Here is a 57,671-nt window from a genome sequence, read left to right as displayed (position 1 = left end):
CAGGATCAGCATCCCCCATATGCATCACGGTCGTGTGTTGACTAGCAGTATCATCAATAGCATGATTTAGCGTCACTCGAAAAACGATATTTTCAACCTCCGCCCGACTCGGCCAGCCGGCATGTGGGATCCTAACGGCATCAATTAGAAACTCACCAATTTTTTGCTGCCATGGTTGATCGCCAATATTTAAATTAACTGAGATAAGCCTTTCGTGACTAATAGTTTTATTCAGCTTTTTTAACTGGGTGTTGATCTTATCAATTGCTTGTTTGGGGCCAACGAGTTTAGTGTTTGTAAAACGTAATAAATAACTAACAACTTCATCGACGGCAAAGTGATCGCGATGTGCATGGCTAATTAAAATCAAATTGATCGCATTAAACGGGGCTGTACCGCTAAAAATATCCCTTTTTAACGTGTCTGGCACCAATTGATATATTCGAATATTGTCATGAAAAAACGGATCAAATAACAGCTTACTGTTTGAAATATTGACAAATAACGCTTCATTGCCTAAGTACTTAACATAAGATTGAAATGTTAATTTTGAAGCTAATACTTGCGATGATTTTCCCTGACTATGTGACGCGTTGTGAGTGGTAGAAACCTGCCCTTTAGTATGAAAATTATGTGCGTATACCTTAAATGCTGATGACATATACAATAGTGATAACATAAAATAGATGATAAAAAAGCGCGATCCAACCAAGGTTAATCGATGGCCATTTTTATTTTCCGTCGGATTTTTTAACAAACGCGTCATAAGTTGTGTAGTCATATTAGCTCTTTAACGATTCAAAAAATTTTAATGAAAATGACCTTTACTGACCATCATATTTTATCGTTAATGATCACAGTAATTTCTTAACAAGTTTATTCTGCCGTAAACACGCGTGAAAGTAATGTAGATTTGTTACCTTCTTGGTTATAATACGCGCCGAACGTCTACGTTCCTGAGTTTATACGGTAATTTTACATCTGAGAATATTATGTCTACAAATCTTGCACCTTCAACGTCTTTAACCCCTCAACAGAAAAGTCAGTTAGCAAAATTAGAAAAGCGCTTACGTCGTCATGTTGGTCAAGCCATTGCTCAATACAATATGATTGAAGATGGGGATCGTATTATGGTGTGTTTGTCCGGAGGCAAAGACAGCTACGCGATGTTATCAATATTGATGATTTTAAAAGAATCCGCACCTATCAACTTTGAATTAATTGCAGTCAATTTAGATCAAAAACAACCGGGTTTTCCTGAGCATGTTTTACCAAATTACTTAACGTCATTGGGCGTTGAATATAAAATTATTGAAGAAGATACCTACGCTATTGTTAAAGACAAAATTCCTGAAGGTAAAACCACCTGTAGTTTATGCTCACGTTTACGTCGCGCCGTTTTGTACAAAGCAGCTAAAGCCCTAGGAGCAACGAAGATAGCTTTAGGCCATCATCGAGACGATATGATTGAAACTATGATGTTAAATATGTTCTATGGTGGAAAGTTAAAGTCAATGCCTGCAAAACTAGTTTCAGATAATGGCGAACATGTAGTGATTCGACCATTAGCCTTTTGTAAAGAAAGTGAATTAATACAGTACGCCCAATTAAAAGCATTCCCAATCATTCCTTGTAATTTATGTGGCTCACAACCTAACTTACAAAGGCAAAATATTAAAAAGATGCTCAATGACTGGCACGAAAATTTTCCAGGTAGAATTGAGTCTATGTTCACCGCAATGCAAAATATTGTGCCTTCGCATTTATGTGACAGTGAACTCTTTGACTTTAAATCAATTAACGCCCACTCGGGTATTATCAATGGCGGGGATACTGCTTTTGATCAAGAAACACACTTTTCTTCAACAAGTAATGATACTTCGGCTGCTATCAATGTTGATCAAGCCAATGTTTTAAACATCACTGAAATCAAATAACAATATAAATAAGTGAAGGGTCCCTTAATGTTAGAAAAAATATTTTTGCTAAAAGATCACAACACCACCCTAAGGCAAGAAGTCGTTGCTGGCATCACCACCTTTTTAACCATGGCATACATAATTTTTGTTAATCCTGCCATGCTAGCGGATAGTGGCATGGACCACGGAGCAATTTTTGTAGCCACCTGTGTTGCTGCCGCAATTGGTTGTTTTGTTATGGGATTTATTGCCAATTACCCAATTGCCCTTGCTCCAGGAATGGGCTTGAATGCCTTTTTCACTTATACCGTTGTTTTAGAAATGGGCTATACATGGCAAGTGGCATTAGGGGGTGTTTTTATCTCTGGTTGTGTATTTATTGTATTAAGTTTATTTAATATTCGAGAATGGATCATTAATGCCATTCCTCACTCATTACGTTTTGGCATCGCTGCAGGTATAGGGTTATTTCTCGCTTTTATTGCACTTAAAAATGCCGGAATTGTAATTGATAGCCCAGCTACGCTATTAACCCTTGGTGATATTACTGCCTTTTCTGCGGTCATGGCGGCATTAGGCTTATTTATTATTGTTGGGCTGGTTAATCGAAATATTAACGGCGCGGTGATGATCTCTATTTTACTGATCACAATATTAAGTATACTTTTTGGTAAGGTTGATTATTCTGGCATCATTTCAATGCCCCCTTCGGTTACGCCTACCTTGATGCAATTAGATATTTCAGGTGCCCTAGAAGTGGGCATGTTAAGCGTGATTTTTGCCTTTTTATTTGTCGATTTATTTGATACTTCTGGGACATTAATTGCCGTTGCTCAACGAGGCAATCTTTTAGATGACAAAGGAAACTTCCCCCGTTTAGGAAAAGCATTATTAGCAGATTCAACGGCTACCGTCGCGGGTAGTATGTTAGGTACATCAACCACCACCAGTTATGTCGAAAGCACGGCAGGTGTTGCTGCTGGTGGTCGAACGGGCTTGACGGCGGTTACCGTTGGCGTACTATTTTTATTGGCGTTGTTTTTCGCTCCTTTAGCGGCTATGGTTCCATCGTATGCAACGGCTGGCCCATTATTTTACGTGGCGGTGTTGATGTTAGCAGGACTTGTTCATGTAAAATGGGATAATATCTCTGATGCCGTGCCGGTTGCAGTTATTTGTATCACTATGCCGCTAACGTTTTCGATAGCTCATGGCATTGCATTTGGCTTTATCAGTTATGTCGCTGTAAGGTTATTTAGTGGCCACACTAAAGAGCTTAATATCAGTGTCTGCTTGTTAGCGTTATTATTTTTAGTAAAATTTATCTTTTTTGCTTAAGTATTGCTTTTATGCGGATAAATGAATGACGGTGAGTAAAATGCCGTGAAAGAGTTTGCGTTTCTATTAACTTAATTTATAACGATAGAAACGCAAATAATCATTTGTTTTTAAAATACTTTTTGTTATGTCTGATCATCTCTGATATTTCTAAGACATAATCACTTCCTCGTTCTGAATATGGCAATAATCCGGTAGCTAAAACTTCTGCTGTCAGGGGTTGTTGATTTGCATGGAGTTGTGCGCGGATCGAACGAAAAACTTGATAAGCTTGATTCGTATTAATGTTATGTAAGTAATGCTTCACCGCTTTTTCTACCGAGGTAAACGCCGCAACTTCGTGATCTAACCCTTCATCACGACTATTAGGCACCATGCCACAACCTTTTTTAAAGCACCATATACCAAAGAAGTTTAATCCGATCCTTGCAAACCTTGAAGTGCCCCATGCAGATTCATTTGCCGCTTGAACTAACACTAATGCCGTAGGGACAATATCCACTTTCGTTAAAAGCTTTTCTACTTTTTGGGTCAAGGTTGGCGCGTTTTTAACTTTGTACTGTTTAACAAAACTTGCAACTAAAGCTTGTTCTTCTTCGGTTAAGCCTTCATTAGCCTTGAGCTTATTATTGATAGCAATGACTTGTTTCCGTCGCTTAATAATTCGGTTGTTTTCTTTGATGATCTCAGGGCGTAAAAAATTAAAAAATGTTTTTTTCTTTTTATTGATATCAACAATTTTGCTAAATTTTGGCAAATCTACATCATGTAGCGGCTTTTCAACTTTCTTAATTGGACCGACAGCTTTGTCGGTTTTTTTAGAGGCAATCGCCGTATATTTTTCTTGCTCAGTGAATGGTTTGATTAACATATAGAGAAAGACCACTCCTAAGGCAAAAATTACGATGTTCATTTTTTTCATTAACTCCTCCTCTATACATAATCTAACGCTGAAACTAACGTTGCTGTATTTTGAATTTTTCTTATTGTTTAGATCAGCTTGATAAATGATTTATCGCTAAACAAATAACCGTCATAAAAGCTGCTAATAGTTTTAAGTACAACTGACTATGCGATTACGCGGTGAACGTTGTATCAATATCATTAGCGCTACCTTTTGCAATACTGAGTTGCATGCCAAAGATTTCACGATATAAGATCCCTTTCACATTATAAAAAAGTGGTGCCACATAAGTTAAGCCAAACATAGTCACAACGCCACCTAACAATGCCGCTGAACCATTCCCTAATAAAAGCAAAGGTAAACTGACAGTAATTAAAAGAAAAAACAATATTAAGTAAATAGCGAAAAGGTTAAACCACTGGAATCGGGTTGCTTGTAATGACAGTGTGATCGCTTTTAATGGTGAGAAACGTTTCTCAACTACCAATGGCAAAACCAACGATAAGGCAACTGCCAAATAAATACCGGGAATAACAAATAAGGTAATCCCCATTGTCACCAGCGTTGAGGTTAATAAAGCACAAATGGCGACCCAACTGCCTCGTTTTAAAAATGCAAACACGAGTTTAGGATTGGTTTTTAAACCGACTGCGTGAAAAACCCCCATCATCTCTACCCCAACTAAAAAAGGGTAAACCACTAAGGTCACTATAATGTTTAATAAGGCGCTACTTTGTTGATTTTTGAAAACTTCCTCTATACCACCTAAATATTGACTAATGATTAAAGTAATCACAATGCCAATAGATAAAGTAAACAGTAAACCGACATTTATCGCGATACGTGATTTACTGGTTGTCGCCCACGCTTCGGCTAAAATGGCTTTTACATCAATGCTGTACTCACCTTTAACGGCCTTTTCTAAACTACCACCTACTTGTAAAACTGATCGCTCTTCCACACATCACCTTAATTTTATTTAACTTAAATTGGTCAAAAAACATAAAAAACAACAGACCAAAGGGCTATTATACCCAATAGAAATACCCGATTGGAAATTTATTTTATGAACACAGATACAGCGACTATTCTCTTTAACTTCAAGATAGATTTACCTGACATATTACGTCTTATTTAACGCTGCAAAGTAAATGAGCGTGATATTATCGTCGATGAATTTGTTTTAAGATTTGTTTGAAAAACTGACTGCCTTTTTCACGCGCTAACTGAATGTTGTTTTCTGGTATTTGTTCCGGCTTATTATAAACAGAAAGCACTTTACTCATGCTCTCTTCCCTAAGTAGATGCAAGATGGGCAAAGGAGAACGATTAGTAAAATTAGCTGCATCATCAGCATCTTCACCATCAAAAACATAATCAGGATGAAAACTAGCGATCTGAAAGACTCCTTCAAAGCCTAAATCAAACAGTAGTTCGTTCGCGTAATCAACTAAATCTAAATAAGCGTCAAAGTTTCTAAAACCAAGGCTATAGACAATCAGCGTTGTTTCAATCGTCGGATTATTTTCTAAATACTCACATTGTTGCGCAAACTCTTCGAGTGCTTTTTCAAGTCTTACTTGTGAACAAACCTGATAGTGAATAGTGTTATTAACAAATTCTTTTTTAGCAAACGGGCAAAAATTCAAGCCAATAATTACTTTTTCTAACCATTGCTGTGTTTTTAAAATCGCGGGATGACTGTTATCTTGCATTGCATTTCCTGAACCGTGTATTAACGCCATTATTGGTTAGCGTGTTGTTGTAGTTGCCACATACGATAATAATGACTTTGATTTGCCAACAAGGTTTGATGATCGCCCTGCTCAACTAATTCCCCCTGATGCAACACGATAATTTGATCAGCATCGGTAATTGTTGATAAACGATGGGCAATCACTAAGCTAGTATGGTTTTGACTAACCTCTTTAATGGCCGTTAAAATCGCTTGCTCGGAGTGACTATCAAGTGATGAAGTGGCTTCATCAAAGACTAAAATAGCAGGATTTTTTAAAATCGTTCTAGCTATGGCAACTCGTTGTTTTTCACCACCTGAAAGCTTTAATCCTCGCTCACCGACCACCGTATCAACTCCTTTAGGCAATGATTCAACAAATCGACTTAAATGAGCAAGTTTAATAGCATTGTCAATATCCGCTTTACTTGCTTTTGTATTACCATAGCGAATATTTTCATACAGTGATTCATTAAATAACACAGTGTCTTGTGGCACTATGCCAATATTTTTGCGCAAAGAATGTTGACTAACCTCATCGATTTTTTGCCCATCTATAGTGATGTCACCTTGTTGGCAATCATAAAAGCGAAACAACAATTTAACTAAAGTAGATTTACCCGAGCCACTTTCTCCGACTACTGCAACTTTTTGTCCTGCCGGTACAATAAAGCTTAAGCCCTTAATAATTGGCCGCTCGGTTTGATAAGCAAAATGAACTTGATTAAAACGAATTTCCCCTTTAACAAGAGTTAATTCAGCGGCATTTTCCTGATCTTCAATCTTGGCTTTTTTGCCCATTAAGGTAAACATTTGCTCTATATTAGCTAAAGACCCTTTGATTTCTCGATAAACAAATCCTAGAAAACCTAATGGAATAAACAATTGCATCATAAAAGCATTGATTAAAACAAAATCACCTATCGTCATCTTATCGTGGGTGACTTGATAGGCCGCAAGGGCTAGCATGGCAGTCATTGACAATGAAATGATCACGGCTTGACCACCATTTAATGCAAACAAAGATAATCGATTTTGCATCTTGGCTTTTTCCCAATCGGCAAGTTGCTTGTCATAAGCATTGGCTTCATAGGCTTCGTTGGTAAAATATTTAACCGTTTCATAATTTAATAAACTGTCAATCGCTCGCGTATTACTCGATGAGTCGGCTTTGTTCGCTGCGCGAATATATTTTGTACGCCAATTGGTGGCATACACTGAATAAAGAACATACAAAACAATAGATGAGGTCGTGATCAAAGCAAACCAAAGCCCATAATTAACCAATAAAATACTGACAACCATCACTATTTCAATCAATGTGGGAACAACGCTAAATACCATAAAGCGCATTAAAAAACTAATGCCCGAAGTACCTCGGTCAATATCACGAGATAATCCGCCAGTTTGCCGATTTAAATGAAAATCTAAGTCTAATTGATGTAAATGTTGGAAAACTTTTAAACCAATACGTCTAATTGCACGTTCAGTGACTCGACCAAATAACGTATCGCGAATTTCAGCAAATAATACAATGGCTAAACGAACCACTCCGTAAGCAGCAACTAAAGCAAATGGCACGAGATAAATACGATTTTCCTGTTGAGTATCTAACGTATCAACAATATCTTTTAAAATAAATGGCAAATATACACTAGCAATTTTGGTTAAAATCAAACATAACAAGGCGAATAAAATACGCATTTTAAATTCTAACAAATACGGCACCAGCATTTTGACCACATGCCAATTAAAGGTGGTTACTTCTTGTTCGGGTTGATGAGAGCGACGCATATTACGGAAAACCTGAGCAGATAACTTGCAGGGAATTGAACTTTAACGAGTTTACTTGTCTTTTACAACTAAAAGCAAAACATGACTTGATGATTTTACTGTGGTAATTTTATTGTCTCAAATAGCTTTGTAGGTATTTTATTCTCCTCTATGATAACTTTCCTTAATACACTAGTTGATCGCTGCATGTTTACCTTAACCTTCATTCTTGGCGTTCAATTACCTGAGTTTATTAATCAATATATTCAAAGATTGTCTGGTCATTTAGAAGAATCAAAACAGCAATTATCAAGCTACCAAGCCTTAGCTGAACAATACTTTAACGGGGAAATTTCTTTATTAATTAAACAGTATAAGGAGAATTCAGAGCCAATGATTGTTGATAGTGCGAAGGTCATTGAGCAACTATTACAACGCACAGAGTACTTAGCGAACCATCTATCTTCGCTTAATACTAATGATTATTTCCAGCAATTAACACAATTTGCTTTAAACTTTGATCCTCAACTGTTGAAGAAAACAGCAGAGTTTTATCAGTTAGCGATACCACTAACTATAAATGCATTAAGTACCGGAGCTGTGATTGCTTTTTTATTTGTTCTAGTAAACTTCATTTGTGTTGGTTGTATAAAACGATACCTACACAAACAAAAAAATGGTCTTACCCTCACCAATAACCATTAATTTGTTTTTCTTACCAAAGACAAAAAAGGCTGCAACTATCATTGCAACCTTTCATCAATTTATCGTGTGGTGAGTTTTTTCGACTAACCGTTACCGTCTTCTACACGACTTTTTAATTTTTGTCCGGGTCTAAAAGTAACCACTTTACGCGCAGAAATAGGAATATCTTCACCAGTTTTAGGATTACGCCCTGGGCGTTCACTTTTCACGCGAAGATCGAAGTTACCGAAACCAGAAAGCTTAACTTGCTCTCCTGCTTCAAGTGTTTCTCGAATTTCTTCAAAGAAAACTTCAACCATATCTTTTGCGTCGCGCTTACTCAGCCCAACTTTCTCAAATAAATGTTCTGCTACTTCTGCTTTGGTTAGCGCCATTGCTTAATCCCTCAGTGATGCATCTAATTCAAGTTTTAATGTATCGACCACACGATTAACGACATCGTTAATATCTTTTTCTTCAAGAGTCTTTTCATGATCTTGTAAAACCAAAGCAATCGCTAAACTTTTAAATCCAGCGTCAATACCATTGCCTTGGTATACATCGAACAAGTTTAGATCAACTAAATTATTTCCGCCAACATTTTCAATGAGTTGTAACACTTTTTTTGCTTCAACGTCTTCTTTAACGATAACAGCAATGTCACGTCTATTGGCTGGAAAGCGTGATATTTCGGCAGCTTCAGGGATGTTTTGTGTTGAAATTTCCGACAATAATAGTTCGAAAATTAATGTTCTGCCATTTAGTCCTAATTTCCTTTCTAATTCAGGATGTAAGGTACCAACGTGGCCTACTAAATTACCATTACGGAAAATTGCCGCGGTTTGACCCGGGTGCAGCGCATCAATTTCTGCTTTCGAAAATTGATATGCAGATGAGTCACCTGTTAACGCTAATAACGCTTCAACATCAGCTTTAATATCATAAAAATCAGCTGCAGCTTTTTCCATATGCCAATGTTCTTGGTTGGTCTGCCCTGTGATCACACCAGCAAGCATCGCTTGTTGACGTACACCATTTTCAGCACTTTCATCAGGAATAAAACGTAAACCAGTTTCAAATAATCGAATTCTATTTTGCTGACGATTTTGATTATATACCACCGATTGTAATAAACCTGTCCATAAACTAAGGCGCATTACTGACATCTCGCTTGAAATAGGATGCGGTAGTGTCATTACCTCTTGGTTTGGATGAATTAAATTTTGTATTTTCGGGTCAACAAAACTATACGTAATCGCTTCTTGATAGCCGCGATTTACTAACGTATTGCGTAAACGAGAAACAGGTAAATTGATTTCTTTTTGCGCGCGCATCGTTAACGTAGCTTTGGGAGAAATATTGGGAATATTGTTATAACCAAAAATACGAGCAACTTCTTCAATTAAATCTACTTCGATTGAAATATCAAAGCGATATGCTGGAACAACCACTGTCCACGTATTATCAGTAAAATTAACTTCAAATCCTAAACGCGTTAAAATTTCTGTCACTTTTTCATCATCAATGTGATAACCAATACGAGCATCTAGCATTTTTCTGCGTAATGTCACTGTTTTAGCTTTTGGTAAATCATCTTCGCTCACTGCTTCAACGATAGGACCTGCTTCACCACCAACAATATCTAACAGTAATTGTGTCGCGCGCTCCATAGCGCTGTGTTGTAACTCAGGGTCAATACCTCGTTCATAGCGATGAGACGAATCTGTATGTAAGCCATATTGACGCGCTTTACCTAAAATAGCTAATGGCGCAAAAAAAGCACTTTCTAAAAAGATATCTTTACTCTGATTTTCACCATCAGTACTGACACCAGAATCTTGACCGCCAAAAATACCCGCCATAGCTAACGCTTTACCATTACCTTTCGTATCACCATCAGCAATCACTAAAGTTTCAGTTGATAACGTCACTTCGTTACCATCAAGCAAGACAAGTTTCTCATTTTCTTTGGCAAAACGAACATTAATGCCACCATCGATCTTGCTTAAATCAAAAGCATGCATTGGATGACCTTGTTCAAGTAAAACGTAGTTTGTCACATCTACCACAGGATCAATCGAGCGTGTGCCACAACGACGAAGCTTTTCTACCATCCATAATGGTGTTTGAGCAGTCACATCAATATTTTTAATGATACGGCCTAAATAGCGAGGACATGCTTTAGGCTCTGATAAAGTGATTGAGAGCTTATCGTCTATCGTAGGGTTCACGTTGTTGATAACAGGCTCTGTCACAGGTAAGCTGTTTAAAACCCCTACTTCACGGGCTAACCCTTTTAAGCCTAGGCAGTCGCCTCGGTTAGCCGTTAAATCTACGTCAATACTAACGTCATTTAAATCTAAATATTCTCGAACACATTGACCTAAAGGGGCATCTTGAGCAAGCTCCATGATGCCATCCGAACTTTCAGCTAAACCGATTTCTGACTCGCTACACAACATCCCATGAGACGGTACACCACGTAGTTTAGCTTTTTTAATTTTAAAATTGCCCGGTAACACTGCACCAACAGTAGCGACGGCAACTTTCAAACCTAAACGACAATTCTTTGCACCACAAACGATATCAACTAATTCGCCGTCATTAAAATCAGGACCTAAATTGATTTTTGTCACTTGTAACTTATCAGCATCTGGATGTGGTCCACATTCAACCACTTCACCTACAAGTACACCGGTAAATTCACCCGCAACAGAGTCTATGGCATCTACTTCAAGGCCTGCCATTGTAATTTGATGAGACAACTCATCTGAAGAAATAGTAGGATTAACCCACTCACGTAACCATGATTCACTAAATTTCATTTTTGGCTTTTCCTACTTGAACTGTTTTAAGAAGCGAAGATCGTTTTCAAAGAATGAACGTAAATCATTTACGCCATAACGAAGCATCGTTAAACGTTCAACCCCCATACCAAACGCGAAACCAGTATAAATTTCTGGATCTATACCTACAGATTTCAATACATTAGGATGCACCATGCCACAACCTAATACTTCTAACCATTTGCCATTTTTACCCATCACATCAACTTCCGCTGATGGCTCAGTAAATGGAAAATAGGAAGGTCTAAAGCGAATTTCTAAATCTTCTTCAAAAAAGTGATGTAAAAAGTCATGTAAAATGCCTTTTAAGTGAGTAAAGCTAATATCTTTATCCACCATTAAGCCTTCAACTTGATGAAACATTGGCGTATGTGTTTGATCATAATCGTTACGATAAACTTTACCTGGAGAAATAATTCTTAGCGGTGGTTGTTCTTGCTCCATCGTACGAATTTGCACACATGAGGTTTGCGTTCGTAGAACCAATTTAGGGTTAAAATAGAAGGTATCATGATCTTCACGAGCGGGATGATGAGCCGGAATATTTAGCGCATCAAAATTATGATGATCATCTTCAACTTCAGGACCTTGTTTTACAGAAAAGCCTAGATCACCGAAAAAGCTTTCAATACGCTCAATAGTACGAGTTACCGGATGTAAACCACCGATTTCATTTCCACGTCCTGGCAAGGTCACATCGATAGATTCAGCCGCTAACTTTTGCTTAATCACTTCTGCACGCAATAATTCACCACGTTCGGTTAATAGCTTTTGCACTTGTTGTTTAGCAAGGTTTATCACTTGTCCTGCTTTTGGCTTCTCTTCTTTAGGTAGTTTGCTTAAACCTTTCATTTGTTCGGTAAACAAACCTTTTTTACCTAAAAAATTAACGCGAACTTGATCAAGCTCCGTTGGATCTGTTGCAGCAGCAATGGCTTGTTCTGCTTGCAAAATAATATCGTCTAAATTCATGCGTTCCTCTGAAACCGACCTGTGAAAACTAGGCTTTGGGTAGACTGATTTGATTAATAAAAATGGTCATTGATTCTACACAAAAACCTATTGGAAATGTAGAGGAAATAACGGTTTTTTTAAATAAATTACCCTTATTATCGGTATCGTTTATGCTTCAAAAGCGATTTAAGAATAGTCAGTTGATTTAATTTTACGTTTGAATAATTATTTGGCTGAATTTTTTAGATCTGAAATGTGCTTTTCTTGTTCTCTTTTAACTAATAAAAAAGTTAAATACATTTTCGTTGGGAGAGAAAAAACTAAGCCTAACGCCATACATGTTGCGCTGATGACAATACCCGTTACACCTAACGATTGCATGTAATCGCTGTAATGATGAAAATATAACCCTAAAAGTATAAGACACATGCCAATGATATTGATGTTTTTAATAAAAAAATTAACCGTTTTTCCGTCATTTAAATTTAGCCTAAGCGCATGACTACAAACAAAAGAATGCTATGAGAAAATAGTATTTGATAATTAATCTTCACACCTTGTTAATTCGCCTTAAAACAATGCTAAAATGCGACTAATTAAAATTATGCATAAGCAAGTTTACAGTCAATCAATGTTTGGCACCGCATAAACCCATCAAAAAACCTAAAAGAGTCACTATGTCATTACAAGTTGAATTTAATAAACCCGAAATAAAAAGTGTCTTAGATTGGCAATTAATACAAGAAATCAATGTGTTAAACCAAGATAACATGATTATTGCTAAAGCTGAAATTGAACTTATCACTTTAAATAAACATCGTGATGCCTTAAAAAGCTATGCACTAATCGATGAACAAGAAGGCGCGACCGATTGGGAGTTACCGTTAAATTTATACTTTAAAGGGCAAAATTTAACGGCTGAGTTTTGCGAAAAATTATCGGTAAAAGCCGATGTTAAAAAAGCGAAAACTCACCTCTTACTTGAAGCAATCAGTGTCTTACCAGCCTATCGGAATCAAGGTATCGCTAAGCTTTTACTGGAAGAAATTGCAAAACATTACCCAAAAGTCCAATCAATTACCGCATTAACTATGCCCTTGAAACTTTTTGTTGATGCTGAGCACTGTGAAGAACAAGAAGTTAAAGCTTATTATCAACAACTTGAATTAGAAAATGATGAAACCACCAGTGAACAGTTGAGTGAGTTTTTTGATCACAATAATTTTATTGAATATCAAGTAGATGAAGCATTGTTAAATGAACCGTTAGCATTCTCTTTTTATATTACCGCGCCCGATAAATTAAAAAATTAAAATTTCGATATAAAAAAGCCCTTGAATCAAGGGCTTTTTTAATACTAGTGAAATTAAGCTTAAGTAAAATAAGCCTACACTGAAATTAATCTACTAATTGATATTGCTCTTTTAATATTTTAATAATCTCGGCTTTAGGGTTCTCTGACAAGACAATTTTTTGGCCTGTAATTTTCTCGGCGATAGCAGTATAGGTGTTTGAAACCGCCATTAATACCGATTCAGGCAGTTTATTATCTCGGGCAAGTGCTTCACGTTCAGCCATACGATCTTTATTGAGTAAAATATCGGGATCTGGAAAGTGATTCAGAAGTAATTGACGGAAGCCTTCTTTAGAGTTTTCAACTACTTTACCATTGCGGTATTGTTCGCCGTCCCAAATGCGTGAAGAATCAGGCGTACCTACTTCATCCATATAAATAAGCTTATCATTACCTGCTTTGTCTTTAACGTAACCAAATTCAAATTTTGTATCAACAAAGACTTGATCGAGTTTTGCTAAGGCGTCTGATATTAAATTAAAGCCTTGAGTGAGTAATTTCTCATATAAAGCAATATCTTGAACTGACTTAAAATTAAATGAACTGAAGTTTTCTTCGATATTTTGACGGGTAATATTCACGTCATCAACGGCTGGCACCCCTGGGATCCCTTCTAAAATGCCTTTAGTGGACGGGGTTTGTAATAGCTCTGGTAATTTAGAGTCTTTCGTTAAACCTTCTGGTAACGAAATGCCACAAAAATCACGTTCGCCTTTACTATAAGCACGCCACATTGAACCGGTGATATATTGGCGGCAAATTGCTTCAATCATCACAGGTTTGGCTTTTTGTACAATCCAAACAAACGGATGTGGGATATCTAGAATATGGCTGTCAGCAAGACCTTGCTCTTTAAACAATTTAAACCAATGATTAGAAATAGCATTTAACGCCGCGCCTTTGCCGGGAACACCTTTCATCCCCCCCTCACCTTGCCAGATACAATCAAATGCAGAAATTCTGTCACTGATCACCATAATTGCCAACGGTGTATCTAAAGCAACATCGTAGTTCTTTTCTTGAATAAGGCGTGCACTGTCCTTTGCGGTTAACCAATAAACAGAACGTACTTTGCCGCTGTGTACTGGCGCATCAGTACGAATAGGTAAATCGTTATTTACCGCTAAAACTTGATCTGCAAGACTCATGGAATTTCACCTTAAGTGTAAATGTAATTAACTGTAGCGAATAAGATCTTTTCTAATTCTAAAATAGAATTCGATATAATTAACTAAAATAAAAGATATATTTTAAACCATTTTTACAAAGGTATTTAGCTTAATTTCAAGGTTAAAGCACTGAGCTTAATTTATTAAGTGAGTACTTTAAAACGCAGAAAGTAAGTTAAAGAACAAGGTAAAAATGAATAAAAAAGAAAAAGGACGCGGCAAGGCGTCCTTTTCACTAACTTTTTACTCAGCGATTATGCTAAAGAAGCTTGCGCTTTTTCAACTAATACAGAGAAAGCTGCTTTATCGTATACTGCGATGTCAGCTAGGATCTTACGATCGATTTCAATCGAAGCTTTTTTCAAGCCATTGATGAAACGGCTGTAAGATAAACCATTTTGACGAGCTGCTGCATTTATACGAGCAATCCAAAGTTGACGGAATTGACGTTTACGTTGACGACGGTCACGGTAAGCGTATTGTCCAGCTTTAGTTACAGCTTGAAAAGCAACGCGATATACGCGACTACGAGCACCGTAGTAACCTTTCGCTTGCTTTAGAACTTTTTTATGACGTGCGCGTGCTACAACACCGCGTTTTACTCTAGCCATTTTATATCTCTCCTATTAACCGTGACGTAAAAGTTTTTTAACTGACTTGATGTCAGAAGCGGCGATCATGCATTTAGCACGAAGATGACGCTTAACTTTTGTACGGCGCTTAGTCAAAATATGACGTAGACCCGCTTGTTTAAATTTGTAGCCGTTAGCTGTCGGTTTAAAACGCTTAGCAGCGCCTTTGTTTGTTTTCATTTTAGGCATTGAAATTACTCCACATTGCCATTGAAATTTAGTAACTTAGGCGAAAACTAATATAAAATTAATTTTACTTTCAAGCCTAATATTACCCGTTAAAAACAATATCGGTGAGTTAGTTTCTGTAAAGAAACTAACTACTTGCATTTACCGAATATTGATTATTTTTTTGGTGCTAAAACCATCACCATTTGTCGTCCTTCCGCTCTACGAGGGAAAAACTCAACTACTGTTAATTCTTCTAAATCAGTTTTAACACGATTCAAAAGATCTAAGCCGAGCTCTTGGTGGGCCATTTCGCGACCACGGAAGCGTAAAGTTACTTTAACTTTATCGCCATCCTCTAAAAAGCGTTTCAAGCTACGTAATTTCACTTGATAATCGCCTTCATCTGTACCAGGACGGAATTTTATTTCCTTAACCTGTATTTGTTTCTGCTTTTTACGCTGTTCTTTCTGTTCTTTGGCTTTTTCATACAAGAATTTTCCGTAATCCATCACCCTAAGCACTGGAGGTTTAGCCGTTGGGCTAATTTCAACAAGATCTACACCTGCTTCATCCGCTTGGTCCATAGCCTCATCTAATGTAACTATGCCACCTGGCTCGCCGTCAAATTTAATTAAACGAACTTCATTGCCTGGAATACCTGTGATTAACTCATTTAAACGATGTGCTGGCTCTTTCTGCCCGCCACGTTGTCCACCTTTAATAGCCATGTTCCTCCAAAGAACTTTGTTCCAACGTTATCTATTCATTATTATTAGATGTTGGATTAATAAAAATAATATCGGTGTTATTTTACTACTATTCTGTGTTAAGTACGAGAATTAACTTCGTCACTTAATTTAGTAATAAAGTCATCAACCGACATTTTACCTAAATCTTCACCACCACGCGTTCGAACTGCTATTTCGCCAGATTCCATTTCTTGGTCACCAACAACTAACAAATAAGGAACACGCTTTAATGTGTGCTCGCGGATTTTAAAGCCTATTTTCTCATTTCTCAAGTCTAGTTTTGCTCTAAATCCATTTTCTTTGAGTTTTTTTACAACTTTTTGACAATATTCGCTCTGTTTATCGGTAATATTCATTAATGTCACTTGAATCGGCGATAACCACGTTGGGAATTTGCCGGTATATTCTTCAATTAAAATACCAATAAAACGTTCAAGTGAACCTAAAATAGCACGATGGATCATCACCGGAGTATAACGTTCGTTATCTTCACCGACGTAAGTTGCCCCTAATCGCTCAGGTAAAGCAAAATCTAATTGCACTGTGCCACATTGCCAAGCGCGGCCTAAACAGTCCATTAAGGTGAATTCAATTTTAGGACCGTAAAATGCCCCTTCTCCCGGTAAATATTCAAATTTAATGTCAGCATCAGTTAACGCTTGTGCTAAGCCTGCTTCTGCTTTATCCCAAATTTCATCACTACCGATACGATTTTCTGGACGAGTAGACAATTTAACGACTATGTCTTCAAAGCCAAATGAGCCATAAACGTCGTAAACCATTTCAATACATTTAGTGACTTCGGCTTGCACTTGCGATTCCATACAGAAAATATGCGCGTCATCTTGGGTAAAACCACGTACGCGCATTAAACCATGCAAAGAGCCTGACGGTTCGTTACGGTGACAACAACCAAATTCAGCAATACGAAGCGGTAAATCACGGTACGATTTCAACCCTTGATTAAATATTTGAACGTGACCTGGACAGTTCATCGGTTTAATCGCATATTCGCGCTTTTCAGATTCCGTAGTAAACATGCCATCGGCATATTTATCCCAGTGACCTGATTTTTCCCACAAACTTCTGTCCATCATCATGGGCGCTTTTACTTCGTCGTAATCATATTCATGTAACTTTTCACGAACGAATTTTTCAAGTTCAGTATAGATAGTCCACCCATCATTGTGCCAAAACACCATGCCTGGCGCTTCTTCTTGCCAATGAAATAAATCTAACGTTTTACCAATTTTACGGTGATCACGCTTTTCAGCTTCTGCTAAGCGAACAATATAAGCTTTTAATTGCTTTTTATCTGCCCATGCTGTGCCGTAAATACGTTGCAACATTTTGTTATCTGAGTCACCGCGCCAGTATGCACCTGCCACTTTCATTAATTTAAAATGATGACAATGACGCATGCTTGGTACATGTGGACCACGACACATATCGATATATTCTTGATGATGATATAACGCAGGCGTATCTGTTTTCTCAATATTTTGATCAAGAATTTCTAATTTATACGTTTCGCCGCGTTCAGTGAAAGCATCGTAAGCATCTTGCCAAGTACCTGTTTTCTTCACAACTTCATAACCTGTTCGAGCAAGTTCCGTCATGCGTTTTTCAAGTTTTGCTAAGTCGTCTTCTGTAATAGATTCGTCAAGATCGACATCGTAGTAGAAACCATTATCGATAGTAGGCCCAATCGCCATTTTTACATTTGGGTATAACTGCTTAATAGCGTGACCTAATAAGTGCGCACAAGAGTGGCGAATAATCTCAAGACCTTCACTATCTTTACTGGTGATCAATTGTAAACTAGCGTCTTGGGTGATTAATTCACACGCATCAACAAGGTTGCCATCAATACGACCAGCGATAGTCGCTTTCGCTAAACCGGGACCAATATCTAAAGCAACATCCATAACAGATACGGCATTTTCAAAAGAGCGTTGAGAACCATCAGGGAGAGTTATTACGGGCATGACTTTTCCTTTTCAGTGGCGACACACACGAAGCGCCGCTTGATTTTTGTTTATGTTTAAAGAGTTAATGAATTCTTTTGATATTATTCACCAGTCATTTAAGCTATGAGAATAAATCAAGCTCGGCAATATAGGGGAATTTCCTATAATTTGCAATGACTAGAGGCAATATGTTCCCTTTGTTTTCCTATTTATTACCAAAGACAATCAAATTATCGTCATTCGTTGTTTTCTTGCTAATTTTTTTTATTTCAATAACGAAAAGTTTTGCTAATAATCCAGAGGTTAATAAAGAGGCTAACTCAAAGTGGCTTGAATGGAAAAAAGATGCAACCACTACAATTAATTATCGACCAGTGATAAACAGTGACTTAATTGAAATTAAAGCTGAAGTTAAGTTAGATTCTTCATTATCAGGTTTTTTATTGTTTCTTCTAGACACAGATAACATTCCTAACTGGTTGGATAACGCTAAAGAAAGTAAGATCCTCCAATCTCCCAACAATAACACTCACATATTTACTACAGAATTTCACAGCTTTTGGCCAATTAAAAGCCGTGAAATGATCATAAAAAGCCGTCAGTGGCAAAATGACGATTTATCAATAGAAATACAAATTGAGAATGCAGAAGGTTTTACACAAAAAAAGCATACGATTTTAGTAGATGTGGTTTTTGCAAAGTGGCTGATAATTCCAATATCACCAACAGAAATACATATCGAATATACATTTATCGTTGACGCTAAAGGAAATGTTCCTACTTGGTTAGTTAACCCGATGACGCTCAAATCAACATGGAATACGTTAAAAAATATTAAAAAACAATTACCACAGTCAAAATGGCAATCAAAGTCGTTAGCAAATATTAAAGAAATGTAAGGCCATTATTTTTTTTAATGCTTCATTCGATTCGTTGTTTTAGATAATTTTATTTTGGACAGTAAACTTGAAATGAATCATCAAGGTTTGATCTGATCATTAGTTGCGCTTCTTTTGGCTTTTGCCACTCAATCGTTAAAAAGGTTTCAACAAGTGAGTCAACATCAAGATATTCAATCGCCGCCATAAATATATCGCAGGTCATTTGTTTATGCCCCCCCGCCTTATCATGAACAATTTTAAAACAAGTACCTTGATATTGTTTACGAAGGTATTCATTTAAAATATCAACGCTGCCATAATCACTTTGTGACCATGCACCATCATAAATAGCAGTAGTTAACATAACATTTGAAACAGTAGACATAATTTGAATGATTTATAGTAAAAATAACAAAAAGCTGTAAATTTAAATTTTAATCGTGTAACTATAAAATAAATAAAGCAAATAACAACCATATTCAGTAGAGAAAAGGACGTGATGAACTCAAATATTGTAAATCATTTAACGTTAAAGCCTGTCGGACATTACCCAGGTTTAGGCGCAATATTTGATGTTTATATCGATGGTGTGTGTTTCTTATCAACCATTGCTAAATTTGAACAACGCTTTCATGAAAGGTTAAATGGTGCATATACGGCTGCGTTAGGTTGTAAAGATATTATGCAATCATTGACCACTTCAGGAAGCAGATTTATGCCATATGCCTGTGATTGCGGCGAATGGCAATGTTGGGTGTTTCAAGGAGTCGTATCAGGTTACGATAATTATTTTTATTGGGGTGATTGGCGCAATGTGCATCGTGATAATAAAAGTAAAGCCACCGATGGACTGTATTGGAATTATAAAGAGTTTCCGACGTTATGCTTTGACAAATCTCAATACTTAGCTGAAATAACAAAAGCTAGAGCAATCATAGTAAATGACAAAGCATCACAACAAATATTAGGGAGAAGTTAACAATGAACAGCTTTTCTCCCTTTTGATCAAGTTGTCTACGTTATTTCAACATAGATAAAGCTATGGCTTCCGCGACTTTAATACCATCAATACCTGCCGATAAAATACCGCCGGCGTAACCCGCGCCTTCTCCCGCAGGATATAACCCTTTAACATTCAGGCTTTCTAAGGTTTCTTTATCACGGGTAATTTGAATAGGTGATGAAGTACGTGTTTCTACGGCAGTTAACGTCGCATCATTCATTGAAAAGCCTTTAATTTTTCGGTTAAACGCAGGTAAAGCTTCTCTAATAGCATCTATGGCATATTCAGGAAGGGTTTCACTTAAATCACAATATTTAACACCTGGCTTATATGAAGGTTCGACATCACCATGCTCACCACTTTTTCGGCCGTTAAGAAAATCTCCGACTAATTGCACTGGAGCATCGTAGTTTTCTCCGCCCAGTTTAAAAGCTTTTTCTTCTAAACGACGTTGAAATTCAATGCCCGCTAAAACATTCTCAGCTTCAGATTTAGGATCTTCACTACCGTAAGTAAAATCTTTTGGTTCTATCCCTACAACAATAGCACTGTTGGCATTGCGTTCATGACGCGAATATTGACTCATACCATTTGTTACTAATCGTCCTTCTTCAGATGCCGCTGCAACAACGGTACCGCCAGGACACATACAAAAACTGTATACCGAGCGACCATTTTTACAGTGATGAACCAACTTATAATCTGCCGCACCTAAAATGGGATGCCCAGCATTTTTACCAAAACGTGCTTCGTCAATCACCGACTGTTCATGTTCGATACGAAAGCCAACTGAAAAAGGTTTCGCTTTCACAAATACGCCTTGCTCAACTAACATTTGAAAAGTATCGCGAGCACTGTGACCAATAGCTAATGCTAAGTGTTTAGTATGAATCACCTCTCCAGTCGCTAAAGTAACTCCCGTTACTTGTTTTTTATCACTTGTGCCATTAACTGGTGTCATATTGATAGTGTCAACACGTTGCTCAAAACGTATTTCTCCACCTAACTCAATAATTTTAGCGCGCATTTGTTCCACCATAGTCACGAGTTTAAACGTACCTATGTGTGGCTTGCTTACATATAATATTTCTTCTGGTGCGCCGGCATCAACAAATTCATGCAATACTTTCCGGCTGTAATGTTTAGGGTCTTTTACTTGGCTATATAGTTTTCCGTCAGAAAACGTACCTGCGCCCCCTTCACCAAATTGTACGTTTGATTCTGTATTAAGAATTTTTTTGCGCCAAAAACCAAAAGTATCTTTAGTACGTTGTCTAACCTCTTTTCCTCGTTCTAACACAATAGGTTTAAAGCCCATTTGCGCTAAAATGAGTGCGACAAATAAACCGCACGGGCCAAAACCAATCACAACAGGTCGCTCTGATAAAGTGGTGGGTGCTTGACCAACAAAATGGTAACGCGTATCCGGGCTTAATTTCACTTGAGTATCATTTTCAAAGGTTTGCAATAATTCATCATCAAGTGTAGTTTTTACATCTAATGTATATATCAATTGAATTTGAGACTTTTGACGGGCGTCATATCCACGCTTAAACACGGCAAATTCAACTAGCTGCTCTTTTTCAATCGCTAATTTATCAAGAATAGCTTGCTGTAATTGTTCAGGTTGGTGATTAAGATCTAGTTTAATATTGGTTAAACGCAACATAAGTTATGAATTCCGCACAAGGAAGGGACAATTGAAATTTTTGCGTATTTTACCCGAACATTCACAACAGTTAAATCAGAGTTTGAAATTGCCGACGATAAAGGTATGATCCAAACGAAAATTCAGGAACTATCATATACACGTCCTGAACGATTCAGTGTATTTTAAGCTCAATTTTTCACACAAGAGATAAGCATGGCCTTTGTAGTAACAGACAATTGTATTAAATGTAAATATACCGATTGTGTCGCGGTATGCCCTGCCGATGCCTTTTATGAAGGTGAAAACTTTCTTGCCATTAATCCAGACGATTGTATTGATTGTGATCTTTGCCCAGTTGAATGCCCTGCACAAGCCATTTATCAAGAAGATGAAGTACCAGAAGGCCAAAAAGAATTTATTGAATTAAATGCCGAACTTTCTAAAATATGGCCAAGGATCACAGAAGTTAAAACACCTCCAAAAGATGCGAAACAATGGGATGGCGTCCCCAATAAAATCAAACATTTAATTATTGAAAAAGATCAATAATTTCCTTTTCTTTGTATTCTTTAATTTAACCGTTTCACTGACGTTTCACAATTTCGATGTTTTACTATACTGATAGCAATGGCCAAACAATGCTTATCAGTAGAGGTGACAAAAATGTGGTCGACTATAGAGCAACATATTCAAGCGGCTACCGGACAACCTTTTTCTATTCAACATAAAGAGATTGCTGTCGGTGGCGACATCAACTTATGTTTTTGGTTAAGTAATCATCAGCAAAAATATTTTTTAAAATTAAACGACAAAAATCATTTGAGCCACTTTGAGTCAGAGGCATACGCCTTAAAACAAATTAAATCAGCTCATCAAATTAGTTGTCCTGAAGTCATTACTGTAGGCACTACATTAGATAAAAGCTTTTTAGTGTTAAGTTATATACCGTTTGAAACGCCTGACTCACATGATTGGTATCACTTAGGCCAACAATTAGCGCAACTGCACAAAAACTCATCTCATGGTCAATTTGGTTGGCAACATGATAATTTCATCGGTGATACTCGCCAACCTAATAAATGGCAAAGTAATTGGCGCACTTTCTTCGCAGAACAACGTATAGGATGGCAATTACAACTCTTGCATGAAAAATCGATTAAATTAGGTGATATCGATCATATTACCCAAGTTTGCCATGACGCGTTATTACATCATCAAGTGACTCCGTGTTTGGTTCACGGTGATTTGTGGCAAGGAAATATTGGTTTTAGTGATCACAAGCCAGTAATTTTTGACCCTGCTTGTTACTATGGTGATAGAGAAGTAGATATTGCCATGACTGAACTTTTTGGTTTGTTACCTGACGATTTTTATCAAGGATATCACCTTGAGTTTCCACTATCGCCAAATTATGAACAAAGAAAACTTGTGTATAACTTTTATCATATTCTCAACCACGCTAATTTATTTGGTGGGGTTTATATTGAACAGTCTAAAGCAGTTTTAGCCAGAATATTATCGATTCATTAGCTCAAAAAGTTGGAGCTAATTGATTTAATTATATTTAAATTAACCGTATCAAAGTAGCAAAAGGATAACCGCAAATTTCTAGTGAGAATCACTGCATTTTATTCGCACTTTGGCTAAAATTGATCATACTTAATATACCGTATGATGAATGAAGATATCTAGGAGGCAACATGCCCCAAGATTGTGTTTTAGATAAAGTATCAGAACAAAGAATCTCTTGTCCTAGCTGTGGGCATCATATTTTTATCACCATAGATCCAAGTGCGGGAGATCAGGATTATTATGACGAATGCCCAGCTTGCTGCAATGATATTCATTTAAATATGCATATTGACGAATATCGTCAAAAAGTCCAACTCGCGGTTAACACCGATGATGAACAGATCTTTTAGTGATCATGTAACTAAATGGTACTAGTCGCATCGTAAGCAAAATTTTCTGATAGTTTCATCCGCTCTATCGTGGTGACTATCGTCATAGTTTGTTGATCAAATTCAATATTCACTTCATCCAAAAGAGCAAGTGACGCTAAATTTGTTCTTGATAAAGTTTCAGGGATCAAATGAACCGTAAACTGTCCGTTTGTCAATTCCCCCACAGTAAGACTAATACCATTAACAGTAATAAATCCTTTCGGTAAAATATACTTGTGCCACTTAGTGTCAATTTCAAACGACATACAACAATTTTTATCGGTTACTTTATTCTCTACCAACGTCGCTTTGGTATGAACATGACCACTAACCATATGACCACCAATTTCATCCCCTACCGATAACGAACGCTCGACATTAACAAACATACCTGTGTGCAATTTAGCAAGATTTGACCTTGCTAGCGTTTCATCAATCACGTCAAACGAAATAAAAGCCTGATTATTAGTTATTTCAAACTTAACCACTGTTAAACAAACACCATTTATTGCGATGCTTGCGCCGAGTGTTAAATTATCAACAAACTCACGTTGGACCTTAATAATTAAGTGCAGAAAATTATTTACATATTTTGCAGAATAAACTTCAGCTTGAGATTGCACAATGCCAGTAAACATATATCATCCATTAGTCATAAAGAGATTCAATTCTAACAAAGCTAAATTAGTGAATACCAGAGCGCCATGCAATTAAATAGTTTTATCACCAATACCAAACGATTAATGAAATTAGCCTACCCTATTTTAATCGCGCAACTCATTCAAAACTTAATGGGATTTGCCGATACCGTGATGGCTGGACGAGTGAGTTCAACTGATATGGCTGCCGTTGCTGTCGCTAGTAGTATTTGGTTACCACTTATATTAACCATTTATGGCCTGATAATGGCACTTGCCGCAATTGTGTCACAACTTGCTGGTGCCAATAAATTTGAACAAGTCGCCAACGAAACCTATCAAACAGCTTGGATTGCATTAACTTTAGGCATTGCATTAATTGTTTTATATGTCTTTATTTCACCGGTGGTTATTGAACACGTCACCTTAGAAACAAACCTTAAAACCCTTATGTTTGACTACTTAGGTTATATTATTTGGGGTGGCCCAGGTTTTTGTTTGTATCTTGTTTTACGTAATTATTCTGAAGGATTATCTTTTACTAAACCAACAATGATCATAAGTATCATCGGCTTAATTATTAATATTCCGGCTAATTACATCTTTATTTACGGTGAATTTGGTATGCCAGCTCTAGGTGGTGCCGGTTGTGGTATAGCAACGGCAATTGTTTATTGGGTGATGTTTTTATCCATGCTTTTATATTGTTATTTCTCTAAACAATTACAACAGGCACCGCTTTTTAAAAAGTTTTATTGGCCACAGTGGTCAGCAATAAAGAATATTTTATCCATTGGTTTACCGATAGCGATGTCATTATTATTTGAGGTGAGTTTATTCTGTGCCGTCGCAATTATACTTGCTCCCTTTGGTGCCGATGTTGTGGCGAGTCACCAAATAGCGATTAACTTTTCTGGCTTAGTTTTTATGGTGCCATTAAGTTTAGCGATGGCGGTAACCATACAAGTTGGTTTTGCTGTCGGTGATGGCGATCATGAAAAAGCGAAAGAAATTTGTCGATACTCGGTAGTGTTAGGTCTAGTTATCGCTATCGTGACAGCCGCATTAAGTCTTGGTTTTCGTCACGAAATTGCCGCAATTTATACCCATGAAATTCCGGTGATCGAATTAGCAGCAAGTTTAATGTTTCTTGCCGCATTATTTCAATTTTCAGATGCCATTCAAGTTATTTCAGCTGGTGCATTACGTGGCTATAAAGATACAAAATCAATTCTTTATATTACGTTCCTGTCATATTGGGGCGTCGGTCTTTCAATTGGCCTTGTTTTAGGTTTAACCAATTGGATAATTGAACCTATCGGTCCGTACGGCTTTTGGATAGGTTTTATCTCTGGCTTAACAACCGCCGCAATATTTTTAGCCTGGCGCTTAAAGGTGATTCAAAAACGCTTTGACCGAGCTATAATTGAAGGCTAAGCGATAATTTTGCTGGATTAATAATCAAACGCACGAAAATTAAAGTGAAATAGTGAAAATTACTTGCAACTCATATTTCAGATCGCTAACATAGCGCCCGTTGAGTCATTCAACACTTCTAAAAGTAATACGTCCGTAGCTCAGTTGGTTAGAGCGCATCCTTGACATGGATGAGGTCGGTGATTCGAATTCACTCGGACGTACCAATTTTTTCAAGAACTTACACTAAAAAACCAATCAGCAAAACACTTAAAAACGCTAATATGTACTCAAACGTGCACACAGTGTCATTACGTAAACTGATAAATTATTTTATTTATATCTATAAAGAAAAATACACAATGATCTTTAATTTTCAATTGAATAGCTAACATTCATTGTAGTAGTCATAATTGCTCTTTCACCATCTTCAGTTAGCTTTGGTAAATTAAATACAATCTCATTAGAAGTTGGAATTCCGTGAAGTAACCCACCTTCAGTTTCAAGTAAACTAAAAGCATTCATTATGGCTGGTATTTCAAATTCACCACAAAATATAGTGATTTCTTTGAGGTATAAAGCTGTTTGTTGAATCTCTGAAATATAATTGTAAAAATTAATTTTATCTTTACTTTCACTAATTCCATGTGGCGTTATAGTGTCTTGATCATTAGTAACAAATTGAAAAGTTTTTCTTAATTCTTTTATCGGTGTATAGGCTTGAATTAAGAGGTCTAAAATAATTTTTTGTTTTTGAGCTTCGAGTTCTGAACCATTAGCTAAAGCGATACTCACTTCTTCAATTTTTCTTAATGATTTATAACATATTAAAAGTTTAGTAATAATCAAGCTTCTAATTGCACTAGGAATTATATATTTTCCATGTTTAGCTTCTGGAAAAAGAGTTATATGTAATTTTCTATGATTGTTAAACTTTTCTGTATATTGATGTTCTTTTAGCACCTCTTTAAATTCTTCAAGGTGCTTATAGTAATTTGCAAAGTTGTTTTGTGATTCTGTCGCTTCAATTTGGACAATAGATATTTCTGAACGATGTTGTGCAGCATACAAAGCACCGAAAGGAATAAGTAACGCTAATATAGAAATTGGTAACTTGAAGTCATTTATAAAGGTATTATAGGCTATACCATTCAAAGCAAAGCTATATCCTTCTCCCCATAACCCACCCCCAAGCAATATAAATGAGAGACCAATAATAATAAGGGCAGTAGCTCTAACAATAGATAATTCAAAGAAGCTTTTACGTGGATCAAAAAGTTTGCTCATTAAGGTATATCTCGGCTAATACAACAGAACCAAATATATTAACTAAATTTGCTTCTAGTAAATTTCTACGAATAGATGTGATGTCGTCCGATTCTATTAGTTTTAGCCAAGTTCTTACAAGAATTTTTGGTGGGTAATTTTCATCCATGAGTCTATCTCCATTTAGTTTGCAATATAAGAATAGTACAAATATAAAAAAAAGCCCTTTATGCGTGGCCTCATAAAGGGCAATTCATATTTAAACAAGGAGAATAATGAAATATTGAAAGCTGGATAGACTTTCAATAGTTAAACTAGCATAAAAAAACAGAAAAAGTAAATATTAATTCATTAATACTACTATATTGTGAATATATATGCATAATAAGCATAGTTAAGTGCATATTTATTCAATATTAAAAAGGTAGGACATGATGAAAAAATTACTTGAACTTCGCCAGCAAAAAGCTGAACTAGTTGAACAATCAAAAACTATTTTAGCGAAAGCTAAAACAGAAAAACGTACATTAAGCCCTGATGAATCCAAACAAGCTAAATCTATTAATTCACAAATAGCTGATATCAATAGTCATATCGAATTGGCAGAAGTTACAGCCGCAGAAGAACGAGCTTTAATTGGTGAAACTGTTGAACAACGTTCAAACGACAAGCCAAGCAACACAGAGTTACGTGCTTTTGTTCAAACAGGTGATATTCGTTCTCTATCGGTTGGCGTTAATACTGATGGTGGATATACGGTTATCCCAACCTTAGATAAAAGCATTGAAGTGTTACTACGTGAAGAATCAGTATTTCGTAAAAATGCGACTGTAAAACCCTGCTCTAGTAAGTCATATAAAAAGCTTGTTTCAGTTGGTGGAACTACTACTGATTGGGCAGCAGAATCAGATACACGTAATGAGACCAATACGAGCAAGTTAGAAGAAGTTGAAATTGCGTTAAATTCTCTTTATGCCTACCCGAAAACTACACAAGAGTTACTAGATTGGTCTGATTTTGATGTATCTAGCTGGTTATCTTCTGAAGTTACTGCTGAATCATCATTAAAAGAAGAAACAGCATTTTGGAATGGTGATGGCGTTAAGAAAGCTAAAGGTATTTTAACTTATGCAAGATCTACTGATATTGATGGTACACGCGCATTTGGTGAAATTCAGGAACTAACTAGTGCAGCAAGTGGCGTAATTGATTTTGATGATTTAGTGACATTTCAACATAGTGTTGCAGTTGCTTATCGTAAAGGCTGCAAGTGGTATATGTCTGATGCTATGGCGCTTTCATTACGTAAAATTAAAGATGGTGATGGTAACTTTATTTGGAAATCTGCATTAACTGAAGGACAGCCAGATTTACTACTTGGTAAGCCTGTAGAAATTACAGATCAAGTTGGTGATGAAGTTGTATTTGCCGATCTAACAAAAGCTTATTACATCATTGATGGCACAACAGGCACACGTTTAATCAAAGATAACATTACCCAGCCAGGCTTTGTCAAAATGCATGCTTCTCGTTATGTAGGCGGTGGCTTAGTAAATGATCGCGCTGTCAAAATCCTTAAAAAAGCAGCTTAAGGATAAATCATGACCATTGAACGTAGAGCTGTAACAGGTCTATCTGCTAAAGGTAAAACTTTAAAAGCACTGGCTATTCCCTATAACTCACGTTCACAAGATATGGGGTTTATCGAAATGATAAGCCCTAATGCTTTTGATTTGAGTGGTGACGTAAAAGCGCTGTATGAGCATGATAAACAACACTTAATTGGAAGAACGACAAGTAACACGTTACGTTTAAATGACTCTATTAGAGGTATTGAAGCTGAAATTGACTTACCTAACACTAGTATGGGTAATGATCTTGCTGAGTTAGTTCAACGTGGTGACATTTCAGGTATGTCTTTTGGCTTTATCGTTGAAAATGATGAGTGGGATTACAACCAAGAACCAGCATTAAGAACAATAACAAAAGCCAGCTTAAAAGAAGTTACTGTTACAAGTGATCCTGCCTATTTAGATACAAATGTTGTTATTAGTGAACGAGCCTTAAGTAAGGCTAATAAAATTCAAAGTACCAGTTTATTAGAAGCTGAACTTGCATTATTAGAGGTGATATAAAATGTGGAATCCCTTTAAAAAGAAAGAAGAACGTAGTTTAACGTTAGATCAATTGATAAGTTCACAAGTTAATACATTCTCAGGTGTTACAGTTAATGCTTCAACATCTGAAAAACTGGCTACTGTATCGTCTTGTGTGGGTCTTATATCAGGTACGATTGCAAGTATGAATGTACACGCCTTTAACGTGTCAGACAAAGGACAAGAACGTCAAACCAATACCAATCTTGATAGCTTATTAAACCGTTATTCAACTAATTCAATTACTGCTTATGACTTGAAATACCACCTAGTATCACAAGCACTATTGCGCGGTGACGGATATATACAAATTATTTTTGATCATCGTGGCTCAGTAAGTGAATTAATACCTCATCAAAGCGATAGTGTTCAAGTTAAAGTATTACCCAAAAATAGACTTGGTTATGTAGCAACTAATCATGGTAAAGAAATCCCCTTAACTGAGGATGAAATGATCCATGTTCGCCTCAATTCACTCGATAACATGACAGGACGATCAATTATTAGTGTTTGTCGTGATGTTGTTGGTGAAGGCTTAAGTCAAGATATAACAGCAAATAGCCAAGCAAAAAATGCTTTCAGACCATCTGTAGTATTAGAGACTGATAGCGTATTTCAAGATAGAAGTGCTGCAACTAGACTAAAAGAAGAATTTAAAGGCATGTACCAAGGTCAGCATAAAACAGGATCTGTTCCTTTACTTGAAAATGGCTTAAAACTTAGCAGCGTTAATGTATCAAACTTAGATAGTCAGTTTATAGAACAGCGTTGCTTTTCAGTTCAGCAAATTTGCGCCATGTTCACAGTACCTAAAGCATTAATCACTGGTGAGACTGGTGACTATGACCAACTACAAAGGCAGTTTTTAAATAACTGTATTAAACCACTGATCTCTAATATTGAACTTGCTATGAGTTCAAAGCTGATACCTCACCGCAACAAGAATATGGTTCAACTTCAATTTGATACTTCATCTGTTTATCGAGCAAGCCCTGAACAACGTATGAAAAATTTTGATTTAGGGTTGAGAGCAGGAATCTATTCGATAAACGAATGCAGATCAATGATGGGTCTTTCACCTGTTATAAATGGTGATGATGTATTAACACCTAGTTGGATGAACCAAGTTGAAGCAGTTAAGGAAAAGACTAATGAAACGCCAAGCTAACGACCTTAATGCTTGGCTAACATACTGCCATCAGTATTTGTTCGATAATCCATTATGTATACGTTGCAAAGACTTTGATTTAGATGAGCCAGCAGCACATGTACATCATATTATCCCTTTAACCATCAATGAATTAACTTATTGGGAAACGTCTAATCACGTTGCTCTGTGTAACCAATGTAAAACAGTATTAGATAAGAAATTAAAAGGGGGGCATGTTAATCATGAGTTTGGTAAAGGCTAAGAATCCCCGTCTCCCCAAAAAGCGAGTAAATTCCTCTCAAATTTTTATGAGCACAAGGTTTATAAATGAATAATGCTATAGAAAAGCCTGATTTTATTCGTAGTGACTTACAAATTAATTACTTCAATCAGATTGTTAAACGAATGAGTGAAGCTAATCAAGTTATAGTTGCTGGTGACGAATTCGCTATTGGCGGTCTAGCTATGAACTTAGCAATTGTAGATTTTGCTACTTCTGATATTGCAACGAATGGATTAATTATTGAATCAGAAGCTTATAGAACTGGTGCAGTAAGTCGAAAGGCTAATCCTGCTGTCAATATGCTAAAAGATGCTCAGAATAATATCAGAGCTTATTTAACAAAATTAAAGTTAGATCCTCAAAGTAGAGGCACTAGTTTATTAAACGTATCTACAAATCAACTTAGTCAAGAGTTTTGGGATAAAATTTAACAAGGATTATTAATTAATTTTTCTTTTCTAACTCCATTATTATTAAGTCAATTTGATATTCAGGTAAGTCTTTTATATTTTCCTTCTCAATAAAGTCCTCATTAAACCTATTAATTGAAGCTTCGAAAATACAAGATAATAAATCAGACGCTTGCCCCATTGTTAAAGTTGATGATGGATACATTCCTTCTCTAATGAGAAGATCTATTTGTTCTTTGGATGCATTAATCTTAGGATCACTACAATAAAACCCTATACCTCCTCGTTCCCAATAATTATCAATTTTATATGCATTACGCATAATTTTTTCTACAAACTCATAAGAATGAGAATACTTTCCAAGAAATACTTTAACTGGGCTATGCTTGTTTAATTGATTAATTACAGGTGATTGGTTACTGATTCTTTTGTCTGACTCGTTTGAAAATAACCATTTTATAATTTTAAATAAAATACTAATCCCCTTAAATAATATTTTTAATTAACATTCGTTGCCACATTTATGGCACGAATTAAGTAATTAGTTAAATATATTATTGCCCAATAGCAAATATATATATTTCTTATATAGATTTGCCCACTTGCCCAGTTTTAATGTAGACCATATAGAATAAGGCTTTCAGAGTTGGGCATATCATTGCCCAGTTTTTAAATTGCCCTGTTTTAAATGATTGACTGGAGAGTGTGATTTATATGGCTATGATTGAAGTATGAAATGATTTTACAATTGCCCAAGTGGGCAGCCCAGTTTTTAGTTGCCCAGTTTTTCATTCATCTAAAACAGCATACCAAGTCGCATTTGATTTTGGGTTATCAATGATTTTTCTAATTTCATCAATCTCACAAATTCTTAGTAATCGCTTATCTACCATAGCTTGTAATTTATTCTTAATAGATGCCTGAGATATTGTTAGTTTTTCATTTAAATCAATTTCTATCATTCGCTTGCTGGCAAAACTACCTTCACATGATTCTATATATTCGATAATAATTGAATCATCATTCACTTTATCCATCCCTATAATACTAATAGGTGAAATAACACCATCTGAGTGGCGCTTTAGAATCCAAGGTTTAGGATCTTCTTTACCATGGGTATTTTTATCCATCTTGAACCACAGTACACTTTTATAATTTTCACTGTCTGAGAGTTTATTAATAATAGACTTGGCTAAACTTTTACATATTTGATTATTTGATGTTTTTAAACGGTCAACAGTAGCAACTTTGAATAATTGACGGCAACGATCAGCAATAGATGTTGCCCCTCTATTTCTCAGAGGATCGCTATCAGTGGTATGGCTAAAAAAGAACATGCCTGCATTTGTATTTGCTGCAATATTTGTCATATGTCTCATTAACTGCCCCATTTGATTGTTATCGTTCTCACTCGCTGCTGTGGAGTAGTGAAAAGGGTCAACAAAAACTAATTCATAGCCATGCGTTATAATTAGGTCAACAACCTGTGAATACATTTGATCAGGTTCGACCTTATTAGTAATACTATCTAAACAAGTTAACAGTGGGTTAGGTGAGATCGCTGGCAGTTCTAATATTTCTATTTGGTTGCCTAGCGTCTTTAATATTTCCTTTTTATTTTTAGATAAAACAGGAAAGTGATCTATAGTTGCATGAATTCTTTCAAGGAAGGCTTGTCTATCATCTTCAAATGATAAAATTAACACCTTATATGGCTTTAATGGATTAAAAAATTTACGATCATTTCTGTCATACATAAAACATTGACCAAGAGCTGCTTGAATAGCTATTTGAGTCATTAAAAATGTTTTTCCTGTGCCATTAGCAGCAGGACAAATTGTGACTTTTCCTTTTGGTACATATCGATTTTCAAATAAGAAATCGCGTGGTTGTATTGGGTTATTTAATAATTCAGATATTGGATTTTTCTCTGCCCACTCCGTTAAGTTTTGTACGACTGTTGTTATTACGTTTAGTTGCTCTGCACCCTTTATGCATTCCCATATTTCACTATGAGCAAAATTACTTGCCCCTAACCAATCATCCCAATCTTTAAACGCTTTTATTGGAATACAAACCTTTAAGTTTAGCTCTGTTGCAACGTTAAACACTTGTTTTAAGATGCCTTTAGGCGCGTCTTTCTCAGTTTTATGACTATCATTATCAGCAGCAATAATTACGTCAAATAGTCTGCTTAATTGTTTAGCACACTTAACCATACCGCCACTACTAACAGCATTAATTACAGCTATACTGTGATCTTCAATACTAACCACCTGATATATAGCAGCTGCTTTTGTTAAGCTTTCAGCAATAATGATCTTCTTTGCTTTTTCTAAGTTGCCAAATACTTGAAATACAGCTTGACCATCAGATGAACAATGTAATTTTTTATCACCTAATGAATCTATTATTTGATACTGAATAGGATCATTACTGGTTAATGTCCTTAATGGATAAATTAAATCTTTATAATTTTCCCTAACACCGAAATCAGCTAATAACTTGGGTTCAATCATCCTTTTATTTAATAAATATGGATGTTCGGTTAAATCTAGATTTGATGAAGCCCAGCGACTATTTAACTCATTTAATCTGCCGTTTTCAGTAATATTCATTGTATGTAAGACCACTTTACAAAATATAGGTTTAAGAGAGGGGCAAAGCCCCTTAGATAAAAGTTAAAAGTAAAAGGTTATGAATTTACTTTATAGAGATACTCATACCATTGAGTTCTTGTGATATTAGATCTAATTTTAAAAAACCTTCGATCTATACATTCATAGGTATGATTTATTTCATACAAAAATTTCAAACAAAGGTTGTATTCTCTTTCACTGGTCATTTGAAATGAAACATAGTCGCCATCAAATATTCTGAATTCTTCAAATAGATCTATCATTTTTATTGATAAACCTTTTACACTAGATCTTTTATTACTAGGGCAATGTTTGCTATGACACATATTTAAGAACTCATAACCTAAATAATGATATTCATTGAGCAACATAGGGATAGAACCACATTCATTGCATTGACTACCTGAGTAATATTTTGACTTACCCATAAGCTGTAAAAAATATGTTAAACGGTTCATGCTATTCTCCCTGTGGAATATTTATTTCGGCTAAATCTTCTAAACCAGCGACCAATAAAAATAATTGTTCTTTTATTAGTTCCATATCATTAACTTTCAAAAGGTTATTAACTCTAGGTAATAAATGACCTTGAATTTCAGCGTCAATTCTTCCTTGCTGAGAACATAAGTGTTTTAAAATTCTGTCTGCTCGGCTTTCTTTAATGTTTTGGTTTTTCATGATTAAGCCTCTTGTGCTGGGTTAACAGAATGCTTTTCTAAAGCATCTAACCAAGAATTTAAAACTGAAGTTTTATATCTGATTGAACGACCAAGTTTTAAATATTGAGGGGCAGGAATACCAAAAAGCACTCCTGTGCATCTAGATTTTCTAAGTGAAGGTGTAGCTGTACCTAGTAGTAGCGCAGCTTGTTTCTCATCTAATAACTGATTAAGTGATGAGGCTAGTTTTGTTTTGATTGTTTGCATGTTTAGCTCCAGTAATTTATTGGTGTTACTGGTTATAATCGTACAAACAAATTTGTTTACTATCGCCCTATTCAATCCTCCTTTAATTTAGTACATGCAATTCAGAAGCTTAAGCCTAATCTGTTTTTCATATTCCTAACATGAAAACTATATGACTCACTATTAGATAAAAGTGAATCAACATGGTCACTCCAATGACTCAAACAATTTTCAAAAGATTTGATATTTCCTAAAATCCTGTATTTTGGGTAAAATAATTTAACAATATCGTCTTTTACTAATTTTGAGTTCATAAGTTCCTTTTTATAATTAACTTTATAATAAATTACCGCATCAATTTCGACTCTCATTTTTACATCCCAAGATAGATTATGTGAACCAACCTTTAGGCTACCTTCGAAATGTTTAACAAATAAGTTACCTAAATCACGTTTACGATCTTTCTTTGATAATTCGGTAGTTTTTAACTCATCCAGAAACTTATTAAAAACATTTGATAATTCGTTGATAACTAAATCACTTACTTGTCCTGAATCATTTTCCTTTACAAATTTATTCATCAAGCCTATAGGATTCATTGAACTATCAATTACATCATCTATTGAAGTGATATTTGCTTCATCCATTAATACACCCTCTAATTTTATCTGACCACTTTTCCATAGCTTCTAACTTTTTATCATTTAATTGGGCATGATTATAAATATCTGACATACCACCGATCGCGTGATTTATCATTCTTTTCATTACAATATATTCAATGCCAATTTCTGTGAGTTTGGTTTCAAATGTATGTCTCAATGCATGTGGAGTCCAATCAGGTATTGATCCACCTTCTTCATTAACCCAGTGATTACGATCACAATGCCGCTTAACCGCCCTAGTCGCTGAATTTGAATCAATATGCTTTGCTGTATCTTTTATTGAAGGAAATAACCAAGTGCTACCACCAATACTTTCACAGTAAGCAATTTGATTTTCTAGTACCTCTATTAAAAGGCTAGAAAGCATAATTTCGTTTGCGCGATCACTTTTATTGTTTTCTTTTGGGATTTTCCAAACTTTATTTTTAAAGTCAATTTCAGAGAGTTTGGCTAAGTACGGCTCTGAGCGCCTTAAACCTGTTAGCATCATAATTTTCAATGCATTTATCGTTGGAGTTTCCATTCCAGAAAGATCTAACCCATTCCAAACAATTCCAATTTCTTCATCATTTAGAAATCGATCACTAGGTTTGTATTTATAACCGATTGCACTAGCTGAGAATTCCTGTAATGGGTTGCTTAAGATGTAATCACGCTCAGCTGCCCATTTGCACACTTGCTTACATATCGCCCTACACTTTTCAGCTTGAGTCATAGAACCGCGTTCAATGATGATATCAAGTAGATCTCTAAAATGTGCCTTAGTTAATTTTGAAGGTTTAATGTGACCAATTTGAGGCGTAATGTCAGCAGCAATTAAATCTCGTGCATATTCAGGATTCTTTCTATTTTTTACACAATAGATCTCATACCAAGAATCAAAGATATCTTTAACTGTTTTGATCTCTTTTGAACCAGTGTTTAATTGATTTGGGTAAAAGCCATCTGATATTTCATTTTTAGTTTTGTAATGAACTTCCCTAGCCTTCGCTAAAGTAAGTTGGTTCTTCCCTGCTCCATAATCACCATAATCATGGCGTTGTTGCTTGCCATTTTTACGATAACGATATTGGAATGTTTTTTTACCTGTTGCAGAAACACGAACACTTAAACCATCTTTATCTGATACTTCAAATCTTTTACCGGTGGGTTTAATTGCATCCAATTGCTTAACTGTAAGTGCCATTCTTGACTCCTTTTCATAAATGGTACAGGTCAAATATGTACTCACCTGTGTACACAAAAGATTATACACAAGGATATTAAGAGAGCAACAACCAGATACAAGAAACACTTGAACCTATTGTTTTTAAAGGAGTTACAGTAATAATGAGCATAAGATAGATATAAGGAGAAACAGTAATTTACATCCTTGACATGGATGAGGTCGGTGATTCGAATTCACTCGGACGTACCATTTTCTTCTTAAATCTTTCATTGTTCTGTTTATCTAACAAGAACCGTTTCGCGATCCTGTTTGAAAATACGTACTCTTTCGTTGTTTAAAATAAAAAGGCGCTGAAAATTCGCGCCTTGATAAAGTATGACTCTATAACAAATTGAGTGATGATTAACGAATCACGATAAATTCGTAAGTTTTTCAGCCTCATCTAATTCTGATTCAAGTCGTTTAGCTTCATCGGCTCTTGGCTTAGTAAAACGTGCGAGTGCCAAATAAAGTACTGGTGTTAAGTAAAGTGTAAAAACAACAGCTATACCTAAACCACCAAAGACAACCCAACCAATTGCGTTACGTGCTTCTGCCCCTGCACCACTTGATAGAATCAGCGGTAATGAGCCAAGTAATGTAGATAATAACGTCATAGTAATGGGACGCAAGCGAATGCTCGCCGCCTCTTCTACTGCTTTTCGTACACTGTGTCCTTGATCTCGTAATTGATCGGCAAACTCAACTAATAAAATAGCATTTTTTGCCAACAGTCCAATTAACATCACTAAACCAATTTGTGAATAAATATTAATTGATGTTCCCGTTAGAAATAACGCAAACAAAGCTGCAGCAATACCAAAAGGCACGGTAGACATAACCACAACCGCACTATTCATACTTTCAAATTGTGCTGCGAGTACCAATAAAACAATCACAAACGCAAGCACATAAGTAATGGTGACATCTCGAGCCGTTTCTTCAAAAGTTAAGGCCTCGCCCAAAAAGATCAAACCTATATTACTTGGCAGGTTTTCTTCCCCTAAAGTGCGCAGTTTTTCTACCACTTGTTGTAAGGGGATATCTTCTGGTAATTCCATTTCCATCTCAATAGCCCGACGTTGAGCTTGGCGTTGAAGTTCGGCTGCGACACCTTCTTCAGAAATATTAGCTAAACTCGATAAAGGCACTAAGGTTCCGTTACTTGAACCTACATATAAATTTGCGAGATCCGTGGGATCTTTTATTTGCTGGCTTTGCGCTTGTAATATAATAGGAATAGCCTGATCCCCCACATTTAAATCAGCAATATCATCTCCGTTTATTGCAACCCGTAAAGTGGAGGAAATATCTGACAAAGGTACGCCCAACTCTTTAGCTCTTCGTCTGTCTATATTCACTCTAAGTTGTGGCTGACTTGGCTGATAAGAAATTCTTGGCATACCAAGTTCAGGCAATTCTTGCTGAATGATTTTAGAAAAGTTTTGCGCAGCAATAAAAATGTTATCATAGTCTTGCCCTGTTAAAGCAAACTCAAGCCCCCCACCTTGGCCACGTAAATTAAGACTATTTGAACCAAAAGCACGTGCAGGTGCACCAGGAATTTTTGATAATGGCCCTCGAATTTCTTCAATAATTTCTTGCTGAGAGCGTGAGCGTTCATCCCAGTTCTTTAACGGAACAGTGACAAATGCAATGTTAGGATCCCATTGTCCAACGACAGTATAAATAGAATCAATATTTCCACCTTGGACGTAAGGCAGCAGTATTTCTTCCATTTTATCTGCTTGGCGATCCATAAAGTTTAAACCAACCCCATCTGGACCTCGGGCAAAAATGCGAATACTTCCCCTATCTTCAGAAGGCATTAATTCATTATCCAAAAAGCTATAAATGCTGATAGCGGATAATGCTGCCACTAAACTGGCGATAAAAACAAACCAAGCTTTATCGAGGGCAAAATGTAAAGAGCGTTGATACCAACCTAAAATGAGGTTACCGACACGGGCTAATCGATTGTGATTATTTTCTTTAACAGGCAACCGTGCAGTAATTGCAGGTACTAAAGATAAGGCAACAAAAGATGAAATGATCACTGAAATAGCCAGTACACCACCAAACTCTCGAAATAATCGACCGGCTGTAGAAGGTAAAAAAGCAATGGGGACAAATACAGCAACAAGTACAGCGGTCGTCGCAACTACGGCAAAGAAAACTTCTCGCGTACCTATCACAGCTGAGGCTCTTGCTCCTAAGCCTAAACTACGTCTTCGCTGTATATTTTCGGTAACAACAATTGCATCATCAACAATTAACCCCGTTGCTAATACAAGAGCCAATAAGGTTAAAATATTGATTGAAAAGCCCATTAGCCATATCGCAGCTAAGGCGCCAATAAGTGATACTGGTATTGATAACGCGGGTACAATAGTCGCTCTTCCTGAGCCAATAAATAACCATAAAGTTGCAATAACTAAAATGATGGTCAGTAGCAGTGAAGTGATCACTTCTTGTACTGAGCCACGAATAAATTCAGCATCATCTGAAGTGACTTGCATTTGAAGATTCGGAAATCGATTTTCAACTTGTTTGACTAAAGCAAGGACCTCATCTGAAATTTCAATGGTATTAGACCGAGCTTGTCGAATGACCCCTAAACCTATCACTGGTCTTCCATCAAGTCTAACCATACTATTGGCGTCAGCAGGGCCGAAAAATACTGTGGCAACATCACCGATACGAGTATTATTGCGAATAATAATATCGGCAACTTCTTCTGCAGAGATAGAAGTCGCATCCGCGCGGACAATTAACTGTTGGTCAGTTGATTTCATACTACCGGCAGGAACATCGAAAGGCGCTTGGCGAAGTGCAGCCGCAACGTCAGTAATCGATAAATTAAAACTGGTTAAGCGTAGTGGATCTAAAAGGACACGTAACACTCGTTCTCGGTCACCGTTTAAGCGTACATCGGCTACCCCTGGAATACTTAAAAACAGCGGCGCTAAATCAATTTCTACCCGTTCTGTTAAACTTTCCAAATCTAATGTTGTACTAGACACCGCAATACTGACGACAGATTGTGCATCGTTATCGGCCTTGATAATAGCCAAACGTTCAACCGTATCAGGTAATTCACGCTGTACTCGACTTACCGACTCACGGATCTCATTAGCGGCATCATCTAAGTTAATACCCGGTCGAAACTCAACACGTACCCGAGCATTGCCTTCTTCGCTGTTCGCATTTATTGACTTAACACCGCTGACCCGAGCAACGGCCCCTTCCAGTTTACTGGTCACTTCGGTATCAACTGTTTCTGGCGAGCCCCCAGGAAAATGTGCAGTTACTGACACGATAGGACGATCTACATCCGGTAACTCACGTACTTCGATCGCATTAAATGCGGCTAAACCAGCAATGATGATCAATAAATTTAAAACGACAATTAAAACAGGCCGACGAATAGATAACGAAGGTAAATCATTTTGCACTAAAGGTTGACTCATAAGCTTTCACCTTTTGACATAACAGCGTTAACCGTTTGCCCTTCTCGTAAACTTTGCACACCCTCAACAATTAATTGATCATTAGTTTTCAACTCACCAGACAATAATAAGCGTCCTGTTAAACGTTGTTGAATGTGTACATCAATTTTTTTGGCTTTTCCGTCTTCTACTATCCAAACATAAGCACTAGTGGCACCCCACATTAATGCGGCTTCAGGGACAACCGCATAAGCTTCACCAAACATTTGCATGATCACTCGAAAACTCATCCCTGGACGATAAACATCATCAATATTATCTAACAGTGCTCTAACTCGAATACTACGGTTAGTTAAGTTAATTCTAGAATCCACTTCTATTATTTGTGCATTGATTCTCGTTCCTCGTGCTTGCCAAGGTTCTAATTCAACCGTAGATTTTCCTTGTAACATAGGCAACGCAGTTTCTGGTGCATCAAAATTAATCAGCAGTCTTTCACGGTTATCGATAGTAGTGATCGGAGTTTGTAAACCTATTCGATCACCCGGTTCTACATCAGTTAACCCCACTACACCTGAAAATGGCGCTCTTACGACCCTATCTTCGAGTTCGGTTTTAACTTCTATTAATTGCACTTTTAATAAATCACGTGCTGTTATCGCATCATCTAACGCACTTTGCGCAATGGCTTCTTTTTTGCGACTTTCAATTAAACGCATTACTGTACGTTCTGCATCAGCAAGTTGAATAGTGACACGTTCTAACGCTACTTTTTGACGACGTGAATCTAAACGTAATAACACTTCACGCTCTTCTACCCGTTGTCCTGGCACAAAATTAACTTCGGTAACTTTATCAGCGACTGCCGGATATAACACAACAGAGCGAATAGCTTCGGCTGTTCCAACCGCTTCAACACGACTAGTTATATTTTCAAAACTAATTGGCAACGTGATGACGTTTGCTGCGCTTTTTGCGCCTGTTGATTGTGCAGAAACTTGGCTTACGGTGAAAAAAACAAACAACCATAATGAGTACCAAAACAACTTCATTCTATATCCTTTAACTTATTGAACTGATTTATTAATGCTAAATATACTGTTTATCGAATTAAAAAGTTGAAGATTTCTGGCAAATTACGACGAAACGTAAAAAATTAGCGCTAAGTAACCAATCAGTCACGACTGTGCATATTCAATCGAAATAAAGCTTATTTTTTCTCCAAGAGACTATAATTGCAGTAATTGCTAAATGCGAAGTATTTTGTATTCCAATACTTGATAGAAAATAACGCCTTAGCAATCGCAAATAAAGCCAAATAAAATAGGAATACATTTTACTAAAGTTAAATCTGACAATAAGTAAATAACCAAACGGTTACTATTGATAAAAAACAGTTGTTTAGCTTCCAACTTACCTTGATAATGTTTTCCAATAAATGAGTACGTAAATAGGCAACAAATTGACAAGTAACCAACCAACAATCCTTTGGCACGATTATGAGACATGGGGGATTTCACCTAAGTTAGATAAGCCCTCTCAATTTGCTGGTATTCGTACTGATCTTGATTTAAACATCATAGGGGAACCTGAGATGTTTTACTGTCAACCACCACAAGATTATCTGCCAAACCCTGAAGCTTGTTTAGTCACAGGGATCACTCCACAAAAAGCATTAGCTGAAGGATTAACAGAAGCAGCATTTGCCGATCGCATTCATTCACTATTTTCACAACCTAATACCTGTGTTGCCGGCTACAATAATATTCGTTTTGATGACGAAGTAACACGATATCTGCTCTATCGTAATTTTTATGATCCTTACGCGCGTGAATGGCAAAATGGCAATAGTCGTTGGGACATTATCGATTTAGTGCGGGCATGTTATGCATTACGTCCAGAAGGTATTCAATGGCCAACCGTTGAGCGTGACGGCGAAGAAGTTGTCAGTTTTAGGCTGGAATTACTCACAGCAGCTAATGGGATCAGTCATGAGTCAGCTCATGATGCGATGAGTGATGTGTACGCCACCATTGCCATGGCGAAACTGATAAAAGAAAAACAGCCAAAATTGTATGAGTTCGTTTTCAATTTAAAAAACAAAAAACAAGTTGCCGAATTACTTGATGTTTATAACATGACACCGGTTGTACATACTTCCAGTAAAATATCTTCCGTACATGGTTGCACGAGTTGGTTTTCACCCGTAGCTTATCATCCGGTTAATAAAAATGCGGTAATCTGTATTGATTTAGCTCAAGACCCTACGCCATTATTTAATTTAAGCGCCGAAGAAATTAAATCACGTTTATATACTCGTCATGATGAATTAGCCGAAGATGAAAGCCCTATTCCGGTGAAACTCATTCATATCAATAAATGCCCGATTGTCGCACCTGCGAAAACCCTTTTGCCGGAGAACGCGGCACGGTTGTCAATTCCTAGAGAACGTTGTTTAGCGAATTTAACGTTACTGAAAGAACATTTAGAAATACGAGATAAATTAACTGAAGTTTTTGCTGCTGATGATTTTGATGATGAAAACATCGATGCTGAACAAGCCTTATATGGTGGAAACTTTTTCTCTCATGCGGATAAAGCACAAATGGAAATTTTACACCAGTTGCCACCCGAACAGCTATCAAGCCACCCTTTTACTTTTCAAGATGAACGATTACCAATTTTATTATTCAGATATAGAGCCAGAAACTATCCTTTGACTTTAACCAATGAAGAACAACAAAAATGGCAACAGTATTGCCAAAATAAAATTCAATTTGGTGGCAAAGGTTTATTAAGTGCTGATGAGTTTATGATAAAAATTGAAAACTTAGTGCATGAGCATGAGAATAACCAAAGTAAAATGGCGGTGTTAAAAGCTTTGTATCAATATATTCAAAGCTAACCCCTAAACTATTACCCGAACTTTCAGTGAAAAATGAATCGCTACTGACTAATCGGCTACTGGCTATTTTCTTCGATCAAATAATTAAAAATATCTGTTTTAAAAATCATCCCAACAAAGTGCTCTTTATCATCAACAATTACCCACGGGAAATTCGGATTGTCCTTAATCAAAGCTGCTAAATTATCGACGACAATAGTATTTAACAGTTTGGTAAATTCAACGTTCATCAACTGACTAATGGGTTTTTTCCATTTTTTAGATTCTTGTGTGGTTTCAGCATCTGTGCCCATAGTCGGTGAAATATGTAAATTAATTTCGGAGACACTTACCAGCCCTAGACATTTTTTCTTAAAAATAACAGGGAGTACATGCTTAGGATTTTGATTAAAGTAATCATAAGTTTTGACTAAATGATCATTAGGTAATAATTTATCTATTTGAGTTTTAATGATTGATGAAAAACGCTCAAGTTGATTATTATTGTTATTCAATTGCATAACTTGGTTGAATTTTTTCACAAAATAGTCGGGATGATCAAGATCCGATAAAGCTTTGGGCTTTGCAAATAAATAGCCTTGAATATAATCTACCTGTAAAGTTTGTAGCACAAAAAGTTCATCTTCATTTTCGACACCTTCAGCAATAACTTTCACGCCTAAAGTATGGGAAAGTCCGGTGATCATTTTGACAATATTATATTTATTTCTGTCTTGATGAATATCCGTTACAAAAATTTTATCTATTTTTAATATGTTAAATAAACCGCCGGTTAAATAACTAAATGATGAGTATCCGGTTCCAAAATCATCAATCGCAATATTAACGCCTATTTTATGTAGATCATTAAGAATATTAGATTGTTTATATTGGCTATCAAAGTAGGCACTTTCTGTTAATTCTATCGTGATTTGGCCAGGGGTATGAACATAAGCTAAAATTTGTTGAGCCAATTTTGCTAAAACTTCCGTAATATCTTGTTTCGTATTAAGGGAGCAATTAATAGTTAAACCTATTTGTTCACCATATTTTTCGTGTAACTTATTTAAGTCTTTTAATGCATTAGTACTGATACAATGGTCCAAATCAGCAATTAGGTCGATATCCTCAGCTATAGTGATCATTTCCTCAATATTAGCTTTAGTAACAGGTGATTTAGGAAAACGACATAAAGCTTCAAATTTAACTAACTCGCCAGTTTTACAATTAACAATAGGTTGATAATGCACTGAAAGTAGCTTTTTCTTTATAACGTCTGAAACAAATAGTTCTAATTGCTTCTTGCGATTTATTTCATCGTGTATAGATTTAAAATAAAAATTGAGATGTTTGCCTTCTCCAGCATGGCCCTCTACCATTGCTTCTGTTGAATTTGACAAGAGTTCTTCAGGTGATTGACTATCTAAACCTAAAACTGAAACGCCTATTTTTCCTTTCACTAAAGCTTCATGTATAGCTTTACTTGCATGAAATTTAATATCTTGAAATAAATACCTAATTGCCGACCGAATGGCTCGTGATTGCTCATTATTGTGTTCAAAATGATATTCGGTACAAATAGCAAAAACCCCTTTTTCCAAATAACCTGTTACTTGTGCTAGTCGAACATGCAATAACGAATCAGAAAGCTCTACTAAGTTTTGATGAAAATTTTCTTCCGTGAATTTGGGTTTAACAACTAACACAATTTTACCGCTATGATGGCCCGTTTTTTGGCAAAACATTGAAAGTTCAGTAAGAAATTTTTCTTTAGTCGGCTGTTTAGTTAATAAATCAATTCCACCTAATTCAGTATCCATCAACCTTGAAAGTTGTTGTTTTAAATCAACAGTTAAGCCTAAATAGAAAATTTTATCTTTAACGGGTGATATTTTTTGAATCGTCAATTCATGAGGAAATACTTCTCCATTAGGGTGTCGATTTAATATAACCCCGGACCAGTGGCCATCATTGTGAATTTTTGACCACATATTTTGATAAAATTCTTCCGAGTGCCTTCCTGCATTAAAACTACGAGTATGCTTGCCTATCAGTTCGCCACGTTTGACACCCATCTGCTTTTCAAAATAGGAATTACAAACCAAAATCTTAGATTCACTGTCGGTCAGTAAAATACCATGATGCTCATTTTCGAATAAGCTTTGAAAAATATTAGCTATTTCCATATGGTTGGCAAACTTCATTAAAGGTTGCATAGTTCCTTTAACCACATTCGCTTTAGCTAAGTTAAGGGTAAATACGACATAAACAAATTCTTCACTGCTAAACATTAAGCAACAAGTAAAATGCTGACTCTTCCCTGTAGTTAACACCGAGCGAAACACTTGTTTGGCTTTCTCACGCATCTCATAGGTGAGTAAAGTCATAAGTTCTGACACAGTGACTATCGGTTGGGAATATTGAAATACTGATCGAAATGCATGTTGATCGTAGCTAAATTGTTGGGTTGTTATATTCAATGACCACTCAATCACCGGAAACCTATTTTCACGCTTTGATATGATTTTTTTATTTACCGTTAAATGACTGTCAACAATATTCATTAATGCTCCATAAATAGAACTGTCCTTAAAATATAAATTTAGCCTATTTACTGCATTATTCGAGTAAAAATAGAGATTTTTATTTTTTTGTACAAAAATAGAAATTGATGATGGTTAGTGACGATTTAAAAGACAGCTAACCTTTTAATCGTCTAATTACTAATGGGCAAAGTACGATTTAATATCCAACAACAAAACGCTAATTAAAGCGCTTTTGTTGTTTCAGTTATTTTTCTCTAAGCAGAATAAAAGCTAAACAATTGACAATATAACCTTAGTTATCATTGATTTCGTTAGCTATTTTGATAGGACTTATTTTTTAAATCGAGCGATCAAACTCGATGTATCCCAACGATTGCCCCCCATAGCTTGTACTTCTTCATAATAACCATCCAGTTGTTTGGTAATCGTTAAGTCGGCGCCAATTTTTTCGGCTTCTTCAAATGCCATCCCTAAATCTTTTCTTAACCAATCAACGGCAAAACCAAAGTCAAATTCACGATCACACATAGTCACACCGCGATTATCCATCTGCCAAGAGCCTGCCGCACCTTTTGAAATAGTTTCAAGTAATTTGTTAGTATCTAAACCCGCTTTTTGAGCAAAATTTAATCCTTCTGCTAAGCCTTGAACCGTATTTACAAAACAAATTTGATTCACCATCTTGGCTAATTGGCCAGAGCCCACTTCCCCCATTAATTGGCTAAATTGTGCATATGCCGCCATAACAGGTTGTATTTTTAAAAATACGGATTGTTCACCACCACACATCACAGTTAAAACACCGTTTTCAGCACCCGCTTGACCACCTGAAACCGGTGCATCAATAAAATGAATATTTTGCTTTTGTGCTATTGAAGATAACTCACGTGCTAACTCAGCTGAGGCTGTCGTGTGATCGACTAAAATAGTCTCTTCAGTTAACCCTGAAATTACGCCATCTTCACCAAGAATAACGCTTCGTACGTCGTGATCATTGCCTACACAGGTAAAAACAATGTCACAATTTTTCGCCGCTAATTTCGGTGTTTCAGCAGCACGACCACCAAACTCTTCAACCCACTTTTGAGCTTTTGCTTGGGTGCGATTATAAACACAAACGTCAAAACCCGCCTTGGCTAAATGTCCTGCCATTGGGTACCCCATTACACCTAAACCAATAAAGGCGACTTTGTTCATTGTTTACTCCTAATCGAAAGTGATTGTAATATTCTACGTAAATTCAATATATAACAGTAGTCTTAATAAAACATTAACTTGATCAAATAGGAAAAAACAATTACATTGTGCACAATATAATTGCAAACAACACAGAGTTGACGATGACAACCGAACTTAATAATCCAAATTTCTATCAATTTTCTGCCAAAGACCATACCGGTAAAGATATATCAATGGAACAATTTAAAGATCAGGTTGTTTTGATTGTTAATACTGCGAGCGCTTGTGGCTTTACCCCTCAATATGAAGGTTTACAAAAACTCTATACTGACTATAAAGATCGTGGTCTAGCCGTTTTAGCATTTCCTTGTAATCAATTTAAGCAACAAGAAAAAGGCAGTGATGCTGAAATTAAGAATTTTTGCGATCTCAACTTTAATATTAGTTTTAACTTATTCAGTAAAATAGCCGTAAATGGTGAGCAAGCTCATCCCTTATTTAACTATTTAAAACAAGCGGCACCAGGTATTTTAGGTTCAACAGGGATCAAATGGAATTTTACTAAATTTTTAGTCAATAAAAATGGCGAAGTGATTAAGCGATTCGCCCCTATGACCAAACCTGAATCCTTAGTCGCTGATATTGAAACGTTATTATAAGTAATTTCTGATAATGAATGAGCAGTTACATATCGAGAACCAACTGTGTTTTCGATTATATAAACTCAACAAATCTATCACTCGACTTTATGCACCGTTATTAAAAGAGGCCGGCTTAACCTACCCTCAATATTTGGTGATGTTAGTTTTATGGCAAGATGAACAAGCAAAATCAATTAAAGATATTGGCGCAATCTTAGAATTAGATTCAGGAACTTTATCCCCGTTGTTAAAACGCATGGAAAAATTAGGGTTAATCAAGCGAACCAGAAGTAAAACTGATGAGCGATCTGTTGCAATTGAATTAACCGCTCACGGGAAAGAAATCAAAAACAAAGCGAAATTTATTCCTGCAAAGTTATTAATGCTGACTGGTTTAACAAAAATAGAACTAAAACAATTACAACAAGATTTAGATGAGTTGTTACACAACACTCAACAGCATTTATAATTTAATAGAATAGCTAAATCACGATAACGTAATTGCCATGTTGTTATAGTCGTTAAGTTTTCGTTTTAAGCGCTACTACTTTTTAAAAATTATTTTGAAAAGTAGTAGCTCAGATCTAAGCAGCAATTTAAATTGCTACCTTTTAGCGTCTAGTGCTTGTTGAATCTTGTCTAAATCTTCGGGGCTAAAATCACCATGACTAAGTAAACGAATAACACTATCTGCATTGACCCTGTAACTAAATCTGTGTAATTGCCTATTATTAATACCCATACAGGGTTTAGGATAGGCAATCATGAATAAAAAAGAACTTGAAGCGTTTGCTAAGCAAGCTGCCAAATCAATTAAAACCGAAGCAGACTTAACTGACTTTCGTAAAATGCTAACGAAAGTGACTGTCGAGGCGGCGCTCAATGCTGAACTCGACGAACACCTAGGTTATGCTCGCCATGAACAATCCACAAAAGAAAATTACCGTAACGGCTTTTCGTCTAAAACCATTAGAACTGAAGATGGTGAAGTCGATTTAGACGCGCCGCGCGATAGAGATGCCAGCTTTGAGCCGCTGCTGGTTAAGAAAAACCAAACCCGCTTTACCTCGATGGACGATAAGATTTTATATCTGTATTCCAAGGGCATGACCACCCGAGATATCGTCGCCACCTTCAAAGAAATGTACGATGCTGATGTTTCACCAACCCTGGTTTCTCGGGTCACTAATGCGGTGATTGAACAAGTCGTTGAATGGCAAGCCAGGCCTTTAGATACGGTTTATCCCATTGTTTACCTCGATTGCTTAGTGGTAAAAATCCGACAAGATAAGCAAGTCATCAACAAAGCCATTTATCTCGCGCTAGGCGTTAATATTGAAGGCCATAAAGAATTACTTGGCATGTGGATATCAGAAAATGAAGGCGCAAAGTTCTGGCTTAATGTATTAACTGAACTGCAAAACCGTGGTGTAAAAGATATCCTCATCGCTTGTGTTGATGGTTTAAAAGGCTTTCCTGATGCGATTAATACGGTTTATCCAGAGACCCAAATACAGCTCTGTATTGTCCATATGGTGCGTAACTCACTGAAGTTCGTACCTTGGAAAGACTACAAAGCGATCACAGCGGATTTAAAGCAAATTTATCAATCCATCACCGAAGAGCAAGCCTTGTTATCGCTAGAGCAATTTGAACAACGCTGGGACGGTAAATATCCGAGTATATCTCGCTCATGGCGTAATAACTGGCAAAATGTCAGTACACTGTTTAACTACCCTGAAGATATTCGCAAGGCTATTTACACCACCAATGCGATAGAGTCACTCAATAGCGTCATTCGTAAAGCTATCAAGAAACGTAAGCTGTTTCCTCATGATGATTCTGCAAGAAAAGTTATTTACCTAGCCATTGAGCAAGCATCAAAAAAATGGACGATGCCAATAAGAAATTGGAAAACGGCCTTGAATCGATTTATGATTGAATTCGAAGACCGCTTGAAAGATGTTATTTAACCCAGGCAGTTACACAAAATATGTTACAGGGTCTCTGCATTTAGTTTGCCGTCATGTTTTATTTTAAAGACTTTCTCCATACTACCGTCAGCTGAAACATGCTTAAATTCTTTGATCAGTTTGTTAGCAATATTCTCATTACTCCCTTCCATCTCGGTATGTAAAACAATCACGTGCTCACTTTCAGAATCACTATTCCATGATAAATCACTACTATGATCTTGCTTATCAATTTTTACCATTTTGTCATCTAAGTGAATACTACCTAAGTCATTTAATAGTTTCTCTCTCAACTCAACAGGTAAGTCAGTTAATGCAGCTTCTAGTTGCGCTCTATCGCTTAATGCGGACTTTGGCAGTTTCACATCTGTCACATCACCATCAATATTGACCAAAATCTTTACTTCTTCGCTATTGTCAGCGATAACTTCCACTTCATGTATTTGATGTTTGTCAGTGGTGTTCATTGCAATAGCTGACATACTACTTGCCGCACCCAATAATGAAAAAGCTAACGCGAGTGATGTTTTGTTGAAGTAATTTTTCATAGTATTTCCTTTTATTATTTTGTGTTCTCTTTAATTTAATTCATTTAAATATTGAAAGAATAAATGATAAATAGTTATTTGTTTGCTATTACGTTATTGCTACATTTATACCAAAATTTAATTTAATAATAATTTCAACAACATAAATAAAACCTTACTAAAACTATTTAATAACCACGATTAAAATTACCGATATCAGGACTGTTATTTCCTTATATCGGGAATAATTTCCAAAGTAACGAAACTACTTATTTAACTTTCTGTTTTTATTGATTTTAATCTTATTCATATCTTGGCATTATACTTGTAGTAATTTGAAATAAATGAAGTAATTTTTTTATTCCTGTGTTCTTTTGAGGTTCTATGTCTTTACGAAATTATCTATTTATTTTAATTGGTTGTTTAATCACCCTGCTGACTATCACTCAACTCGTCGTGGTTAATTGGATTGAAAAAAACTTAGCCAGCGAGGTAGACTTTCAAGCCAGACACTATAGCGATCAAATAATAGAGTTAGCCGTAGAAAAGCTCGATGCTCAACAATCTCCGTCAGTTATCATCAAGCATACTATTGACGACGAAGAAAAAGTAAAAGTGATCAATAAAAATATTGATATTTTTTCGGTTGATAGTAATGAACTATTAACAGAGATAGAAGTTGAATTAGCTAAACCACAAAAGCATGACAGTAATGTTGACAATCAATCGAGTGAGTTAGATAGAAAAATATTAACACGAGAATTTAAAGCTTTAGTGGCTAATATACATGAAGAAAAAGCCAAAATACTCAAACATAACGCTACCGATAACAATGGCACATCGACATCCCCTAAAACGGTTAGTCACACTTGGATAACAAGTAAATCTATATCCCCTAGCAGTAAAGTGCTTTTTGAAAAAATTCAACTGACCTTAATTATCATTGGCATACTAGGTCTTATTTTCGCCTATTGGCTCAGTACAAAATTTAATAAACCGTTAAAAAAACTTTCTAACGGTTTTAGTTTATTAGAGAAAGGTGATTATCATTTTCAAGTTGAGGATAAAGGTGTAAAAGAAATTAGAGATACCATTCGCCATTTTAACTTAATGGTCGTGCGTTTATCACAGCTGTCTCAAGCTGAAAAACATCACAAAGAAATAGCTCATTTAGCAGAATTAGGTGAAGTTAGTAGAGGTTTAGCACACGCGTTACGTAACCCTATTCATACAATTGGTCTGTCAATAGAGCAACTATCTGACCAATCACTTGTGCAGTCGCAAAAAGAGAACTTAATTCACACCATTCAGCAAAAGATTGAAAATATCGATAAAAGTATTAAGGCATTATTATCTCTAACAACGACAGGAATAAAGCGGGAGGAAAACGTGCCTATTTTAGGTGTAGTTCAAGATATAATTTTAGAATACAAATCTTGTACAAGTAAAAAAATACATTTTGAAATAGACATTGAACAAAGCTTAAATATAATCGGTTCTGAATCTGAGATCAGAAGTATATTACACACATTGATCAATAACGCTTGTGAAGCTAGTCATGAAAACGCTACCGTATATATTAATGCGAAACTAATCAATAGCCTCCTTAACGTGACTATTAATGATAATGGTATGGGTTTAGATAAACACATTAAGAAACAGCTATTTCAACCTCATGTTTCAACTAAGCCCGAAGGTGCGGGTATGGGGTTATATATCGCTAAACGGTTAATATCTTTACATTATCAAGGCACCTTAACCCTTAGCAATATCAAAGGTAAAAATGGTAGAATAGAAGGTTGCTCTGCACAAGCAAGCTTTACCATACCAAATACGATACCCAATGAAAACACAACGATAAGTGAACAATAAAAATGAATAATCAACATTCCGCCAAAATTTTAGTGGTTGAAGATGATCCTGAGCAACGCTCACTTATTTGTGAAATTCTAACCATTAGTCATTTTCAAGTAATGTCAGCTGACTGTGTAGAAAAAGCGATATTATCACTCAAAGATGATAAGTTTGATGTCGTTTTTTCTGATTGGAAACTTGGAGAATTATCAGGGTTAGACTTATTAAACTATACCCGTAAAAACTTTCCAGACTTAGGCTTTATAATTGCAACAGCCTACGGCACTATTAATCATGCGGTTGAAGCATTACAAAATGGCGCTGACGATTATTTGCCTAAACCGTTTAAACGACAAGAACTTTTATTAACCATCGACAAAGCATTAAAAGCTAAAAATCTACGTGGTGAAAACAAGTTACTAACCGCTCAACTGAGTGAACAAAAACAATTAATAGGTTTAGTTGGTAAAACACCTGAGATGCAGTCGGTATATCAACGTATTGATAAAATATCTTCGACCAATGCAACGGTATTGATTTTAGGAGAAAGTGGTACAGGTAAAGAGCTCGCTGCTCGCGCGCTTCATGAAAACTCAAACCGTAAAAGCCAAGCATTTATTGCCATTAACTGTGGTGCAATTGCTGAATCTATTGCAGAAGCCGAGTTATTTGGTGCCGAAAAAGGTGCATATACAGGTGCTAATTCAACTAAGATAGGTCGATTTGAAGCCGCTAATAACGGCACTATTTTTCTTGATGAGATAGGTGAATTATCACTTTCTTTACAAGCCCATCTATTACGATTTTTACAAGAAGCTTGTATTACTCGCTTAGGCAGTAATGAAGAAATATCGCTGAATGTTAGAGTGATTGCCGCTACTCATAGAGATTTAGAGCAAGAAGTTATCAAAGGGAACTTTCGCGAAGATTTATATTACCGACTTAATGTTGTACCTATAAAAATGCCGCCATTAAGAGAGCGCCAGCAAGATATCGCATTACTTGCCGACCATTTTATTCAAACTCATTCGAAACAACACTGTTGTAAAGCGCCAACATTAACCGCTGAATTATATCGACAGCTGTTAGAATATCATTGGCCGGGCAATGTCAGAGAGTTATCAAACAGAATAGAACGTTTTGTACTACTTGATGATGAACAAGAGTTAACCCATAACTTTAATGTTTTAACATCAAATAATAGTAATTTACCTGACTTTACTTTACCAAGTGAAGGCTTTAACTGGGAGAATTTTGAGCGTTTTTGTTTAGCTGCAACATTAAAAAAACACCAAGGAAATCGAACAAAGGCCGCTAAATACCTAAAAATGTCATACAAAGCTTTTTTATATCGATTAGAAAAATACCAGATAACAGATAGTTAAAAATTTATAGATTAGTTCTTACCGCAACATTTATTTTTAGAATATTTTTGTATAAAAAACACTCAATTATTGACCTAAACTTAATTTACTGATCCAGTGCATAGTTTGCCTGGGCTGGTTTACTATGAGGATGATGTCTATGAGTGCTATTTGGATTAATCACGCAAATCGTATCGCAGAATTTATGAACGCAAATAATGAACTACAAGCCCATTTGTATATGGAGCAATTAATGCTTTTTCCTGTCGATGTTCAAGATAAGATAATCGAAGATATTAGTCAATTAACCCATTGTAATCGTGATGGCATTGCCAACATTATCGGTCATTACACCATTTTCGAACTTAAGTGAATTTACTCAAAGATAAAGATTACGCCGACAATTGTTGTTGGCGTAATTTATTTATTTCATCGCGTACTGCCGCCGCTTGTTCAAACTCTAAGTTTTGAGCATGATCAAACATGGTTTTTTCTAATTGTGCTACTTTCTTATCAATATCAGCAACCGACATGGCCTCATATTTCGCATCAGGCTCAGCAGCACGATTTTTATTGCGAATCAGTGCTTCTTCTGGACGATGACCAACATCCATCACATCATTGATTTTGCGACTAACACCTTTTGGCGTAATATTATGCGTTTCATTGTAACTTTGTTGTTTTAAGCGACGCCTTTCTGTTTCATCAATTGCCTTTTTCATTGAGCCGGTGATCCTGTCGGCATATAAAATTGCCCGACCGTTGATATTCCGAGCAGCACGACCTATGGTTTGAATAAGTGAGCGCTCTGAACGTAAAAAGCCTTCTTTATCTGCGTCTAAAATGGCGACTAATGATACTTCAGGCATATCAAGACCTTCACGTAATAAATTGATTCCCACTAAGACATCAAAATGGCCTAAGCGAAAGTCTCGTATAATTTCGACACGCTCAACGGTATCAATATCTGAATGTAAATATCGTGATTTAATATTATGTTCATCTAAATAATCGGCTAAATCTTCAGACATACGTTTAGTTAATGTTGTTGCTATCACACGCTCGCCAATCGCCACACGCTTATTTATTTCTGACAATAAGTCATCAACTTGCGTGTCAACAGGACGTACTTCAATAATAGGGTCTAATAAGCCTGTTGGTCTCACTACCTGTTCAGCAATTTCTCCAGCAGACTTTTCTAATTCATAATGACTAGGCGTGGCCGACACATATATAGTTTGCGGCGCAAGAGATTCAAATTCTTCAAATTTCATCGGCCTATTATCAAGCGCCGAAGGTAATCTAAAACCATATTCAACTAAATTTTCTTTTCGGGATCTATCACCTTTATACATAGCACCAATTTGCGGTACTGTGACATGAGATTCATCAATAATCAGTAAACCGTCATCGGGTAAATAATCGAATAATGTAGGCGGTGCTTCACCAGGCTCGCGACCTGATAAATATCGTGAATAGTTTTCAATACCTGAGCAGTAACCAAGTTCAGTCATCATTTCAATGTCAAACTGGGTACGTTGAACAACACGCTGTTCTTCAACTAATTTATTGAGTTCTTTTAATTGAGCTGAGCGATCTTTTAATTCTATTTTAATATTTTCAACGGCGGCTAATATTTTCTCACGAGGGGTCGCATAGTGGGTTTTAGGATAAACAGTCACTCGTGCTAATGTGCGTTCTACCTGCCCTGTTAATGGGTCAAATTGACTAATACGTTCAATTTCTTCGTCAAATAACTCCACCCGTAAAGCAAGTCGGTCTGATTCTGCAGGAAATATATCAATCACATCACCTCGAACGCGATAAGTAGCACGAGCAAAAGCGACATCATTTCGTGTGTACTGTAACTCGGCTAACCGTCGAAGGATATCACGCTGATTAATAATATCGCCTTGCCTTAAATGCAACATCATTTTTAAATACGAGTCTGGATCACCTAAACCATAAATAGCTGAAACGGAGGCAATAATAATGACATCTTTACGCTCAAGTAAGGCTTTAGTGGCCGATAGACGCATTTGTTCGATATGCTCATTAATTGACGCATCTTTTTCGATAAAAGTGTCGGTGGTGGGTACATAAGCTTCAGGTTGATAATAATCATAATAAGAAACAAAATATTCAACGGCATTATCAGGAAAGAACTCTTTCATTTCACCATAGAGCTGTGCCGCTAAAGTTTTGTTAGGTGCGAGCATCATGGTCGGACGATTTAGTTTTTCAATCACATTGGCTACGGTAAATGTTTTCCCTGAGCCAGTTACCCCTAATAAGGTTTGATGAGCTAAACCAGACTCTATACCATCCATAAGTTTATTTATAGCACTCGGTTGGTCACCACTTGGTGTATAGTCAGACACTAATTTCATGTTTTTCATGATGAAGCAACCTTAATATCCATTTCAGTTAATTGAAACTGTTTTGCAAATAAACGATATGAGATCAACGCCATCACCATATTACCGAGAACTCCTCCAATGAAAAAACCATGAATACCGTATAGCTCACTACCTAAATACGCTAATGGTACATAACAAACAAATAATCGAACGATACTCAACCATAATGCCACCATAGGTTTATGTAAGGCATTAAAAGATGAGTTAGTTAATATAATAATCCCTTGTAGACCATAACCTAGCGGTAAAATATAAATAAATAACGTGATAATATCAGCCACAGATTGCTCTTTCGAAAAAGCATCGGCAATCCAAGGAGCGGTGATCACTAACAAGGCATAGATAAAAACTTGCCAGATCATGACAAACTTAACCGAAGTTAAGTATCCTTCCTTTACACGTTGCATATTACCCGCCCCTAAGTTTTGACTAATAAATGGCGGTAACGTCATCGACATTGCTAATACAACTAAACAAGCAATAGACTCTATTCTCGAACCTACACCAAAAGCCGCCACTGCCGACTCTCCATAAGTGGCAGCAATTGCGGTCAATACAGCGGCAGCAATTGGCGTTAACATATTTGCCCCCGCAGCAGGTAAGCCTATATGTAAAATCGCTTTACTAGATTGCGCAAACGTTTTAATAAAAATCAAAGAAGTGTGAATTAATTGCCGTTTGACACCGACAATATATAAAATAAATCCAGTTCCAACGACCCAAGAAACTAGTGTTGCAATAGCCGCGCCTTTTATCCCCATTGCCTCAATAGGACCAAAGCCAAAAATAAAAATAGGATCTAAAATCGCATTGATTATTCCGCCAACCCCCATCACGATACTTGGCGTTTTTGTATCACCACTTGCGCGTAGGATTGAATTGCCCAGCATGGGACCAATTAAAAATATACTGCCTAAAAACCAAAAATCGGTATAGTCGCGAATGATAGGTAATAAATCTTCACTAGCCCCTAATAAAGTAAATATTTCGTCACTGTATAGATAGCCACTAAACGACAATAAACCAACAACAAAAGCCCCTAAAATAAGTGCAGAAGTACCCGAACACTTTGCAAATTTATGATCACCTTTTCCTAAAGAGCGAGCAATTACCGCTGATGTACCTATGCCTAGCCCGATTGTTAAACTGATAACTGTAAACGTAATGGGAAAAGTGAAGCTAATCGCAGCAAGTGGCTGTGTACCAAGTAAACCAACAAAGAAAGTATCAACCAAATTAAATGTCATTAATAAAATCATGCCGTAAATCATTGGTATCGTCATTTGCTTGAGCGTTTGACCAACCGGATCTACTAATAAATCAATTTGATGGTTATTTTTCTTATTTGTCATAGTCGATAAGTAATTTCATGAGTAGCGGTACTAAAGCGAGACTTATTGTAAAAGATACTTAGTAGAGTCGCTATTGAAATATTTAATTTCGTCGCGTGTTGAGTTTTTAAAAGAATAATTCATGTTTATTTTTTATTGCTTAAATAAATCTCACACTTATACGTTAAAATAATTCACATAAATTGTGCTTAATTATCGCTTGAACAAAAAACGTTCACTAATGATTGTTTTATAAACTTAACCTCTTACACCCCATATTTTACGAGGGCTCTACCGAGACCAATAAAAACTTCCATTTATTGCGTAATGGCTTGAATAACCCTAAATCACGTTTTATTACACTTTCACTAACATAGTTATCCACAGAAAAAGTGGATAACTAAATAAAAATATTTAATTACAATTAATTGAATAAGGAACGAACAACAAGCGGTGTTATTAACAACAGCTTGAACGTAAAATAAGCAAACGAACAATTAAATGATTTTTTTCTAAATTTTGTGTTGACAGCTCGGCTAGGTGCTATTAATATTCCGCCCCGTTAACGAGTTGCAAACAAATGAATGTTTCAACACTGTTATTCCTCAATAGCTCAGTTGGTAGAGCAACGGACTGTTAATCCGTTTGTCCCTGGTTCAAGTCCAGGTTGAGGAGCCACATTATATAAGTAATGGTTTAACTACGGTTACTTTAACTTCATAATAAACAGAAGTTTAAAAAGTTTATTCCTCAATAGCTCAGTTGGTAGAGCAACGGACTGTTAATCCGTTTGTCCCTGGTTCAAGTCCAGGTTGAGGAGCCACATTAAAACCACGTTTTTAACTAAACGTGGTTTTTTTTCGTCTGTATAACCCATAATTAGACCAATACATCAGTTCCTATAATGCGCAACGGACTGTACTCTTGATAAAAAATGCGTTTGTCCCTGGTTCAAGTCCAGGTTGAGGAGCCACATTAAGGGCGATACATGAGTATCGCCCTTTTTCTTTGCTTAAAATTCATTGTCATCATTAACAATAACGAATTCTTACTTTGCGACTTTGATCATTTGAATTAATTTCTAACCGTTAT

General features: G+C 36.3%; 53 protein-coding genes, 3 tRNA genes and 1 pseudogene (1 of these 57 running past the window's edge). 25 read left to right on the top strand and 32 right to left on the bottom strand.

The features are described from left to right. Window positions 1-781, bottom strand: the 5' portion of a protein-coding gene (locus ABXH06_RS17190; RefSeq protein WP_353519008.1) for an MBL fold metallo-hydrolase. Its footprint begins 248 nt before the window's first position; only the first 781 of its 1,029 coding nucleotides appear in the window; it begins with the start codon at window positions 779-781; its stop codon lies beyond the left edge, outside the window. A gap of 211 nt (window positions 782-992) precedes the next feature. On the opposite strand from ABXH06_RS17190, the gene ttcA reads away from it, so the two are divergent. Then, window positions 993-1,937, top strand: a complete 945-nt coding sequence (gene ttcA, locus ABXH06_RS17185; RefSeq protein ID WP_311584502.1) for a tRNA 2-thiocytidine(32) synthetase TtcA — start codon at window positions 993-995, stop codon at window positions 1,935-1,937. Window positions 1,938-1,964: 27 nt separating this feature from the next. Next, a complete protein-coding gene (locus ABXH06_RS17180; protein WP_353519007.1) occupies window positions 1,965-3,257 on the top strand; it encodes an NCS2 family permease in 1,293 nt (430 codons plus the stop codon). 100 nt (window positions 3,258-3,357) lie between these two features. Here ABXH06_RS17180 and ABXH06_RS17175 read toward each other — a convergent pair whose 3' ends face one another. From ABXH06_RS17175 to ABXH06_RS17160, 4 genes are all read right to left on the bottom strand, one after another. Then, window positions 3,358-4,179, bottom strand: coding sequence for a glucosaminidase domain-containing protein (locus ABXH06_RS17175; protein WP_353519006.1), 822 nt, complete (start codon window positions 4,177-4,179; stop codon window positions 3,358-3,360). Between the two features lie 154 nt (window positions 4,180-4,333). Beyond that, window positions 4,334-5,122 (bottom strand): YciC family protein, encoded by a 789-nt coding sequence (locus ABXH06_RS17170; protein WP_353519005.1) that lies wholly within the window; start codon window positions 5,120-5,122, stop codon window positions 4,334-4,336. 202 nt (window positions 5,123-5,324) lie between these two features. Next, window positions 5,325-5,906, bottom strand: coding sequence for a DUF1415 domain-containing protein (locus ABXH06_RS17165; protein WP_353519004.1), 582 nt, complete (start codon window positions 5,904-5,906; stop codon window positions 5,325-5,327). After that, a complete protein-coding gene (locus tag ABXH06_RS17160; protein ID WP_353519003.1) occupies window positions 5,906-7,690 on the bottom strand; it encodes an ABCB family ABC transporter ATP-binding protein/permease in 1,785 nt (594 codons plus the stop codon). Before ABXH06_RS17160 ends, ABXH06_RS17165 begins: the two co-directional genes overlap by 1 nt. A 150-nt stretch (window positions 7,691-7,840) precedes the next feature. Here ABXH06_RS17160 and ABXH06_RS17155 point away from each other — a divergent pair, with 150 nt between their 5' ends. Next, complete coding sequence (locus ABXH06_RS17155) at window positions 7,841-8,374, top strand: DUF2937 family protein (protein WP_353519002.1); 534 nt, start codon at window positions 7,841-7,843, stop codon at window positions 8,372-8,374. Between the two features lie 83 nt (window positions 8,375-8,457). Here the strand turns inward: ABXH06_RS17155 and ABXH06_RS17150 are convergent, their stop codons facing one another. The 4 genes and pseudogenes from ABXH06_RS17150 to ABXH06_RS17135 all read right to left on the bottom strand — a co-directional run bounded on the left by ABXH06_RS17150 (window position 8,458) and on the right by ABXH06_RS17135 (window position 12,632). Next, a complete protein-coding gene (locus ABXH06_RS17150; protein WP_303454674.1) occupies window positions 8,458-8,748 on the bottom strand; it encodes an integration host factor subunit alpha in 291 nt (96 codons plus the stop codon). 3 nt (window positions 8,749-8,751) lie between these two features. Continuing rightward, on the bottom strand, window positions 8,752-11,178 hold the full coding sequence (pheT, locus tag ABXH06_RS17145) for a phenylalanine--tRNA ligase subunit beta (protein ID WP_353519001.1): 2,427 nt from the start codon (window positions 11,176-11,178) through the stop codon (window positions 8,752-8,754). A 12-nt stretch (window positions 11,179-11,190) separates the two neighbouring features. Further along, window positions 11,191-12,171 (bottom strand): phenylalanine--tRNA ligase subunit alpha, encoded by a 981-nt coding sequence (gene pheS / locus ABXH06_RS17140; RefSeq protein WP_353519000.1) that lies wholly within the window; start codon window positions 12,169-12,171, stop codon window positions 11,191-11,193. Between the two features lie 207 nt (window positions 12,172-12,378). Beyond that, a pseudogene (locus tag ABXH06_RS17135) lies at window positions 12,379-12,632 on the bottom strand (hypothetical protein). A gap of 198 nt (window positions 12,633-12,830) precedes the next feature. On the opposite strand from ABXH06_RS17135, the gene ABXH06_RS17130 reads away from it, so the two are divergent. Beyond that, entirely contained in the window at window positions 12,831-13,466 is a 636-nt protein-coding gene (locus ABXH06_RS17130; RefSeq protein ID WP_353518998.1) for a GNAT family N-acetyltransferase, read from the top strand. Window positions 13,467-13,551: 85 nt separating this feature from the next. On the opposite strand, the gene ABXH06_RS17125 is transcribed toward ABXH06_RS17130, so the two are convergent. The 5 genes from ABXH06_RS17125 to thrS all read right to left on the bottom strand — a co-directional run bounded on the left by ABXH06_RS17125 (window position 13,552) and on the right by thrS (window position 18,216). Next, window positions 13,552-14,655: a phosphoribosylaminoimidazolesuccinocarboxamide synthase gene (locus ABXH06_RS17125; protein ID WP_353518997.1), complete on the bottom strand. Its 1,104-nt coding sequence runs from the start codon at window positions 14,653-14,655 to the stop codon at window positions 13,552-13,554. A gap of 275 nt (window positions 14,656-14,930) precedes the next feature. Further along, window positions 14,931-15,287, bottom strand: a complete 357-nt coding sequence (gene rplT, locus ABXH06_RS17120; RefSeq protein ID WP_184422580.1) for a 50S ribosomal protein L20 — start codon at window positions 15,285-15,287, stop codon at window positions 14,931-14,933. 15 nt (window positions 15,288-15,302) lie between these two features. After that, a complete protein-coding gene (gene rpmI, locus ABXH06_RS17115; RefSeq protein ID WP_303454659.1) occupies window positions 15,303-15,497 on the bottom strand; it encodes a 50S ribosomal protein L35 in 195 nt (64 codons plus the stop codon). A 155-nt stretch (window positions 15,498-15,652) separates the two neighbouring features. After that, on the bottom strand, window positions 15,653-16,207 hold the full coding sequence (gene infC, locus ABXH06_RS17110; protein WP_303454656.1) for a translation initiation factor IF-3: 555 nt from the start codon (window positions 16,205-16,207) through the stop codon (window positions 15,653-15,655). 98 nt (window positions 16,208-16,305) lie between these two features. Next, window positions 16,306-18,216, bottom strand: a complete 1,911-nt coding sequence (thrS, locus tag ABXH06_RS17105) for a threonine--tRNA ligase (protein WP_311584542.1) — start codon at window positions 18,214-18,216, stop codon at window positions 16,306-16,308. A gap of 233 nt (window positions 18,217-18,449) precedes the next feature. On the opposite strand from thrS, the gene ABXH06_RS17100 reads away from it, so the two are divergent. Then, on the top strand, window positions 18,450-19,097 hold the full coding sequence (locus ABXH06_RS17100; RefSeq protein ID WP_353518996.1) for an START domain-containing protein: 648 nt from the start codon (window positions 18,450-18,452) through the stop codon (window positions 19,095-19,097). A gap of 49 nt (window positions 19,098-19,146) precedes the next feature. On the opposite strand, the gene ABXH06_RS17095 is transcribed toward ABXH06_RS17100, so the two are convergent. Further along, on the bottom strand, window positions 19,147-19,464 hold the full coding sequence (locus ABXH06_RS17095; protein ID WP_353518995.1) for a hypothetical protein: 318 nt from the start codon (window positions 19,462-19,464) through the stop codon (window positions 19,147-19,149). 111 nt (window positions 19,465-19,575) lie between these two features. Here ABXH06_RS17095 and ABXH06_RS17090 point away from each other — a divergent pair, with 111 nt between their 5' ends. Beyond that, window positions 19,576-20,058: a hypothetical protein gene (locus tag ABXH06_RS17090; RefSeq protein ID WP_353518994.1), complete on the top strand. Its 483-nt coding sequence runs from the start codon at window positions 19,576-19,578 to the stop codon at window positions 20,056-20,058. 40 nt (window positions 20,059-20,098) lie between these two features. Here ABXH06_RS17090 and ABXH06_RS17085 read toward each other — a convergent pair whose 3' ends face one another. After that, window positions 20,099-21,751, bottom strand: coding sequence for an NAD(P)/FAD-dependent oxidoreductase (locus tag ABXH06_RS17085; protein WP_353518993.1), 1,653 nt, complete (start codon window positions 21,749-21,751; stop codon window positions 20,099-20,101). Window positions 21,752-21,946: 195 nt separating this feature from the next. Here ABXH06_RS17085 and fdxA point away from each other — a divergent pair, with 195 nt between their 5' ends. The 3 genes from fdxA to ABXH06_RS17070 all read left to right on the top strand — a co-directional run bounded on the left by fdxA (window position 21,947) and on the right by ABXH06_RS17070 (window position 23,655). Next, entirely contained in the window at window positions 21,947-22,282 is a 336-nt protein-coding gene (fdxA, locus tag ABXH06_RS17080) for a ferredoxin FdxA (RefSeq protein WP_353518992.1), read from the top strand. A gap of 114 nt (window positions 22,283-22,396) precedes the next feature. After that, entirely contained in the window at window positions 22,397-23,263 is an 867-nt protein-coding gene (locus tag ABXH06_RS17075; RefSeq protein WP_353518991.1) for a fructosamine kinase family protein, read from the top strand. 170 nt (window positions 23,264-23,433) lie between these two features. After that, window positions 23,434-23,655: a CPXCG motif-containing cysteine-rich protein gene (locus tag ABXH06_RS17070; RefSeq protein ID WP_303454644.1), complete on the top strand. Its 222-nt coding sequence runs from the start codon at window positions 23,434-23,436 to the stop codon at window positions 23,653-23,655. Window positions 23,656-23,666: 11 nt separating this feature from the next. On the opposite strand, the gene ABXH06_RS17065 is transcribed toward ABXH06_RS17070, so the two are convergent. Further along, a complete protein-coding gene (locus ABXH06_RS17065; protein ID WP_311584557.1) occupies window positions 23,667-24,314 on the bottom strand; it encodes a riboflavin synthase subunit alpha in 648 nt (215 codons plus the stop codon). A gap of 66 nt (window positions 24,315-24,380) precedes the next feature. Here ABXH06_RS17065 and ABXH06_RS17060 point away from each other — a divergent pair, with 66 nt between their 5' ends. Beyond that, window positions 24,381-25,751, top strand: coding sequence for an MATE family efflux transporter (locus tag ABXH06_RS17060; protein WP_353518990.1), 1,371 nt, complete (start codon window positions 24,381-24,383; stop codon window positions 25,749-25,751). 129 nt (window positions 25,752-25,880) lie between these two features. Then, window positions 25,881-25,957, top strand: a tRNA-Val gene (locus tag ABXH06_RS17055). Window positions 25,958-26,099: 142 nt separating this feature from the next. Here ABXH06_RS17055 and ABXH06_RS17050 read toward each other — a convergent pair. Beyond that, entirely contained in the window at window positions 26,100-27,017 is a 918-nt protein-coding gene (locus ABXH06_RS17050) for a hypothetical protein (RefSeq protein WP_353518989.1), read from the bottom strand. A gap of 410 nt (window positions 27,018-27,427) precedes the next feature. On the opposite strand from ABXH06_RS17050, the gene ABXH06_RS17045 reads away from it, so the two are divergent. The 5 genes from ABXH06_RS17045 to ABXH06_RS17025 all read left to right on the top strand — a co-directional run bounded on the left by ABXH06_RS17045 (window position 27,428) and on the right by ABXH06_RS17025 (window position 31,016). Then, complete coding sequence (locus ABXH06_RS17045) at window positions 27,428-28,588, top strand: phage major capsid protein (RefSeq protein ID WP_353518988.1); 1,161 nt, start codon at window positions 27,428-27,430, stop codon at window positions 28,586-28,588. A gap of 9 nt (window positions 28,589-28,597) precedes the next feature. Further along, complete coding sequence (locus tag ABXH06_RS17040) at window positions 28,598-29,131, top strand: HK97 family phage prohead protease (protein WP_353518987.1); 534 nt, start codon at window positions 28,598-28,600, stop codon at window positions 29,129-29,131. 1 nt (window position 29,132) lies between these two features. Beyond that, a complete protein-coding gene (locus ABXH06_RS17035) occupies window positions 29,133-30,320 on the top strand; it encodes a phage portal protein (RefSeq protein WP_353518986.1) in 1,188 nt (395 codons plus the stop codon). Next, window positions 30,304-30,564, top strand: a complete 261-nt coding sequence (locus ABXH06_RS17030; RefSeq protein ID WP_353518985.1) for an HNH endonuclease — start codon at window positions 30,304-30,306, stop codon at window positions 30,562-30,564. Before ABXH06_RS17035 ends, ABXH06_RS17030 begins: the two co-directional genes overlap by 17 nt. A 65-nt stretch (window positions 30,565-30,629) precedes the next feature. Continuing rightward, window positions 30,630-31,016, top strand: a complete 387-nt coding sequence (locus tag ABXH06_RS17025) for a P27 family phage terminase small subunit (protein WP_353518984.1) — start codon at window positions 30,630-30,632, stop codon at window positions 31,014-31,016. 13 nt (window positions 31,017-31,029) lie between these two features. Here ABXH06_RS17025 and ABXH06_RS17020 read toward each other — a convergent pair whose 3' ends face one another. From ABXH06_RS17020 to ABXH06_RS16980, 9 genes are all read right to left on the bottom strand, one after another. Beyond that, a complete protein-coding gene (locus tag ABXH06_RS17020; RefSeq protein WP_353518983.1) occupies window positions 31,030-31,317 on the bottom strand; it encodes a hypothetical protein in 288 nt (95 codons plus the stop codon). 466 nt (window positions 31,318-31,783) lie between these two features. Continuing rightward, the gene (locus ABXH06_RS17015; protein WP_353518982.1) at window positions 31,784-33,613 is read right to left on the bottom strand and encodes an AAA family ATPase; all 1,830 of its coding nucleotides are present in this window, start codon (window positions 33,611-33,613) and stop codon (window positions 31,784-31,786) included. A 77-nt stretch (window positions 33,614-33,690) separates the two neighbouring features. Further along, entirely contained in the window at window positions 33,691-34,092 is a 402-nt protein-coding gene (locus ABXH06_RS17010; RefSeq protein WP_353518981.1) for a hypothetical protein, read from the bottom strand. A 1-nt stretch (window position 34,093) separates the two neighbouring features. Next, the gene (locus tag ABXH06_RS17005; RefSeq protein WP_353518980.1) at window positions 34,094-34,312 is read right to left on the bottom strand and encodes a hypothetical protein; all 219 of its coding nucleotides are present in this window, start codon (window positions 34,310-34,312) and stop codon (window positions 34,094-34,096) included. Window positions 34,313-34,314: 2 nt separating this feature from the next. Then, on the bottom strand, window positions 34,315-34,560 hold the full coding sequence (locus ABXH06_RS17000) for a hypothetical protein (RefSeq protein WP_353518979.1): 246 nt from the start codon (window positions 34,558-34,560) through the stop codon (window positions 34,315-34,317). Between the two features lie 101 nt (window positions 34,561-34,661). Then, window positions 34,662-35,186, bottom strand: a complete 525-nt coding sequence (locus ABXH06_RS16995; RefSeq protein WP_353518978.1) for a hypothetical protein — start codon at window positions 35,184-35,186, stop codon at window positions 34,662-34,664. After that, window positions 35,179-36,390 carry a tyrosine-type recombinase/integrase gene (locus ABXH06_RS16990; protein WP_353518977.1) on the bottom strand — a complete coding sequence of 404 codons (1,212 nt, stop codon included), beginning with the start codon at window positions 36,388-36,390 and terminating at the stop codon, window positions 35,179-35,181. The genes ABXH06_RS16995 and ABXH06_RS16990 overlap by 8 nt, the downstream gene beginning before the upstream one ends. Before the next feature lie 392 nt (window positions 36,391-36,782). Beyond that, on the bottom strand, window positions 36,783-39,881 hold the full coding sequence (locus ABXH06_RS16985; RefSeq protein ID WP_353518976.1) for an efflux RND transporter permease subunit: 3,099 nt from the start codon (window positions 39,879-39,881) through the stop codon (window positions 36,783-36,785). Beyond that, on the bottom strand, window positions 39,878-40,912 hold the full coding sequence (locus ABXH06_RS16980) for an efflux RND transporter periplasmic adaptor subunit (protein WP_353518975.1): 1,035 nt from the start codon (window positions 40,910-40,912) through the stop codon (window positions 39,878-39,880). Before ABXH06_RS16980 ends, ABXH06_RS16985 begins: the two co-directional genes overlap by 4 nt. Window positions 40,913-41,322: 410 nt before the next feature. Here ABXH06_RS16980 and sbcB point away from each other — a divergent pair, with 410 nt between their 5' ends. After that, a complete protein-coding gene (gene sbcB, locus ABXH06_RS16975) occupies window positions 41,323-42,765 on the top strand; it encodes an exodeoxyribonuclease I (protein WP_353518974.1) in 1,443 nt (480 codons plus the stop codon). A gap of 56 nt (window positions 42,766-42,821) precedes the next feature. Here sbcB and ABXH06_RS16970 read toward each other — a convergent pair whose 3' ends face one another. Both ABXH06_RS16970 and ABXH06_RS16965 read right to left on the bottom strand, forming a co-directional pair. After that, window positions 42,822-45,308, bottom strand: coding sequence for an EAL domain-containing protein (locus ABXH06_RS16970; RefSeq protein WP_353518973.1), 2,487 nt, complete (start codon window positions 45,306-45,308; stop codon window positions 42,822-42,824). Window positions 45,309-45,620: 312 nt separating this feature from the next. Next, entirely contained in the window at window positions 45,621-46,487 is an 867-nt protein-coding gene (locus tag ABXH06_RS16965) for an NAD(P)-dependent oxidoreductase (protein ID WP_353518972.1), read from the bottom strand. A 143-nt stretch (window positions 46,488-46,630) separates the two neighbouring features. On the opposite strand from ABXH06_RS16965, the gene ABXH06_RS16960 reads away from it, so the two are divergent. The 3 genes from ABXH06_RS16960 (at window position 46,631) to ABXH06_RS16950 (ending at window position 49,083) form a co-directional block, all read left to right on the top strand. Then, the gene (locus ABXH06_RS16960) at window positions 46,631-47,128 is read left to right on the top strand and encodes a glutathione peroxidase (RefSeq protein ID WP_353518971.1); all 498 of its coding nucleotides are present in this window, start codon (window positions 46,631-46,633) and stop codon (window positions 47,126-47,128) included. Window positions 47,129-47,141: 13 nt separating this feature from the next. Then, window positions 47,142-47,579, top strand: coding sequence for a MarR family winged helix-turn-helix transcriptional regulator (locus ABXH06_RS16955; protein ID WP_311584577.1), 438 nt, complete (start codon window positions 47,142-47,144; stop codon window positions 47,577-47,579). A 295-nt stretch (window positions 47,580-47,874) separates the two neighbouring features. Further along, complete coding sequence (locus tag ABXH06_RS16950) at window positions 47,875-49,083, top strand: IS256 family transposase (protein WP_353518970.1); 1,209 nt, start codon at window positions 47,875-47,877, stop codon at window positions 49,081-49,083. Window positions 49,084-49,106: 23 nt separating this feature from the next. On the opposite strand, the gene ABXH06_RS16945 is transcribed toward ABXH06_RS16950, so the two are convergent. Then, the gene (locus ABXH06_RS16945) at window positions 49,107-49,631 is read right to left on the bottom strand and encodes a hypothetical protein (RefSeq protein ID WP_353518969.1); all 525 of its coding nucleotides are present in this window, start codon (window positions 49,629-49,631) and stop codon (window positions 49,107-49,109) included. Between the two features lie 363 nt (window positions 49,632-49,994). On the opposite strand from ABXH06_RS16945, the gene ABXH06_RS16940 reads away from it, so the two are divergent. The 3 genes from ABXH06_RS16940 (at window position 49,995) to ABXH06_RS16930 (ending at window position 53,201) form a co-directional block, all read left to right on the top strand. Next, on the top strand, window positions 49,995-51,482 hold the full coding sequence (locus ABXH06_RS16940; RefSeq protein WP_353518968.1) for a sensor histidine kinase: 1,488 nt from the start codon (window positions 49,995-49,997) through the stop codon (window positions 51,480-51,482). Between the two features lie 2 nt (window positions 51,483-51,484). After that, window positions 51,485-52,849 carry a sigma-54-dependent transcriptional regulator gene (locus tag ABXH06_RS16935; RefSeq protein ID WP_353518967.1) on the top strand — a complete coding sequence of 455 codons (1,365 nt, stop codon included), beginning with the start codon at window positions 51,485-51,487 and terminating at the stop codon, window positions 52,847-52,849. Window positions 52,850-52,988: 139 nt separating this feature from the next. Continuing rightward, the gene (locus ABXH06_RS16930) at window positions 52,989-53,201 is read left to right on the top strand and encodes a hypothetical protein (RefSeq protein ID WP_311584579.1); all 213 of its coding nucleotides are present in this window, start codon (window positions 52,989-52,991) and stop codon (window positions 53,199-53,201) included. A 19-nt stretch (window positions 53,202-53,220) separates the two neighbouring features. Here ABXH06_RS16930 and uvrB read toward each other — a convergent pair whose 3' ends face one another. Both uvrB and ABXH06_RS16920 read right to left on the bottom strand, forming a co-directional pair. Then, entirely contained in the window at window positions 53,221-55,227 is a 2,007-nt protein-coding gene (uvrB, locus tag ABXH06_RS16925; RefSeq protein ID WP_353518966.1) for an excinuclease ABC subunit UvrB, read from the bottom strand. Then, window positions 55,224-56,600, bottom strand: coding sequence for an MATE family efflux transporter (locus ABXH06_RS16920; protein WP_353518965.1), 1,377 nt, complete (start codon window positions 56,598-56,600; stop codon window positions 55,224-55,226). The genes uvrB and ABXH06_RS16920 overlap by 4 nt, the downstream gene beginning before the upstream one ends. A 581-nt stretch (window positions 56,601-57,181) precedes the next feature. On the opposite strand from ABXH06_RS16920, the gene ABXH06_RS16915 reads away from it, so the two are divergent. Together ABXH06_RS16915 and ABXH06_RS16910 are read left to right on the top strand one after the other, a co-directional pair. Further along, window positions 57,182-57,257, top strand: a tRNA-Asn gene (locus ABXH06_RS16915). Window positions 57,258-57,326: 69 nt separating this feature from the next. Then, window positions 57,327-57,402 (top strand) — tRNA-Asn (locus ABXH06_RS16910). Window positions 57,403-57,671 lie beyond the last annotated feature (269 nt).

This window comes from Thalassotalea sp. SU-HH00458 (assembly GCF_040362795.1).
In the GTDB taxonomy this organism is placed as follows: Bacteria; Pseudomonadota; Gammaproteobacteria; order Enterobacterales; family Alteromonadaceae; genus Thalassotalea_H; species Thalassotalea_H castellviae.
The sequence above is the reverse complement of the archived record's forward strand: the minus strand, read 5'-3'. Positions and strand labels throughout refer to the sequence as shown.

Excerpts from the sequence above, each read along its gene's own strand:
- ttcA (WP_311584502.1), top strand. The coding sequence starts at position 993 with ATGTCTACAAATCTTGCACCTTCAACGTCTTTAACCCCTCAACAGAAA.
- ABXH06_RS17180 (WP_353519007.1), top strand. The coding sequence starts at position 1,965 with ATGTTAGAAAAAATATTTTTGCTAAAAGATCACAACACCACCCTAAGG.
- ABXH06_RS17175 (WP_353519006.1), bottom strand. The coding sequence starts at position 4,179 with ATGAAAAAAATGAACATCGTAATTTTTGCCTTAGGAGTGGTCTTTCTC.
- ABXH06_RS17165 (WP_353519004.1), bottom strand. The coding sequence starts at position 5,906 with ATGGCGTTAATACACGGTTCAGGAAATGCAATGCAAGATAACAGTCAT.
- ABXH06_RS17160 (WP_353519003.1), bottom strand. The coding sequence starts at position 7,690 with ATGCGTCGCTCTCATCAACCCGAACAAGAAGTAACCACCTTTAATTGG.
- ABXH06_RS17155 (WP_353519002.1), top strand. The coding sequence starts at position 7,841 with ATGATAACTTTCCTTAATACACTAGTTGATCGCTGCATGTTTACCTTA.
- ABXH06_RS17150 (WP_303454674.1), bottom strand. The coding sequence starts at position 8,748 with ATGGCGCTAACCAAAGCAGAAGTAGCAGAACATTTATTTGAGAAAGTT.
- pheT (WP_353519001.1), bottom strand. The coding sequence starts at position 11,178 with ATGAAATTTAGTGAATCATGGTTACGTGAGTGGGTTAATCCTACTATT.
- pheS (WP_353519000.1), bottom strand. The coding sequence starts at position 12,171 with ATGAATTTAGACGATATTATTTTGCAAGCAGAACAAGCCATTGCTGCT.
- ABXH06_RS17130 (WP_353518998.1), top strand. The coding sequence starts at position 12,831 with ATGTCATTACAAGTTGAATTTAATAAACCCGAAATAAAAAGTGTCTTA.
- ABXH06_RS17125 (WP_353518997.1), bottom strand. The coding sequence starts at position 14,655 with ATGAGTCTTGCAGATCAAGTTTTAGCGGTAAATAACGATTTACCTATT.
- rplT (WP_184422580.1), bottom strand. The coding sequence starts at position 15,287 with ATGGCTAGAGTAAAACGCGGTGTTGTAGCACGCGCACGTCATAAAAAA.
- rpmI (WP_303454659.1), bottom strand. The coding sequence starts at position 15,497 with ATGCCTAAAATGAAAACAAACAAAGGCGCTGCTAAGCGTTTTAAACCG.
- infC (WP_303454656.1), bottom strand. The coding sequence starts at position 16,207 with ATGGCTATTAAAGGTGGACAACGTGGCGGGCAGAAAGAGCCAGCACAT.
- thrS (WP_311584542.1), bottom strand. The coding sequence starts at position 18,216 with ATGCCCGTAATAACTCTCCCTGATGGTTCTCAACGCTCTTTTGAAAAT.
- ABXH06_RS17095 (WP_353518995.1), bottom strand. The coding sequence starts at position 19,464 with ATGTCTACTGTTTCAAATGTTATGTTAACTACTGCTATTTATGATGGT.
- ABXH06_RS17085 (WP_353518993.1), bottom strand. The coding sequence starts at position 21,751 with ATGTTGCGTTTAACCAATATTAAACTAGATCTTAATCACCAACCTGAA.
- fdxA (WP_353518992.1), top strand. The coding sequence starts at position 21,947 with ATGGCCTTTGTAGTAACAGACAATTGTATTAAATGTAAATATACCGAT.
- ABXH06_RS17075 (WP_353518991.1), top strand. The coding sequence starts at position 22,397 with ATGTGGTCGACTATAGAGCAACATATTCAAGCGGCTACCGGACAACCT.
- ABXH06_RS17070 (WP_303454644.1), top strand. The coding sequence starts at position 23,434 with ATGCCCCAAGATTGTGTTTTAGATAAAGTATCAGAACAAAGAATCTCT.
- ABXH06_RS17065 (WP_311584557.1), bottom strand. The coding sequence starts at position 24,314 with ATGTTTACTGGCATTGTGCAATCTCAAGCTGAAGTTTATTCTGCAAAA.
- ABXH06_RS17060 (WP_353518990.1), top strand. The coding sequence starts at position 24,381 with ATGCAATTAAATAGTTTTATCACCAATACCAAACGATTAATGAAATTA.
- ABXH06_RS17050 (WP_353518989.1), bottom strand. The coding sequence starts at position 27,017 with ATGAGCAAACTTTTTGATCCACGTAAAAGCTTCTTTGAATTATCTATT.
- ABXH06_RS17045 (WP_353518988.1), top strand. The coding sequence starts at position 27,428 with ATGATGAAAAAATTACTTGAACTTCGCCAGCAAAAAGCTGAACTAGTT.
- ABXH06_RS17040 (WP_353518987.1), top strand. The coding sequence starts at position 28,598 with ATGACCATTGAACGTAGAGCTGTAACAGGTCTATCTGCTAAAGGTAAA.
- ABXH06_RS17035 (WP_353518986.1), top strand. The coding sequence starts at position 29,133 with ATGTGGAATCCCTTTAAAAAGAAAGAAGAACGTAGTTTAACGTTAGAT.
- ABXH06_RS17030 (WP_353518985.1), top strand. The coding sequence starts at position 30,304 with ATGAAACGCCAAGCTAACGACCTTAATGCTTGGCTAACATACTGCCAT.
- ABXH06_RS17025 (WP_353518984.1), top strand. The coding sequence starts at position 30,630 with ATGAATAATGCTATAGAAAAGCCTGATTTTATTCGTAGTGACTTACAA.
- ABXH06_RS17020 (WP_353518983.1), bottom strand. The coding sequence starts at position 31,317 with ATGCGTAATGCATATAAAATTGATAATTATTGGGAACGAGGAGGTATA.
- ABXH06_RS17015 (WP_353518982.1), bottom strand. The coding sequence starts at position 33,613 with ATGAATATTACTGAAAACGGCAGATTAAATGAGTTAAATAGTCGCTGG.
- ABXH06_RS17010 (WP_353518981.1), bottom strand. The coding sequence starts at position 34,092 with ATGAACCGTTTAACATATTTTTTACAGCTTATGGGTAAGTCAAAATAT.
- ABXH06_RS17005 (WP_353518980.1), bottom strand. The coding sequence starts at position 34,312 with ATGAAAAACCAAAACATTAAAGAAAGCCGAGCAGACAGAATTTTAAAA.
- ABXH06_RS17000 (WP_353518979.1), bottom strand. The coding sequence starts at position 34,560 with ATGCAAACAATCAAAACAAAACTAGCCTCATCACTTAATCAGTTATTA.
- ABXH06_RS16995 (WP_353518978.1), bottom strand. The coding sequence starts at position 35,186 with ATGGATGAAGCAAATATCACTTCAATAGATGATGTAATTGATAGTTCA.
- ABXH06_RS16990 (WP_353518977.1), bottom strand. The coding sequence starts at position 36,390 with ATGGCACTTACAGTTAAGCAATTGGATGCAATTAAACCCACCGGTAAA.
- ABXH06_RS16985 (WP_353518976.1), bottom strand. The coding sequence starts at position 39,881 with ATGAGTCAACCTTTAGTGCAAAATGATTTACCTTCGTTATCTATTCGT.
- ABXH06_RS16980 (WP_353518975.1), bottom strand. The coding sequence starts at position 40,912 with ATGAAGTTGTTTTGGTACTCATTATGGTTGTTTGTTTTTTTCACCGTA.
- ABXH06_RS16970 (WP_353518973.1), bottom strand. The coding sequence starts at position 45,308 with ATGAATATTGTTGACAGTCATTTAACGGTAAATAAAAAAATCATATCA.
- ABXH06_RS16965 (WP_353518972.1), bottom strand. The coding sequence starts at position 46,487 with ATGAACAAAGTCGCCTTTATTGGTTTAGGTGTAATGGGGTACCCAATG.
- ABXH06_RS16960 (WP_353518971.1), top strand. The coding sequence starts at position 46,631 with ATGACAACCGAACTTAATAATCCAAATTTCTATCAATTTTCTGCCAAA.
- ABXH06_RS16955 (WP_311584577.1), top strand. The coding sequence starts at position 47,142 with ATGAATGAGCAGTTACATATCGAGAACCAACTGTGTTTTCGATTATAT.
- ABXH06_RS16950 (WP_353518970.1), top strand. The coding sequence starts at position 47,875 with ATGAATAAAAAAGAACTTGAAGCGTTTGCTAAGCAAGCTGCCAAATCA.
- ABXH06_RS16945 (WP_353518969.1), bottom strand. The coding sequence starts at position 49,631 with ATGAAAAATTACTTCAACAAAACATCACTCGCGTTAGCTTTTTCATTA.
- ABXH06_RS16940 (WP_353518968.1), top strand. The coding sequence starts at position 49,995 with ATGTCTTTACGAAATTATCTATTTATTTTAATTGGTTGTTTAATCACC.
- ABXH06_RS16935 (WP_353518967.1), top strand. The coding sequence starts at position 51,485 with ATGAATAATCAACATTCCGCCAAAATTTTAGTGGTTGAAGATGATCCT.
- ABXH06_RS16930 (WP_311584579.1), top strand. The coding sequence starts at position 52,989 with ATGAGTGCTATTTGGATTAATCACGCAAATCGTATCGCAGAATTTATG.
- uvrB (WP_353518966.1), bottom strand. The coding sequence starts at position 55,227 with ATGAAAAACATGAAATTAGTGTCTGACTATACACCAAGTGGTGACCAA.
- ABXH06_RS16920 (WP_353518965.1), bottom strand. The coding sequence starts at position 56,600 with ATGACAAATAAGAAAAATAACCATCAAATTGATTTATTAGTAGATCCG.